The 55,378-nt window shown below is 73.4% G+C and carries 56 protein-coding genes (1 of these 56 running past the window's edge); 39 read left to right on the top strand and 17 right to left on the bottom strand.

The annotated features are described in order from the left end of the window. The 12 genes from ACIRPK_RS03630 to ACIRPK_RS03575 all read left to right on the top strand — a co-directional run. On the top strand, window positions 1-544 hold the end of the coding sequence (locus tag ACIRPK_RS03630) for a glycerate kinase (protein WP_403032349.1). The gene continues 581 nt to the left of window position 1, outside the view; 544 of the gene's 1,125 nt are visible here — the last part of the coding sequence; the start codon falls outside the window, past its left edge; the stop codon is at window positions 542-544. A gap of 145 nt (window positions 545-689) precedes the next feature. After that, complete coding sequence (gene allB, locus ACIRPK_RS03625) at window positions 690-2,054, top strand: allantoinase AllB (RefSeq protein WP_403032347.1); 1,365 nt, start codon at window positions 690-692, stop codon at window positions 2,052-2,054. Between the two features lie 10 nt (window positions 2,055-2,064). Further along, a complete protein-coding gene (alc, locus tag ACIRPK_RS03620) occupies window positions 2,065-3,330 on the top strand; it encodes an allantoicase (RefSeq protein ID WP_403032344.1) in 1,266 nt (421 codons plus the stop codon). 65 nt (window positions 3,331-3,395) lie between these two features. After that, a complete protein-coding gene (locus tag ACIRPK_RS03615) occupies window positions 3,396-4,856 on the top strand; it encodes a catalase (RefSeq protein WP_403032341.1) in 1,461 nt (486 codons plus the stop codon). 194 nt (window positions 4,857-5,050) lie between these two features. After that, window positions 5,051-5,815, top strand: coding sequence for an IclR family transcriptional regulator (locus ACIRPK_RS03610; protein WP_403032751.1), 765 nt, complete (start codon window positions 5,051-5,053; stop codon window positions 5,813-5,815). Window positions 5,816-5,936: 121 nt separating this feature from the next. Then, window positions 5,937-6,833, top strand: a complete 897-nt coding sequence (locus ACIRPK_RS03605; RefSeq protein WP_403032339.1) for a metal-dependent hydrolase — start codon at window positions 5,937-5,939, stop codon at window positions 6,831-6,833. Window positions 6,834-6,998: 165 nt separating this feature from the next. Further along, window positions 6,999-8,072, top strand: coding sequence for a PDR/VanB family oxidoreductase (locus tag ACIRPK_RS03600; protein ID WP_403032337.1), 1,074 nt, complete (start codon window positions 6,999-7,001; stop codon window positions 8,070-8,072). 3 nt (window positions 8,073-8,075) lie between these two features. Next, complete coding sequence (locus tag ACIRPK_RS03595) at window positions 8,076-8,909, top strand: M24 family metallopeptidase (RefSeq protein WP_403032335.1); 834 nt, start codon at window positions 8,076-8,078, stop codon at window positions 8,907-8,909. Continuing rightward, window positions 8,906-10,615, top strand: coding sequence for an SDR family oxidoreductase (locus ACIRPK_RS03590; RefSeq protein ID WP_403032332.1), 1,710 nt, complete (start codon window positions 8,906-8,908; stop codon window positions 10,613-10,615). The genes ACIRPK_RS03595 and ACIRPK_RS03590 overlap by 4 nt, the downstream gene beginning before the upstream one ends. Before the next feature lie 82 nt (window positions 10,616-10,697). Further along, window positions 10,698-10,907 (top strand): cold-shock protein, encoded by a 210-nt coding sequence (locus ACIRPK_RS03585; RefSeq protein ID WP_403032329.1) that lies wholly within the window; start codon window positions 10,698-10,700, stop codon window positions 10,905-10,907. A gap of 6 nt (window positions 10,908-10,913) precedes the next feature. Beyond that, entirely contained in the window at window positions 10,914-11,531 is a 618-nt protein-coding gene (locus ACIRPK_RS03580; RefSeq protein WP_403032326.1) for a LysE family translocator, read from the top strand. A gap of 56 nt (window positions 11,532-11,587) precedes the next feature. Next, complete coding sequence (locus ACIRPK_RS03575; RefSeq protein WP_403032323.1) at window positions 11,588-12,061, top strand: DUF1203 domain-containing protein; 474 nt, start codon at window positions 11,588-11,590, stop codon at window positions 12,059-12,061. Here the strand turns inward: ACIRPK_RS03575 and ACIRPK_RS03570 are convergent. The 8 genes from ACIRPK_RS03570 to ACIRPK_RS03535 form a co-directional block, all read right to left on the bottom strand. Beyond that, entirely contained in the window at window positions 12,058-12,495 is a 438-nt protein-coding gene (locus ACIRPK_RS03570) for a type II toxin-antitoxin system VapC family toxin (protein WP_403032320.1), read from the bottom strand. The two genes, ACIRPK_RS03575 and ACIRPK_RS03570, sit on opposite strands and share 4 nt — an antisense overlap. Then, window positions 12,492-12,746 carry a CopG family transcriptional regulator gene (locus ACIRPK_RS03565; protein WP_403032317.1) on the bottom strand — a complete coding sequence of 85 codons (255 nt, stop codon included), beginning with the start codon at window positions 12,744-12,746 and terminating at the stop codon, window positions 12,492-12,494. The genes ACIRPK_RS03570 and ACIRPK_RS03565 overlap by 4 nt, the downstream gene beginning before the upstream one ends. 53 nt (window positions 12,747-12,799) lie before the next feature. Beyond that, window positions 12,800-13,093 carry a hypothetical protein gene (locus ACIRPK_RS03560; protein ID WP_403032314.1) on the bottom strand — a complete coding sequence of 98 codons (294 nt, stop codon included), beginning with the start codon at window positions 13,091-13,093 and terminating at the stop codon, window positions 12,800-12,802. Window positions 13,094-13,203: 110 nt separating this feature from the next. After that, complete coding sequence (locus tag ACIRPK_RS03555; protein ID WP_403032311.1) at window positions 13,204-14,376, bottom strand: XdhC family protein; 1,173 nt, start codon at window positions 14,374-14,376, stop codon at window positions 13,204-13,206. Window positions 14,377-14,461: 85 nt separating this feature from the next. Beyond that, on the bottom strand, window positions 14,462-15,943 hold the full coding sequence (locus ACIRPK_RS03550) for an NCS2 family permease (RefSeq protein ID WP_403032309.1): 1,482 nt from the start codon (window positions 15,941-15,943) through the stop codon (window positions 14,462-14,464). 253 nt (window positions 15,944-16,196) lie between these two features. Further along, window positions 16,197-18,557: a xanthine dehydrogenase subunit D gene (gene pucD, locus ACIRPK_RS03545; protein WP_403032307.1), complete on the bottom strand. Its 2,361-nt coding sequence runs from the start codon at window positions 18,555-18,557 to the stop codon at window positions 16,197-16,199. Next, window positions 18,554-19,039: a (2Fe-2S)-binding protein gene (locus ACIRPK_RS03540; RefSeq protein WP_403032304.1), complete on the bottom strand. Its 486-nt coding sequence runs from the start codon at window positions 19,037-19,039 to the stop codon at window positions 18,554-18,556. Before ACIRPK_RS03540 ends, pucD begins: the two co-directional genes overlap by 4 nt. Continuing rightward, a complete protein-coding gene (locus tag ACIRPK_RS03535) occupies window positions 19,036-19,923 on the bottom strand; it encodes an FAD binding domain-containing protein (RefSeq protein ID WP_403032303.1) in 888 nt (295 codons plus the stop codon). The genes ACIRPK_RS03540 and ACIRPK_RS03535 overlap by 4 nt, the downstream gene beginning before the upstream one ends. Before the next feature lie 400 nt (window positions 19,924-20,323). On the opposite strand from ACIRPK_RS03535, the gene ACIRPK_RS03530 reads away from it, so the two are divergent. Continuing rightward, a complete protein-coding gene (locus tag ACIRPK_RS03530; protein WP_403032301.1) occupies window positions 20,324-21,916 on the top strand; it encodes a PucR family transcriptional regulator in 1,593 nt (530 codons plus the stop codon). Between the two features lie 60 nt (window positions 21,917-21,976). Here ACIRPK_RS03530 and ACIRPK_RS03525 read toward each other — a convergent pair whose 3' ends face one another. After that, on the bottom strand, window positions 21,977-23,053 hold the full coding sequence (locus ACIRPK_RS03525; protein ID WP_403032298.1) for an alpha/beta hydrolase: 1,077 nt from the start codon (window positions 23,051-23,053) through the stop codon (window positions 21,977-21,979). Window positions 23,054-23,358: 305 nt separating this feature from the next. On the opposite strand from ACIRPK_RS03525, the gene ACIRPK_RS03520 reads away from it, so the two are divergent. The 5 genes from ACIRPK_RS03520 to ACIRPK_RS03500 all read left to right on the top strand — a co-directional run bounded on the left by ACIRPK_RS03520 (window position 23,359) and on the right by ACIRPK_RS03500 (window position 27,831). Next, window positions 23,359-24,369: a substrate-binding domain-containing protein gene (locus ACIRPK_RS03520; RefSeq protein ID WP_403032295.1), complete on the top strand. Its 1,011-nt coding sequence runs from the start codon at window positions 23,359-23,361 to the stop codon at window positions 24,367-24,369. Then, window positions 24,366-25,385, top strand: a complete 1,020-nt coding sequence (locus ACIRPK_RS03515; RefSeq protein WP_403032294.1) for an ABC transporter permease — start codon at window positions 24,366-24,368, stop codon at window positions 25,383-25,385. Before ACIRPK_RS03520 ends, ACIRPK_RS03515 begins: the two co-directional genes overlap by 4 nt. Beyond that, complete coding sequence (locus ACIRPK_RS03510; RefSeq protein ID WP_403032749.1) at window positions 25,352-26,188, top strand: ATP-binding cassette domain-containing protein; 837 nt, start codon at window positions 25,352-25,354, stop codon at window positions 26,186-26,188. Before ACIRPK_RS03515 ends, ACIRPK_RS03510 begins: the two co-directional genes overlap by 34 nt. Window positions 26,189-26,225: 37 nt before the next feature. Beyond that, window positions 26,226-27,326 carry an ROK family glucokinase gene (locus ACIRPK_RS03505; protein WP_403032291.1) on the top strand — a complete coding sequence of 367 codons (1,101 nt, stop codon included), beginning with the start codon at window positions 26,226-26,228 and terminating at the stop codon, window positions 27,324-27,326. A 76-nt stretch (window positions 27,327-27,402) separates the two neighbouring features. Beyond that, window positions 27,403-27,831, top strand: a complete 429-nt coding sequence (locus ACIRPK_RS03500) for a hypothetical protein (RefSeq protein ID WP_403032289.1) — start codon at window positions 27,403-27,405, stop codon at window positions 27,829-27,831. Between the two features lie 7 nt (window positions 27,832-27,838). Here ACIRPK_RS03500 and ACIRPK_RS03495 read toward each other — a convergent pair whose 3' ends face one another. Further along, window positions 27,839-28,117, bottom strand: a complete 279-nt coding sequence (locus tag ACIRPK_RS03495; protein WP_403032287.1) for a DUF2087 domain-containing protein — start codon at window positions 28,115-28,117, stop codon at window positions 27,839-27,841. A 238-nt stretch (window positions 28,118-28,355) separates the two neighbouring features. Between ACIRPK_RS03495 and ggt the strand changes: the two genes are divergently transcribed. From ggt to ACIRPK_RS03480, 3 genes are all read left to right on the top strand, one after another. Beyond that, complete coding sequence (gene ggt / locus ACIRPK_RS03490) at window positions 28,356-30,140, top strand: gamma-glutamyltransferase (protein WP_403032284.1); 1,785 nt, start codon at window positions 28,356-28,358, stop codon at window positions 30,138-30,140. Window positions 30,141-30,231: 91 nt separating this feature from the next. Continuing rightward, on the top strand, window positions 30,232-31,035 hold the full coding sequence (locus tag ACIRPK_RS03485) for an exodeoxyribonuclease III (RefSeq protein WP_403032282.1): 804 nt from the start codon (window positions 30,232-30,234) through the stop codon (window positions 31,033-31,035). 135 nt (window positions 31,036-31,170) lie between these two features. After that, window positions 31,171-31,701 (top strand): hypothetical protein, encoded by a 531-nt coding sequence (locus ACIRPK_RS03480; protein ID WP_403032279.1) that lies wholly within the window; start codon window positions 31,171-31,173, stop codon window positions 31,699-31,701. A gap of 24 nt (window positions 31,702-31,725) precedes the next feature. Here the strand turns inward: ACIRPK_RS03480 and ACIRPK_RS03475 are convergent, their stop codons facing one another. Both ACIRPK_RS03475 and ACIRPK_RS03470 read right to left on the bottom strand, forming a co-directional pair. After that, a complete protein-coding gene (locus tag ACIRPK_RS03475; protein ID WP_403032276.1) occupies window positions 31,726-32,418 on the bottom strand; it encodes a lysoplasmalogenase in 693 nt (230 codons plus the stop codon). After that, window positions 32,415-33,275 carry a sterol desaturase family protein gene (locus ACIRPK_RS03470; protein ID WP_403032274.1) on the bottom strand — a complete coding sequence of 287 codons (861 nt, stop codon included), beginning with the start codon at window positions 33,273-33,275 and terminating at the stop codon, window positions 32,415-32,417. The genes ACIRPK_RS03475 and ACIRPK_RS03470 overlap by 4 nt, the downstream gene beginning before the upstream one ends. A gap of 139 nt (window positions 33,276-33,414) precedes the next feature. Between ACIRPK_RS03470 and ACIRPK_RS03465 the strand changes: the two genes are divergently transcribed. Continuing rightward, the gene (locus tag ACIRPK_RS03465; RefSeq protein ID WP_403032271.1) at window positions 33,415-34,833 is read left to right on the top strand and encodes a DUF2398 family protein; all 1,419 of its coding nucleotides are present in this window, start codon (window positions 33,415-33,417) and stop codon (window positions 34,831-34,833) included. A 9-nt stretch (window positions 34,834-34,842) separates the two neighbouring features. Here the strand turns inward: ACIRPK_RS03465 and ACIRPK_RS03460 are convergent, their stop codons facing one another. Both ACIRPK_RS03460 and ACIRPK_RS03455 read right to left on the bottom strand, forming a co-directional pair. Then, the gene (locus tag ACIRPK_RS03460; protein WP_403032268.1) at window positions 34,843-35,196 is read right to left on the bottom strand and encodes a hypothetical protein; all 354 of its coding nucleotides are present in this window, start codon (window positions 35,194-35,196) and stop codon (window positions 34,843-34,845) included. After that, window positions 35,196-35,711, bottom strand: coding sequence for a TetR/AcrR family transcriptional regulator (locus ACIRPK_RS03455; RefSeq protein WP_403032266.1), 516 nt, complete (start codon window positions 35,709-35,711; stop codon window positions 35,196-35,198). The genes ACIRPK_RS03460 and ACIRPK_RS03455 overlap by 1 nt, the downstream gene beginning before the upstream one ends. Before the next feature lie 91 nt (window positions 35,712-35,802). Between ACIRPK_RS03455 and ACIRPK_RS03450 the strand changes: the two genes are divergently transcribed. From ACIRPK_RS03450 to ACIRPK_RS03435, 4 genes are all read left to right on the top strand, one after another. After that, window positions 35,803-36,699: an acyl-CoA thioesterase gene (locus ACIRPK_RS03450; protein WP_403032746.1), complete on the top strand. Its 897-nt coding sequence runs from the start codon at window positions 35,803-35,805 to the stop codon at window positions 36,697-36,699. Between the two features lie 67 nt (window positions 36,700-36,766). Further along, entirely contained in the window at window positions 36,767-37,384 is a 618-nt protein-coding gene (locus ACIRPK_RS03445; protein WP_403032263.1) for a TetR/AcrR family transcriptional regulator, read from the top strand. Between the two features lie 114 nt (window positions 37,385-37,498). Further along, entirely contained in the window at window positions 37,499-39,127 is a 1,629-nt protein-coding gene (locus ACIRPK_RS03440) for a BCCT family transporter (protein ID WP_403032260.1), read from the top strand. A 156-nt stretch (window positions 39,128-39,283) separates the two neighbouring features. Next, a complete protein-coding gene (locus ACIRPK_RS03435; RefSeq protein ID WP_403032257.1) occupies window positions 39,284-39,466 on the top strand; it encodes a hypothetical protein in 183 nt (60 codons plus the stop codon). Between the two features lie 197 nt (window positions 39,467-39,663). Here ACIRPK_RS03435 and ACIRPK_RS03430 read toward each other — a convergent pair whose 3' ends face one another. The 3 genes from ACIRPK_RS03430 to ACIRPK_RS03420 form a co-directional block, all read right to left on the bottom strand. Further along, window positions 39,664-40,818: an MBL fold metallo-hydrolase gene (locus tag ACIRPK_RS03430; protein WP_403032744.1), complete on the bottom strand. Its 1,155-nt coding sequence runs from the start codon at window positions 40,816-40,818 to the stop codon at window positions 39,664-39,666. Window positions 40,819-40,996: 178 nt separating this feature from the next. Continuing rightward, window positions 40,997-41,452, bottom strand: a complete 456-nt coding sequence (locus ACIRPK_RS03425) for a MaoC family dehydratase (RefSeq protein WP_403032254.1) — start codon at window positions 41,450-41,452, stop codon at window positions 40,997-40,999. Between the two features lie 90 nt (window positions 41,453-41,542). Then, a complete protein-coding gene (locus ACIRPK_RS03420) occupies window positions 41,543-41,977 on the bottom strand; it encodes a pyridoxamine 5'-phosphate oxidase family protein (RefSeq protein ID WP_403032252.1) in 435 nt (144 codons plus the stop codon). Window positions 41,978-42,127: 150 nt separating this feature from the next. Here ACIRPK_RS03420 and ACIRPK_RS03415 point away from each other — a divergent pair, with 150 nt between their 5' ends. The 13 genes from ACIRPK_RS03415 to ACIRPK_RS03355 all read left to right on the top strand — a co-directional run bounded on the left by ACIRPK_RS03415 (window position 42,128) and on the right by ACIRPK_RS03355 (window position 55,232). Then, entirely contained in the window at window positions 42,128-42,970 is an 843-nt protein-coding gene (locus tag ACIRPK_RS03415; RefSeq protein WP_403032250.1) for a hypothetical protein, read from the top strand. Between the two features lie 136 nt (window positions 42,971-43,106). Next, window positions 43,107-43,721, top strand: a complete 615-nt coding sequence (locus tag ACIRPK_RS03410) for a hypothetical protein (RefSeq protein WP_403032247.1) — start codon at window positions 43,107-43,109, stop codon at window positions 43,719-43,721. Between the two features lie 35 nt (window positions 43,722-43,756). Next, entirely contained in the window at window positions 43,757-44,638 is an 882-nt protein-coding gene (locus ACIRPK_RS03405) for a hypothetical protein (RefSeq protein ID WP_403032245.1), read from the top strand. Window positions 44,639-44,721: 83 nt separating this feature from the next. After that, on the top strand, window positions 44,722-45,486 hold the full coding sequence (locus ACIRPK_RS03400; RefSeq protein WP_403032242.1) for an SAF domain-containing protein: 765 nt from the start codon (window positions 44,722-44,724) through the stop codon (window positions 45,484-45,486). Further along, a complete protein-coding gene (locus ACIRPK_RS03395; protein ID WP_403032240.1) occupies window positions 45,486-46,604 on the top strand; it encodes a hypothetical protein in 1,119 nt (372 codons plus the stop codon). The genes ACIRPK_RS03400 and ACIRPK_RS03395 overlap by 1 nt, the downstream gene beginning before the upstream one ends. Further along, the gene (locus ACIRPK_RS03390; RefSeq protein WP_403032237.1) at window positions 46,594-48,165 is read left to right on the top strand and encodes a CpaF family protein; all 1,572 of its coding nucleotides are present in this window, start codon (window positions 46,594-46,596) and stop codon (window positions 48,163-48,165) included. Before ACIRPK_RS03395 ends, ACIRPK_RS03390 begins: the two co-directional genes overlap by 11 nt. Then, entirely contained in the window at window positions 48,165-49,130 is a 966-nt protein-coding gene (locus ACIRPK_RS03385) for a type II secretion system F family protein (protein WP_403032234.1), read from the top strand. The genes ACIRPK_RS03390 and ACIRPK_RS03385 overlap by 1 nt, the downstream gene beginning before the upstream one ends. Beyond that, complete coding sequence (locus ACIRPK_RS03380; RefSeq protein ID WP_403032231.1) at window positions 49,127-50,011, top strand: hypothetical protein; 885 nt, start codon at window positions 49,127-49,129, stop codon at window positions 50,009-50,011. Before ACIRPK_RS03385 ends, ACIRPK_RS03380 begins: the two co-directional genes overlap by 4 nt. A gap of 38 nt (window positions 50,012-50,049) precedes the next feature. Next, window positions 50,050-50,304, top strand: a complete 255-nt coding sequence (locus ACIRPK_RS03375) for a hypothetical protein (RefSeq protein WP_403032228.1) — start codon at window positions 50,050-50,052, stop codon at window positions 50,302-50,304. After that, window positions 50,301-50,714, top strand: coding sequence for a TadE/TadG family type IV pilus assembly protein (locus tag ACIRPK_RS03370; protein ID WP_403032225.1), 414 nt, complete (start codon window positions 50,301-50,303; stop codon window positions 50,712-50,714). Before ACIRPK_RS03375 ends, ACIRPK_RS03370 begins: the two co-directional genes overlap by 4 nt. Beyond that, on the top strand, window positions 50,711-51,166 hold the full coding sequence (locus ACIRPK_RS03365) for a TadE/TadG family type IV pilus assembly protein (protein ID WP_403032222.1): 456 nt from the start codon (window positions 50,711-50,713) through the stop codon (window positions 51,164-51,166). Before ACIRPK_RS03370 ends, ACIRPK_RS03365 begins: the two co-directional genes overlap by 4 nt. Then, window positions 51,163-51,603 (top strand): hypothetical protein, encoded by a 441-nt coding sequence (locus ACIRPK_RS03360; protein ID WP_403032219.1) that lies wholly within the window; start codon window positions 51,163-51,165, stop codon window positions 51,601-51,603. The genes ACIRPK_RS03365 and ACIRPK_RS03360 overlap by 4 nt, the downstream gene beginning before the upstream one ends. Before the next feature lie 83 nt (window positions 51,604-51,686). Continuing rightward, window positions 51,687-55,232, top strand: a complete 3,546-nt coding sequence (locus ACIRPK_RS03355; protein WP_403032216.1) for a LysM peptidoglycan-binding domain-containing protein — start codon at window positions 51,687-51,689, stop codon at window positions 55,230-55,232. The last annotated feature ends 146 nt before the right edge of the window (window positions 55,233-55,378 follow it).

Raw genomic sequence — 55,378 nt, 5'->3', positions numbered from 1 at the left:
CCCGTTGCTCGGCACCCGAGGTGCGACCGCCGTCTACGGCCCGCAGAAGGGTGCGGACGGCGACGACCTGCTGATTCTCGAAGAGGGCCTGACCCGTTGGGCGGACGTGGTCCGCGACAGCACGGGCCGGGACTTCCGGAACGCTCCCGGCGCCGGGGCCGCAGGCGGGGTCGGCTTCGCCGCCCTCGCGCTGCTGGGCGCCACCATGCGGCCCGGCATCGAGCTCCTGCTCGAACTGCTGGGCTTCGACGAGGCCGTGCGTGGGGCACGCCTCGTCGTTACCGGCGAGGGTTGCCTGGACGCGCAGACGCTCCACGGCAAGGCCCCCGCCGGCGTCGCTGCGGCGGCCACCCGGGCGGGGGTTCGGGTGGCCGCCGTCGCCGGACGGCTGGAACTCTCGGAGGACCAGTGGCGGGCGGCGGGCTTCGTGGCGGCGTACGCGCTGACCGACCTGGCCGAGCAGCCGGGCGACAGCATGACCAAGGCGGGCGAGCTGGCCGAGGTGGCCGGCGAGCGGGTCGCGGCCGACCTGCTGCAGTCCTGACTCATCGTACTTTCCTACATTGACGTTTTGTTGAAGGCGGGCCTAGGCTCCGAGCAATCGCAGCTGACGATTCGGTGAACGGGCCCCAACTGCCCAGCGCGCCTTCGGCCTACCCCCACTCGTACTCTCGGTTCGGAGGTCCCAGATGCCCCTCAGTGCGACGCCCGCGACCACGGCGGTGATCCGTTCCCGCCGGGTGGTCCTGCCGGACGGCGAGCGTCCCGCTGACGTGCTGATCCGGGACGGCAGGATCGAGCAGATCGCCGAGTACGGTGCGGTGCCGGTCGGTGACCGGCACCTGACCGACCTCGGTGACACCGCGCTGCTGCCCGGTCTGGTCGACACCCACGTGCACGTCAACGAGCCCGGCCGGACCGAGTGGGAGGGCTTCGCCACCGCCACCCGGGCGGCCGCCGCCGGCGGGGTCACCACCGTCATCGACATGCCGCTGAACTCCGTCCCGCCCACCACCACGGTGGCCGGCCTGGCCGCCAAGCGGAAGGTCGCCGAGGGTCAGGCCTGGGTCGACCTCGGGTTCTGGGGCGGGGCGATCCCCGGCAACGTCGCGGACCTCGAATCGCTGCACCGGGAGGGCGTGTTCGGCTTCAAGAGCTTCCTCGCCCCGTCCGGGGTGGACGAGTTCCCGCACGTCGAGCAGGCCGACCTGGAGGCGGCGCTGGCCGAGCAGGCCAGGATCGGCGCGCTGGCGATCATCCACGCCGAGGACCCGGCCGTGCTGGAGGCCGCCCCGCAGCAGCCGGGCGTGCACTACCGCGACTTCCTGGCCTCCCGCCCCGACGACGCCGAGGCGGCGGCGGTGGCCCGGCTGCTGGACACCGCCCGCCGGACCGGCGCCCGGGTGCACATCCTGCACGTCTCCTCGGCCGCCGTGCTGCCGCTGCTGCGGCAGGCCCGCGCGGACGGCGTCCGGGTGACCGCCGAGACCTGCCCGCACTACCTCACGCTGGCGGCGGAGGAGGTGCCGGACGGCGACACCGCGTTCAAGTGCTGTCCGCCGATCCGGGACGAGTCCAACCGGGACCAGCTCTGGGCGGCGCTCGCCGCCGGGGAGTTCGTCGCCGTGGTCTCCGACCACTCGCCCTCCACCCCGGACCTGAAGCTGCTGCAGAAGTACGGCGGCAGCGGCGACTTCGCCGCCGCCTGGGGCGGGATCGCCTCGCTCCAGATCGGTCTGCCGGCCATCTGGACCGAGGCCCGCAGGCGCGGCCACTCGCTGGGCGACGTGGTGCGCTGGATGAGCAGCGGCCCGGCCTCGCTGGTCGGCCTGACCGGCACCAAGGGCGCCATCGCGGTCGGCTGCGACGCCGACCTGGTGGCCTTCGACCCGGACGCCGACTTCGCCGTGCACGCCGAGGACCTGCACCACCGCAACCCCGTCACGCCGTACGCGGGGAAGACCCTCACCGGCTCCGTCCGGACCACCTGGCTGCGCGGCCGGGTGGTGGACGTCGACGCCGAGCCGTTCGGCCGTCAGATCACTCGAAACTAAGGAGACTCAATTGAGTACCAGTCAGACCCCGAGCGCTCCGTTCACCGAGCTGGTCGACCTGGCCTCCCGCCTGCTGGGCGCCGGTGTGGTCGCCACCAACGAGGACACCTTCGCCGACGCGGAGAACCTGCTGGTCGCCAAGCCCGCCGAGTTCCGCCCGCACACCTTCGGCCACAAGGGCCAGATCATGGACGGCTGGGAGTCCAAGCGCCGCCGTGGCGTCTCGGCCGAGCAGCCGCACCCGACCGACGACGACCACGACTGGGCGATCGTCCGGCTCGGCGTGGCCGGCGTGATCCGGGGCGTGGTGGTGGACACCGCGTACTTCACCGGCAACTACCCGGAGACCGGCTCGGTCCAGGGTGCCTCGGTCCCCGGCCACCCGTCGCCGGCCGAGCTGGACGCGGCGGAGTGGGTCGACCTGGTGCCGCGGACCGCTCTCCAGGGCAACACCGCGCACGAGTTCGAGGTCACCGACCCGACCCGGTACACCCACGTCCGGCTGAACATCTGGCCCGACGGCGGCGTGGCCCGGCTGCGGGTGCACGGCGAAGTGCTGCCTGACCCGCGCGAGCTGGACGGCCTCTCCTTCGACCTGGCCGCCCAGGAGTTCGGCGGCGTGGCCGAGGCCGCCTCGGACCGTTACTTCTCCTCCCCGCACAACCTGAACTCTCCGGGCCGCGCCTCCGTCATGGGCGACGGCTGGGAGACCCGGCGTCGGCGCGACAAGGCCAACGACTGGGTACAGATCGCCCTGGCCGGGGGCGGCGAGGTCCTGGCCGCCGAGGTGGACACGTCCTACTTCGTCGCCAACGCCCCTGGCTGGGCCGACCTGGTCGGCTACGACGCGACCGACGGTGGCGGCCCCGGCGAGGACGCCGACGGCTGGTTCGAGCTGCTGCCCCGGACCCGGCTCCAGCCGGACACCCGGCACCGCTTCCGGCTCGCCGCCGGACGGACCGTCACCCACGTACGGATCAACGTCTACCCGGACGGCGGCCTGGCCCGCCTGCGGCTGACCGGCAAGCTGACCGAGGCCGGCCGGGCCGCCCTCGCGCTGCGCTGGTTCAACGCCGTCCCGGCCACCGAGGCGGCCACCGCGCTGACCGAGGCCGGCCTCACCCCGGCGGAGGCCACCGAGCTGACCGCCGCCCGCCCGCTCGCGGACGCCGCCGCGACCACCGCCGCGGTCGCTGCCCTGCAGCCGACCGACGGCCCCGACGGCGAGCAGTCCTCCCGCCGCCGCTCGGCCATCTGGCGCCTGCTCGGCGTCTGAGAGGCCGGCCCGGACAGCCTGCCGACCTCTCACCCCTCCGCCCCGCGTACTACTGAAGGACCGTCATGTCGCAGATCCTGACCACCGAGTCCGGCGCCCCGATCGCCGACAACCAGAACTCCGCCTCGGCCGGCGAGTACGGCCCGCTGCTGATCCAGGACCAGCAGCTGCTGGAGAAGCTGGCCCGCTTCAACCGGGAGCGCATCCCGGAGCGCGTCGTGCACGCCCGCGGCTCCGGCGCCTACGGCTACTTCGAGGTCACCGACGAGGTCTCGCAGTACACCCACGCGGACTTCCTCGCCGAGGTCGGCAAGCGCACCGAGGTCTTCCTGCGGTTCTCCACGGTGGCGGGCAACCTCGGCTCCAGCGACGCGGTCCGCGACCCGCGCGGCTTCGCGCTGAAGTTCTACACCGCGCAGGGCAACTACGACCTGGTCGGCAACAACACCCCGGTGTTCTTCATCAAGGACCCGATCAAGTTCCCCGACTTCATCCACTCGCAGAAGCGCGACCCGTTCACCGGCGTCCAGGAAGCCGACAACGTCTGGGACTTCTGGGCCCACTCGCCGGCCTCCACCCACCAGATCACCTGGCTGTTCGGCGACCGCGGCATCCCGGCCTCGTACCGCCACATGAACGGCTACGGCTCGCACACCTACCAGTGGGTCAACGCCCAGGGCGAGGCGTTCTGGGTCAAGTACCACTTCAAGACCAACCAGGGCATCCGCTCGCTGGACGGCGGCCAGTCGGCCGAGGTGCTCGGTGCGGACGCCGACAGCCACCAGCGTGACCTGCACCAGGCGATCGAGCGGGGCGTGTTCCCGTCCTGGACCCTGTACGTGCAGCTGATGCCGGTCGCCGAGGCGGCGGACTACCGCTTCAACCCGTTCGACCTGACCAAGGTCTGGCCGCACGCCGACTACCCGCTGGTCAAGGTCGGCCGCCTGGTGCTGAACAAGAACCCGGAGAACGTCTTCGCGGACGTGGAGCAGTCGGCCTTCTCGCCGAACAACTTCGTCCCCGGCATCGGCCCCTCCCCGGACAAGATGCTCCAGGGCCGGCTGTTCGCCTACGCCGACGCCCAGCGCTACCGCCTCGGGGTCAACCACACCCTGCTCGCGGTGAACGCCCCGAAGGCCACCGTAGCCGCCAACTACGGCCGGGACGGCCTGTCGGCGGTCAACGCGGCCGGCCGTGGCAAGAACTACGAGCCCAACTCGTACGACGGCCCGGCGCAGACCGACCGCCCGCTGGCCGCCCCGGTCCGGCTGGACGGCCACACCGGGACGTACACCACCCCGGCGCACACCAAGGACGACGACTTCTTCCAGGCCGGTGAGCTCTACCGCCTGATGTCGGACGGCGAGAAGTCCCGTCTGATCGACAACATCGCGGGCTTCCTGGCCCAGGTCAGCCGCGACGACATCGTCGAGAAGAACCTCGCCCACTTCCACGCGGCCGACGAGGAGTACGGCGCCCGCCTGGCGGCCGCCGTCGCCAAGCTCCGCGCGGGCAACGACAACTGACCAGCAGTTCGACCAACCCTCACCGTCCGGCCGGGCCTCCACCCGGTCGGACGGCCGACGGGCCTCTCCCCCCAGGGCAGTGGGGGAGGGGCCCGTTCCGGCGTTCGGCGGGGGCCGGGTGCCGACTCGGGCCGGTGGAGCGGCGTCCGGGTGGCTACGCTGGACCGATGGGCAGGGACGGGGAAGGGGACGCCATGTCGGTACGGGGGCAGGGGGCTTCGGTCTCGGCCGGGCCCTTCGGGGTGATGCGGCGGGCGCTGCGGGTGCTGGAGACGGTGGACCGCCACCCGGGCGGGGTGCCGGAGCCGGTGCTGGCCCGGGAGTTGGGGCTGCCCCGGGTGGTGGTCCGGGAGCTGGCCGAGTCGCTGGAGCAGGAGGGGTACCTCGCGCTGGAGGGCGGGCTCTGGGTGCTGGGCGGCGCGTTCGCGGTGCTCGGGCAGCAGAGCCGGGAGCAGCTGGTCCGGGCCCGGATGGAGCACCGGCTGGCCGAGCTGCGGGACGAGCTGGGCGCGGCGGTGTACTTCAGCCGGTACCACGACGGGGAGTTGACGGTCGAGGCGGTCTCGGCGGCGGAGCACGCCCCGGCGGTCCGCGAGTGGGTCGACTTCCGGGCCACCGCGCATGCCAGCGCGATCGGCAAGTGCCTGCTCAGCCAGCTCGACCACGACGGCCGCCGGGACCACCTCGCCCGGCACCCGGTGGCCCGGCTGACCGCCCGCACCATCACCGACCAGCAGCAGCTGATGCACCGGCTGGAGTGCCAGCCCGCGACGGTGCCGGTGCTGGACATCCAGGAGTACGCGCTCGGCACGGTCTGCGCGGCCGTCCCGGTGACGGCCGGCAGCACGGTGGGCTGCCTGGCCACCTCGCTGCCGGTCGGTCAGGTGCACCGGCTGCGGGCGGCGGCCGAGCTGCTGGCCGAGCGGGCGGCGCCGCTGATGCTGGCGATGGCGGTCTGAGCTCCGGCGCACTCTATTAGACACGATGTCGATAAGAACGGTCGAACCTCTTGTGGGCGCCCGTACCCGCGAGTAGGTTGCCTGGAGTCGAGCCGCCCACCCCTCGGCCAGGAGGTCCGCCATGCCGCCCCGCCCCGTTGTGCCCCCCGCCGTCCACGACAGCCTGGTGCTGGAGCCCCGCGACGTCCGCTTCGACTGGTCGTGGCTGCCGCTGCACTGGATCCCGGACGAGCCGATGGCCACCCACACGGTCAACGTCCTGCACCTGCTGCTGCCCGAGGGCGAGCGCTGGTTCGTCGAGGTCTTCAAGGACGCGCTGCCGCTGATCACCGACGACCAGCTCCGCGAGGAGGTGCTCGGCTTCATCGGCCAGGAGGCGATCCACGCCGAGGCGCACCAGGAGGTGCTGGACCACCTGCTCGGCCAGGGCCTCGACCCCCGCCCGTACGTCCGGCAGGTCACCTGGCTGTTCCGCCGGGTGCTCGGCAAGCGGCCCGGCCTGACGCCCGCCCAGCAGCGGGAGAACCTGATCGAGCGGGTCGCCTTCGTGGCGGCGATCGAGCACTTCACCGCCTTCCTCGGCAACTGGGCGCTCAACTCGCCCGGCCTGGACCGGGCCGAGGCCGACCCGACCATGCTCGACCTGCTGCGCTGGCACGGCGCGGAGGAGGTCGAGCACCGCAGCGTCGCCTTCGACCTGATGGTCCATCTGGACCCGGGCTACCTGCGGCGGCTGCGCGGCATGCTGGTCTCCGGGCCCACCCTGATCCACCTCTGGATCCGCGGCGTGCGCTTCCTGCTCGCCGCCGACCCCAGCCTGGACGGCTCGGTGAAGCCCACCTGGCGCGAGGCCCAGCGGATCGCCCGCCGGGGCCTGCTCCCCGAACCCTCCCGGATGGCCCGCTCGGCGCTCCGCTACTTCCGCCCCGGCTACCACCCCACCCAGGAGGGCTCCTCCAGCCAGGCCCTCAGCTACCTGGCCGGCTCCCCGGCCGCCCGGGCAGCAGCATCTCGCTGAACGGCAACCACCTACGGACCCAGGGGCGCGGGGAACTGCGAGGAGATCTGGCGCCGGGGTCACTGCGAAAGTGCCTGGCCCCGCACATCCGTTGAACGCTCCTGAGGTGGGCGTCGCCGTTCCCCGAGCCCCTGTCTTCCGCACGTCACTTTTGGAGCTGCCCGGATGGACCTCGAAGCGTTGCCGCCGGATCTGTACGGCCGCCCCAAGCCGGACGGCTTCCTGCGGCGGATGACCGCCTTCGCCGAATGGTACGACCCGAAGATGGGGCGGCCCGGGCTGCGTCGGAGCCCGCGCCGGCCGAGCCCGCGGCCGACGCCGCCGCTGCAGCTGGTGGTCACCGTGCACCGCCCGGTGGCCGAGGGCGTGGTGGAGCTGCGGCTCGGCGACCCCGGGGGAAGCCCGCTGCCGGTCTGGCAGCCGGGGGCGCGGATCGAGCTGACGCTGCCGTCCGGCCTGGTGCGGCACTACTCGCTGTGCGGCGACCCCGCCGACCGGAGCAGCTACCGGATCGCGGTCCGGCTGCTGCCGGAGGGCGGTGGCGGTTCGGCCGAGATCCACCGGCGGCTGCACCCGGGGGTCCGGCTGACCGCCCGCCGGCCCCGGAACGGCTTCGCGTTCTGCGCCGAGCCGGCCGTGCTGCTGCTGGCCGGCGGGATCGGTGTCACCCCGCTGCTGCCGATGGCCCGGCAGGCCCAACACCTGGGCCTGGATTGGCGGTTGGTACACGTCGGGCGCAGCGCCGAGTCGATGCCGTTCACCGAGGAGCTGCGCGCACTGGACCCGTCCAGGGTCGAGTTCCGGACCGAACTCACCCCGGCCGCCGAGCTGTTGGCCCGGGCCCCGCGCGGTGCGGCGGTGTACTGCTGCGGCCCGGCCCCGATGCTGGCGGCCGTCCAGCAGGCGTACGACCCGGCCGTGGCCCGGGCGCTGCACTTCGAGCGGTTCGGTGCCGCGCCGATCCTGGACGGCGAGCAGTTCACCGTCCGACTCGGTTCCGAAGGACCGCAGTTGACCGTACCGGCGGACCGCTCCGCGCTGGACGTGCTGCGCGAGGTCCGCCCCGAGCTGCCGTACTCCTGTCACCAGGGCTTCTGCGGCACCTGCAAGGTGCGGCTCACCAGTGGGACGCCCGCCCACCGCGACCGCCGGCTCACCGAGGAGGACCGGGCCGCCGGCGCGTTCCTGCCCTGCGTCTCCCGGGCCGCCGAGGGCGAGACCCTGGTACTGGAGGTCTGACTGATGACGTTCCCCTTCACCGAGCACGACCTGACCCGGTTCCGGGAGACCCAGCAGCTCGCGTACCACTGTGCCGAGCAGGTGGCGGCCTGGATCGAGCCCGGGGTGACGGAGCGCCAGGCCACCGGCAAGCTGCGCAGGTGCCTGGTCGCGGCGGGGGTGCAGGACTTCTTCCACGTGCCGTTCGCCTGGTTCGGCGACCGGACGGCGTTCCGGCACTTCCACACCCCGCTGCAGTTCTTCGCGGGCAGCCGGCGGCTGGAGGAGGGGATGCCGTACGTGCTGGACTGCGCCCCCGTGGTGGACGGCTACACCGCCGACATCGGCTACGGCGGCAAGGTCGGCGAGAACCCGATCTGGGACAAGCTGGCCGGTGACCTCAAGGTCTACCGGGAGCTGATCCTGCGCGAGGTGCGGGCCCGGAAGCCGCTGGACGAGATCTACACCGCCGTGGACGCCCAGATCGCCGCGCACGGCTACGACAACCGGCACCGGGTCTACCCCGGCCGGGTGATCGGCCATCAGGTGACCCGGATGACCGCCCGAGGCCCGGCCGGGGTGAACCTGTTCGGCTTCGGGGTGCGGACCATCCAGACGCTCGGCCGGGAGCTGATCAGCGAGCGGCTGCACGGCCGGTCGCCGCTCTGGGCCGACGGCCGGGCCTCCCGGCACGCGCCGACGCCGGGGATCTGGGCGGTCGAGCCGCACATCGGCTTCCGCGAGGTCGGCATCAAGTTCGAGGAACTGCTGGTCGTGACGGACGACGACGCCTACTGGCTCGACGACGACCTGCCGCACGTCCGCCGCTGGACCACCACCGAGGGAGCTGCCCGATGATCAGCCGCCGCACCGTCGACTCCGGCGGCCTGCCGCTCGCCGTCTTCGAGCAGGGCGACCCCGCCCACCCCACCGTGATCCTGGTGCACGGGTACCCCGACACCCACGTGGTCTGGGACGACGTCGCCGCGGACCTGGCCGTCGACCACCACGTGGTCCGCTACGACGTGCGCGGTGCGGGGGAGTCCGGCGTCCCGGCGAACCGGGACGGCTACCGGCTGCCGCTGCTCGGCGCCGACCTGTTCGCGGTCGCCGACGCGGTCAGCCCCGACGCAGCGGTGCACGTGGTCGCGCACGACTGGGGCTCGGTGCAGTCGTGGGAGGCGGTCACCGAGCCCGGCGCCGAGCAGCGGCTCGCCTCGTACACCACGATGTCCGGCCCCTGCCTGGACCACCTGGGCTTCTGGATGCGCAAGCGGTTCCGCCGCCCGACCCCCCGTCACCTGCGGCAGTTGCTGGTGCAGGGCGCGCACTCCTGGTACATCACCGCCTTCCACCTGCCGCTGCTGGCGCCCGCCACCTGGAAGCTCTGGCTGGCCAAGTCCTGGCCCCGGGTGCTGCACGACCTGGAGGCGGTCAACCCGCGCCCCGGGCACCCGCAGGCCACCCTGAAGCAGGACGCCGTGCGCGGGATCGAGCTGTACCGGGCCAACATGCGGCCGGTGATCCGCAACCCGCGCGAGCGCTACACCGAGGTCCCCGTCCAGCTGCTCACGCTGAGCCGGGACCACTACGTCAACGAGTTCCTCTCCGAGGGGCTGGAGCACTGGGTGCCCCGGCTGACCCGGCGGACCGTCAACGGCACCCACTGGTCGGCCCTGCTGGAGCACGGCCCGGTGGTGGCCTCGCACGTCCGGGCCTTCGTCGGGTCGGTCTCCGAAGGCTCCGAGCCCGAGGCGGTCGGCGAGCTGGTGGTGGTCACCGGCGCGGGCAGCGGCATCGGCCGGGCCACCGCGCTGGCCTTCGCCGCCGAGGGGGCCCGGGTGGTGGTCTGCGACCTGGACCTGGAATCCGCCGTCCGCACCGCCGAGCTGTGCACCCTGAGCGGCGGCACCGGCCACGCGTACCAGCTGGACGTCAGCGACGGCGCGTCCTTCGACGCCTTCGCCCAGCAGATCGCCGCCGAGCACGGCGTCCCCGACGTGCTGGTCAACAACGCCGGCATCGGCCACTCCGGCACCTTCCTGCAGACCACCGAGAAGGAGTGGCAGCGGGTCCTGGACGTCAACCTCTGGGGCGTCATCCACGGCTGCCGGGCCTTCGGCACCCTGATGGCCGAGCGCGGCCACGGCGGACACATCGTCAACCTGGCCTCGGCCGCCGCCTACCTGCCCTCCAAGGCACTGGCCGCGTACGCCACCAGCAAGGCCGCCGTCCGGATGCTCTCCGACTGCCTGCGCGCCGAACTGGCCTCTTCGGGCATCGGCGTCTCGGCGATCTGCCCCGGCCTGGTCAACACCAACATCACCAGGACCTCGACGTTCTCCGCCACCACCGCCGACGAGCAGGCCGCCAAGCAGGCCCGGGCCTCGAAGCTGTACGCCCGGCGGAACTTCCCGCCGGAGAAGGTCGCCACCGAGATCCTGAAGGCCGTCCGCACCGGCAAGGCGGTGGTCCCGGTGACGGCGGAGGCCAAGGGCGCCTACTTCCTCAGCCGGTTCGCCCCGGGACTGCTCCGCCTGGCCGCCCGCCTGAACGTCACCTGAGGGCGTGTCAGAACACTCCCGGGGACGGGGCGTTTGGTACTCCTGGTCAGGTACCGAACGCCCCACCCCGAGGAGTCGTCAGATGGCCACCGGCACCGTGCAGACCTTCCACGCCGACCACGGGTACGGGACGATCGTCCCCGACGGGGGCGGCCCCGAACTGACCTTCTACTACGACTCGATCCTGGTCGAGGGCCTGGACCGGGCACTGCCCGACGGGCAGAAGGTGTCGTACGAGGAGACCGTGCAGGAGGACCGGCCGGTCGCGGAGCAGGTCCGCCCGCTAGGGTGACCCGGCATGGGGATATCCACGGCAGTCTGGTCCTTCGCCCTGGTGGTCGGCCTGCTCACGCTGACGCCCGGGCTGGACACCGCGCTGATCCTGCGGACCGCCGCGCTCGGTGAGCGGGCCAGGGCCTGGGGCGTGGTCCTCGGCATCGGCACCGGCACGATGGTCTGGGGCACCCTCAGCTCACTCGGCGTCAGCGCCCTGCTCACCGCCTCCCACCTGGCGTACGAGACGCTGCGCTGGGCCGGGGTGGCGTACCTGCTCTGGATGGGCCTCCAGCTGCTGCGCGGCAGCGGACCGGCCGGCCCCGAACCGGAGGTCGGCGGCGGTGGCTTCCTGGCCGGCTGGCGCCGGGGCGCGCTCACCAATCTGCTCAACCCGAAGGTCGGCGTCTTCTACGTCGCCGTCCTGCCGCAGTTCATCCCGGCCGGGGCGCCGCACCTGCCGATGGGGATCCTGCTGACCTCGGTCCATGTCGCGGAGGGACTGCTCTGGTCCACCGTGCTGGTCGCGTTCGCCCGCGCGGTACGGGGCTGGCTGCGCCGGCCGGCCGCCCGCAAGGTGCTGGACCGGCTGACCGGTCTGGTGGTGGTCGGCTTCGGCCTGCGGCTGGCCACCACCGACTGAACGCGACGTCGCGAATCCGCCGGTCCCGCCGGGCCGGCGGCGGCAGGCTGGCGGCCATGAGGCTGCTGATCAACCCCATCGACCCCGCCACCTGCGCCCGGCTGCGCGAGCTGGACGACGCGGGCCGCCCGCCGGTCGAGTCGGTCGACGCCACCGGCGGCGCCCCGCTGCGCTGCTGCCTCACCCGGGCCTGCCCCGGCGACCGGATCGCCCTGGTCTCGTACGCCCCGCTCACCCGCTGGGCCGCCGAGACCGGCGCCGACCCCGGCCCGTACGACGAGCGCGGCCCGGTCTTCATCCACGCCACCCCCTGCGTCGGCCCCGCCGACGGTTGGCCCAGCACCCTGCACACCGGCCCCCGGGTGCTGCGCGCCTACAGCCCCGAGGGCCACATCCTGGGCGGCCGCCTGGTCCGGCCGACCGAGGCCGAGTCCGCCGCCGCCGAGCTGCTCACCGACCCGGAGGTGGCCGTGCTGCACGTCCGGGCCGTCGAGTTCGGCTGCTTCATGCACGAGGTCCGCGGGGGCTAGAGATCGTGCGGCAGGATGCGGAATGCCTGATGGGTGGTCAGCGGACGGATCGCTCGGAAGTCGCGCTGATCGAGGGTCAGCACGCAGTCGGTGCGGAACTCGGCGGCGAGCGCGACGTTGACCGCGTCGGCCAGATCCAGGCGCAGGTCGGCGTGGCGGAGGCGGACGGCCTGGGCGGTGTCCAGGGTGTCGGCGGTGATCTCCGGGAGCACCGCCCGTCCGGCCCGGACCCAGCGGCGGATGTCGTCGACGGCCGAGTGAGCGGCCTGCGGCCCGAGGATCCGGCGGGCCAGGTGGTCGAGTTCGGCCAGCAGTACGGGGGAGACGACCAGCGTCCCGGCCGTGCGCAGCACGTCCCGGGCGGCGTTGCCGAGCGGGTGGGTGGAGTCCAGGGCGGCGAGCAGGCCGGAGGTGTCGGCCACCACGACGATCACTCGTGGCCGGCCTTCTTGGTCGCCTCGTACGCGCGGGCCCGCTCGGCCCAGACATCCTCGGCGCTGAGCGAGCCGCCACTCGGATAGGTGGAGCTGAAGAACGGCTCGTCCCAGACCCGGTTGGCCATCGCCGCGAGGTGGATCGCCTCCCGGATGATCTCCGCTTCCGCTATCCCCCGGCGGGCGGCGGCTGCCTTGATGACGGCCAGGTCCTCGGACTCCGCGTAGACCGTGGTGCGCTTGAGTGCCATGGACGTATGGTACTGCCGACATACGTCACCGGGCGGGGTTCCGAGGGCCGGGCTCAGCTGCCGTTGAGGGTGCGCAGGCCCTTGGCCAGGTCGTCGGCGTTCATGCAGGGGGTGATGGTGACCTCGGCGTTGAGTTCCCAGAGCGGTTCCAGGTAGGGGACCAGGGAGGACTCGGCGGGGAGGTCGGCGAAGAGGTAGGCGCAGCGGCGGCCGGCCGTGGGGGCGAAGTAGGCGGCCTCGGGCTTGAGGGTGGCCATCACGCCTTCGAGGGCCTTGGGCATGGTGCCGTCGGTCATCAGCCGGTTGGCGGTCGCGGTGTCGAACTCGACCTGGATGAGGGTGCGCATGGTCCTGGCACCTTTCGTCACCTGGAGGTGGTGACGGGTCGGCGGGTGATGTCGGCTCGTCCTTGCACACCAGCGTCTCGCGTGCCATCGGGCGGCGCCATCCGGGTGAGTCAGGCGGCGGTGGCCTCGGGCTTCCCGGCGGCGCGGGCCAGGTCGTGGTGGATCGGTCCGTCGCCGGCCGAGAGCGGGAGGCAGGAGCCGCCGCGGCGGTGCGCGACGATCTCGGCGGCGACCGAGACGGCGGTCTCCTCGGGGGTGCGGGCACCGAGGTCGAGGCCGATCGGGGAGCGCAGGCGGCCGATCTCGGCGTCGGTCAGACCGACCTCGCGGAGCCGGGCGTTGCGGTCGCGGTGGGTCTTCCGGGAGCCCATCGCGCCGACGAAGGCGAGCGGCAGCCGCAGGGCGCGCTCCAGCAGCGGGATGTCGAACTTGGCGTCGTGGGTCAGCACGCACAGCACGGTCCGGCCGTCGACGGCGGCGAGCTGGGACTCCAGGTAGCGGTGCGGCCAGTCGACCACCACCTCGTCCGCCTCGGGGAAGCGCCGGGCGGTGGCGAAGACCGGGCGGGCGTCGCAGACGGTGACCCGGTAGCCGAGGAACCTGCCGATCCGCACCACGGCGGCGGCGAAGTCGATCGCACCGAAGACGATCATCCGGGGCGCGGGCACGTACGACTCGATGAAGAAGGTGACGCTGCCCTGGTCGGCGTCGTCGCAGGGGCGGCCGTCCAGGCCGAGTACCAGCTGTCCGGTGCGGCCCGCGTCCAGCATGGCCCGCGCCTCGGCGACGGCGGCGCGCTCCAGCGCGAAGGTCGTCGAGGGGGCCGGGGTGAGCGAGCCGTGGTGGGTGTCGGCGGTGACCGCCACGGTGGCGCCGAGCAGGGCGGCCGGGCCGGCCACGATCCGGGCCAGGGCGACCGGGGTGCCGGAGGCGATGTAGGTGATGCCCGCGTCGAGCGCGGGGTCGGTGCCGGGGACGACCGGCTGGACGAAGACGTCCAGGATGCCGCCGCAGGTGAGGCCGACCGCGAAGGCGTCCTCGTCGCTGTAGCCGAAGCGTTCGAGCACCGGGGTGCCGGAGGCGATCGCCTCCCGGCAGAGCTCGTACACCGCGCCCTCGACGCAGCCGCCGGAGACCGAGCCGATCGCCTCGCCGGCCGCGTCCACCGCGAGCGCCGCCCCCGGGTCGCGCGGTGCGCTGCCGGAGACGCCGACCACGGTGGCCACGGCGAAGGAGCGCCCGGAGGAGTGCCAGGCCAGCAACTGCTCGGCGATGTCCTGCATTTCGGGGGCTCCCAACGGAAGAAGAGGGGGTGGAACGGGGGCGGCCGCTGTGCGAGGGCTGACCCCCCGCACAGCGGCTCCGGTACTAGTGAACTCCCAGCCACGCCTTGATCGGGGTCAGGGCGAAGTAGATCAGGAAGACACCGGTGAGGATCCACATCAGCGGACCGGGCTCGCGCCACTTGCCGCGACCCGCCTTGATCACGCAGTAGGTGATCACACCGGCCGCGACACCCGCGGTGATGCTGTAGGTGAACGGCATCAGGACGCAGGTGAGGAAGGCCGGGATGGCCACCTCGCGGTCGGACCAGTCGATGTGCCGGGCCTGACTCATCATCATGGAGCCGATCACCACCAGCGCGGCCGAGGCCACCTGGACCGGCACCATGCCCGCGAGCGGGGTGAAGAACAGCATCAGGGTGAAGACACCGCCGGTGACCACCGAGGCCAGACCGGTCCTGGCACCTTCGCCGACACCGGTCGCGGACTCGACGAAGACGGTCTGCCCGGAGGCACCCGCCACCCCGCCGATGGCGCCGCCGGCGCCGTCCACGAAGAGCGCCTTGCTCAGACCGGGCATCCGGCCCTGCTTGTCGGCCAGACCGGCCTCGGTGCCGACGCCGATGATGGTGGCCATCGCGTCGAAGAAGCCGGCCAGCACCAGGGTGAAGACGGCGACCGAGGCGGAGATGGCGCCCATGCCCTGGCTGCCGAAGGCACCGAACAGGTCGACGTGGCCGAACAGGCCGAAGTCGGGGGCGTCCACCGGGCTGCCGGGCCACTTGGGCACCTGCAGGCCCCAGACCTTGTCGTCCAGGCCGGCCGCCGCGTTCACGACGAAGGCGATCGCGGTGCCGGTGGCGAGGCCGATCAGGATCGCGCCCCGGGTGTTGCGGACCAGCAGCACGAAGATGGTCAGCAGGGTGATCGAGAAGATCAGCACGGGCCAGCCGGACAGCTCACCGGTGGGGCCGAGCGAGAGCAGCGGGCCCTTGCCCTGGTAGACGAAGCCCGCCTTGGCCAGACCGATCAGGGCGATGAACAGGCCGATGCCTATGGTGATCGCGTGCTTGATCGGCAGCGGGATGCCGTTCATGATCTTCTCGCGCAGACCGGAGACCACCAGCAGCACGATGGCCAGACCGTAGATCACGCAGAGGCCGAACGCCTGCTCCCAGGTGGTGTGCGGGACGACGATCGCGGAGATCGCGCCGGAGACCGAGAGTCCGGCCGCCGCGGCCAGCGGGACGTTGCCGACCACGCCGAGCAGGATCGTGGTCACGGCGGCCGCGAGCGCGGTGGCCGTGGTGAGCTGCGCGTGGTCCAGGTGCACGCCGTTCTTGTCGGCGCCGCCGAGCAGGATCGGGTTGAGCAGCAGGATGTAGGCCATCGCCATGAAGGTGGTGAGGCCACCGCGGAGCTCGTTGCCGAAGGTGGAGCCGCGCGCCGAGATCTTGAAGTAGGCGTCCAGCTTGTTCTTCGGCGGGTTTGCCTCGGACGGCGTGAGGGAGTCGTCCGTGGCGGGTCTGTCGTCAGTGGTGCCGGGCTCCGTGGAGATCCGGGTCATGTCCACTCCCAAGGTTCAAAGGGGGTTGGGGTGGGCGAGTCGACCTGATTTGCCGGTTGGAGGAGGCACAGGGGGACTGTTCGACTCACGAGGTACGCACTCAAGCGGTGCGGGGGTGGTACGCACTGCTGCAGAACCCCGGCGTGGGAGAGGCGGCAGCGATGGTGCTTGATGGCGCGGCAATTCGGTGTTCTCTTGTGGTGCGCCCCGGGGCGGCGGGGAAGACGGTCGCCGCCCCGGGGAGGTTCGGTGGCTAGAGCGTGCCGGTGAGGTGCTCCGGCCGGACCGGGATCCGGGTCAGGGCGATCCCCGTGGCGGCCCGGATCGCGGCGACGATCGAGGGCGTGGCGGAGACGGTGGGGGCCTCGCCGACGCCGCGCAGTCCGTACGGGGCGTTCGGGTCGGGGAGTTCGAGGATCTCGACCGGGATCGGCGGGGTGTCCAGGATGGTGGGGATCAGGTAGTCGGTGAAGGAGGCGTTGCGCACCTTCCCGTCCTTGACCACGATCTCCTCCATCACGGCCAGGCCGAGCGCCTGGGTGCAGCCGCCCTGGATCTGGCCGACCACCGAGAGCGGGTTGAGCGCCTTGCCGACGTCCTGGACGGCCGTCAGCTCGACCACCTTGATCAGGCCCAGCTCGACGTCCACGTCGACCACCGCGCGGTTGGCGCAGAAGGTGTACTGGACGTGGCCGAAGCCCTGCCCGGTCTCCTTGTCGAACGGGACGGTCGGGCGGTGGTGGTGCTCGCGGGTGAGGTCGATGGCCTCCTCGCCGAGCAGGTCCACCATCGGCACCAGCACGCCGGCCGACTCGGAGACCACCTTGCCGCCGACCAGGTCGATGTCGTCGTGGATCCAGCCGTAGCGCCGGCGGCCCTTGCTGATCAGCGCCTGCTTGACCGCCTCGGCGGCCAGCTTCACCGCACCACCGGTCATGTAGGTCTGCCGCGAGGCGGAGGTCGAACCGGCGGACCCCACCTCGGTGTTGGCCGGGTGGATGGTGACCTGCTCGACACCGAGCTCGGTGCGGGCGATCTGGGCGTGCACGGTGACGCCGCCCTGGCCGACCTCGGCCATCGCGGTGTGCACCATGGCGACCGGCTCGCCGCCGATGACCTCCAGGCGGACCCGGGCGGTGGAGTAGTCGTCGAAGCCCTCGGAGAAGCCGACGTTCTTGATGCCGACCGAGTAGCCGACGCCGCGCACGATGCCCTCGCCGTGCGAGGTGTTCGACAGCGCGCCCGGGACCTGGCGGATGTCCAGGTTGTCCAGGTCGAGCGGCGGCGGCAGCGGCATGTCCTTGACCCGCTGGAGCAGCTCGGCGACCGGGGCCGGCGAGTCGATCAGCTGGCCGGTGGGCATGTGGTCGCCCTCGGACATCGCGTTCAGCTGCCGCAGCTCGACCGGGTCCATGCCCAGCTCGGCCGCCAGCTTGTCCATCTGGGTCTCGTAGCCGAAGGCCGCCTGGACCGCGCCGAAGCCGCGCATCGCGCCGCAGGACGGGTTGTTGCTGTAGAGCGCGATGGCGTGCATCCGGACGTTCGGGATCACGTACGGACCGTGGCCCAGCGAGGCGGCGTTGCCGACCACGGCGGGGGAGGCGGAGGCGTACGCGCCGCCGTCCAGCACCAGCCGGGCGTCGGCGTAGACAAGCTTGCCGTCGCGGGTGGCGCCGTGCTCGTAGTACATCTTGGCCGGGTGGCGGTGCACGTGGCCGAAGAAGGACTCGTCCCGGGCGTAGACGATCTTGACCGGCTTGCCGGTGTGCATCGCCAGCAGCGAGGCGTGGATCTGCATCGACAGGTCCTCGCGGCCGCCGAAGGCGCCGCCGACACCCGCCAGGGTGAGCCGGACCTTCTCCTCCGGCAGGCCGAGCACGGGGGCCATCTGCTGCCGGTCCACGTGCAGCCACTGGGTGGCCACGTAGAGGTCGATGCCGCCGTCCTCGGCGGGGACCGCGAGACCGGACTCCGGGCCGAGGAACGCCTGGTCCTGCATGCCGACCTCGTAGTGGCCGCTGACCACCACGTCGGCCAGCGCGCGGACCTCGTCGGTCACGCCGAGGCCGGAGACCAGCTTCTGCTCGTGGCAGATGTTGTCGTACCCGTGCGACTTGTACTCGTGCGGCTCGTGCACGTAGCCGTAGGTCCCCGGGGCGAGGCACTGCTCCTCGGTGACAATCGGGGCGAGCACCTCGTACTCGACCTTGATCTTCTTCACCGCGCGGCGGGCCGTCTCCGGGTGGTCGGCCGCGACCAGCGCGATCGCCTCACCGTGGTAGCGGACCTTGTCGATCGCCAGCGCGGGCTGGTCCTGGATCTCCAGGCCGTAGAACTTCGAGCCCGGGATGTCCTTGTGCGTCAGCACCGCGTAGACGCCGGGCACCTTGAGCGCCTCGGAGATGTCGACGCTGATCAGGTTGGCCCGGGGGTGCGGCGAGCGGAGCGCCATGCCCCAGAGCATGTCCTCGTGCCACATGTCCGAGGAGTAGGCGAACTCGCCCTTGACCTTGAGGTTGCCGTCCGGGCGCAGCGGCGAGCCGCCGATGCCGTCCGGGCTGGAGGTCCGGATGTCCTGCAGGTTCTTCTGGCCGTGGATGGTGCGAGTGCTCATTCGGAGGCCGCCTTCGCGCACTTGCGGGCGGAAGCCAGCCGCACCGCGTCCATGATCTTCTCGTAACCGGTGCAGCGGCACAGGTTGCCCGACAGCGCCTCGCGGATGTCGTTGTCGCTCGGCTGCGGCTCGTTGTCGAGCAGCGCGTCGGTCTGCACCAGCAGGCCGGGGGTGCAGAAGCCGCACTGCACGGCGCCGGCGTCGATGAACGCCTGCTGGACCAGGCCCAGCTCGCCGCTCTCCTCGGCCAGGCCCTCGACCGTGCGGACCTCGCGGTCCTGCACCTGGCCGGCCGCGACCAGACAGGAACAGACCGGGGTTCCGTCCAGGTAGACCGTGCAGGAACCGCACTCGCCCTGCTCGCACGCGTTCTTGGAACCCGGCAGGCCGACCCGCTCGCGCAGGACGTAGAGCAGGCTCTCGCCCTCCCACACGTCGTCCGCCTCGACCGGCTTGCCGTTGGCGGTGAATGTGACCCTCATGCCGCGCTCCTGATCTGCTTGCTGTAGTCGTTCCAGGTCCAGGTCAGCGTGCGGCGGGCCATCACGGCCAGCGAGTGCCGTCGGTAGTCGGCGGTGCCCCGGACGTCGTCGATCGGCGAGGCGGCGGCCTTCACCAGCTCGCCGAACCGCTGGATCACCTCGGCGCCCAGCAGGTCGCCCGACTCCCACAGGCCGCGCTCGGCGAGCACGCCCTGCAGGTACTCCTCGGCCTCCACGGCGCGGCGCGGCGTGGGGGCAGCCGAGCCGATCCCGGTACCGACCGTGCCGTTCTTCGGGTGCAGCGCGAAACCGAACGCGCAGACCGCGATGACCATCGCGTTCCGGGTGCCGATCTTCGAGAACTGCTGCGGGCCGTCCGCCACCGGGATGTGGACCGCGCGGATCAGCTCGTCCTGCTCCAGGCTGTTGCGCTTGACGCCGACGTAGAACTCGTCGATCGGGATCATCCGGGTGCCGCGGACCGAGGCGGCCTCGACGAAGACGTCGCGTCCGGCGGCGAGCAGCGCGGGGTGCGCGTCACCGGCGGGCGAGGCGCCGCCGAGGTTGCCGCCGACGCCGCCGCGGTTGCGGATCTGCGGCGAGCCCACGGTGTGCGAGGCGAGCGCGAGACCGGGGAGGGGCCCGGACAGCTCGTCGATGATCCGGGTGTAGGGGACCGAGGCGCCGAGCCTGACGACGTCGCCGTCGTTCGACCACTCGGTCAGCTCGGTGATGCGGTTCAGGTCGAGAATCGCGGATGGCCGGTGCACGTCGAAGTTCATCTCGACCATGACGTCCGTACCGCCCGAGATCGGCAGCGCGGTCGGGTACTCAGCCTTCGCCGCGAGCGCCTCGTCCCAGGTAGCGGGCCGAAGGAACTCCATGCGGGTCTCTCCTCAAGTCGGTGCCGGCCGGACAGGTGGGCACAGTGCCCGGTATCCGGTGTATCGGACCTTGCTACCGCCTCGTTGCCTCGGCGTTGAGTCCTGGTCACCGGGGTGTGTCCGGCGGCGTGTTGCCAGTGAACCGCCGACCGCTCACCCGGAGGCAGTCACCGATGGCATGAAGCCCTTGCCTCGCTGTCGCCCGGCATCCTGTACGTTCCTCTAAGGCGGACAATTGCCCTGTACAGCGAAGTGCGCGCCCCTACTTACGACCGTAATCCGGCCGTGATTCGGATGCTACGGCCCCGTGACCCGGCGCCCGGTTGATACGTAACACCGACGCCCCCGACTCGGGCACACTGTCCCCCCGAACCACCAGAACAGACGAAGGAGTCCGCGGATGCGCGTCCGAGACCTGCTCGCCCCCGGGGCCCCACGACTGCGCCTGCTCGCCGCCGAGGACGAGCTCGACCGGCAGGTCAGCGGCGTGATGACGACCGACCTGCACGACCCCGGCCGCTACCTGCACGGCGGTGAGCTGGTGCTCACCGGCATGCTCTGGCGGACCGGCCCGGAAGACTCCGAGCGCTTCGTGCGCACCATCGTGGCGGGCGGCGCGGTGGCCCTGGCGGCCGGTGAGGCCGAGGTCGGCCCGGTGCCCGAGGACCTGGTGGACGCCTGCCGCCGGCACCGGATGCCGCTGCTCGCGGTGCCCGACGACATCGCCTTCGGCACCGTCACCGAGTTCATCGGCCGACAGGTCTCGGCCGACCGGGCCGCCGACCTGGCGGCGCTGGTGGACCGGCACCGGCTGCTGGTCTCCGCCGCCGGCGGCGGCGGTCTGGACGCCGTGCTGGAGCTGCTCGGCGGCGACATCGACCTGGACTGCTGGGTGCTCGCCCCCACCGGCCGGGTGATCGCCGGGCCCGCCGACCGGCTCTCCGCCGAGGACCGCGACCAGCTGGTCCGGGCCCACCTGGCCGCCCAGCGCCAGCGCCGCCGCCCGCCGCACCGGGCCCGGCTGGCCAGCGGCTCGTACTCGCTGATCCCCGCTCCCGCCTCCACCGACGCGGACGCCTCGCTCGCCGACTGGGTGCTCGCGGTCGCCGGGGACGTCACCGAGTGGACCGGCAAGCGCCAGCAGCTGGCCGACAACCTGGCCCGGCTGGCCGCCGCCGAACGCACCCGCCGGGACGAGGGCCGCCGACTGCGCCGCCGGCTCGCCGACGAGGTGCTGACACTGCTTCAGCGCGACGCCGACCCGGCCGAGATCAGCCGCACGCTGTACGCCTCCTCGGCGATGGCCGCCCGGTACGAGGATGCGGCCGTGGGGCCCACGGTGGCCGAGGGGTCCTGGTTGGTGCTGAGTGCGGAAGGGACGGGACTGCCGGAAGGGGCGGTGCGGTCGATCCTGGAGGAAGCTCTCACCGACGCCTCCGACCGCGCCCTGGTGGCCGGTGCCGGTACCGGCGCCGTGGTGGTGCTGCCCGCCCCCGGCACCACCGTGCCCGCCGACGCGCTGCGCGAGCTGCTCGCCCCGCTGGAGGCCGGGCTCGGCTCGGAGGGCCGGATCACCCTCGGCGTGTCCGCCCCGGCCGCCGAGGCGGGCGGCCTGCGCGGCGCGCTGGAGGAGGCCCGGCACGCCCGCCGGATCGCCGCCGCCCGGGTCGGCCGGATCTGCGTGGCAGGCCCCGAGGAGCTCGCCTCGCACGTGCTGCTGCTCGCGGCGGTGCCGGACGAGGTCCGCCGCGCCTTCCGCAGCCGCCTGCTGGACAAGGTGATCGCGTACGACATCGAGCACCAGGCCGACCTGGTCCGCACCCTGGAGGCGTTCCTCCGGTCGGACGGCTCCTGGACCCGGTGCGCCGCCCAGCTGCACGTGCACGTCAACACCCTGCGCTACCGGATCGGCCGGATCGAGGAGCTGACGGGCCGTGACCTGTCCCGGCTGGAGGACCGGGTGGACTTCTACCTGGCGCTCGAACTGGCCTGAGCCCCGGAACGTCGGAGGGCCCACCGGGTGAACCGGTGGGCCCTCCGTGCCGCCGGTGCGTCAGCGGTTGGCCGGGATGATCGTGGTCAGCCACTTGAAGACGTCGGGGACCATCGGCTTCCAGACCTCGCTGGAGTGGGCACCGACGCTCTCCACCACGGTGACCGTGGTCGGGGCCTTGGCGACCGCCTTGATCGAGAGCGCGGCCTCGTAGCCGTCGCCCTTGTTGCCGCTGAGGTAGAAGGCGACCTTCGGCGGGTGGGCGGAGTTCCGCACGATGTTGACCGGGTTGGACTTCTCCCGCAGCTCCGGGTCCTTCGCGGTCAGCGACTCGGACTCCTGGCTCGGGTCGTTGTAGCCGGACAGGCTGATGCTGGCGCGGTAGCGGTTGGGGTGCTCGGCGCCGAGCTTGGTGGCGCAGTGGCCGCCGGCCGAGTACCCGGCGACCGCCCAGCGGTCGGGGGAGGGGTCGGCGCGGAAGTTGTCCAGCACCATCTGCGGGACGTCCCGGGACAGCCAGGTGTCGGCGTTGACCTTGCCGGGGATGTCGGCGCAGCCGGTGTCCTGGCCCTTGCCGAGCAGCAGGGTGCGCGGCGAGACCAGGATGAACGGCGCCACCTGGCCGCTCTCCATCAGCGGCTTGAGCTGCTCGGAGACCCGCAGGGTGCCGTACCAGGTGGAGGAGGAGCCGGGGTAGCCGGGGAGCAGCTCGACCACCGGGAACTTCTTGTCCTTGAACTCGGGCTTGTCGTACTGCGGCGGCGTCCAGACCAGCACCTCGCCGTCCACCCCGGAGGCCCGGCCCTTGAGGTCGGTGCGCTTCACGTCAGCGGGCACCTTGGGGTCGTCCACGGCGCTGAAGGACTGGATCACCTTCGGCTCGGGGGACTTGCCGGACCTGCCGTCGCCGGCCGCGTCGTCGGCCACGTTCGGGACGGCCCGGACGTGGTTGCCGGTGCCGAGCAGGTCGGACCAGCTGCCGTAGATCAGGTTGGCGTTGTTGACCATCACGAACACCATCACCACGGCCGTCACCTGACAGGCCAGGATCATCACGAGTCTCGCCAGCACCCGGGCCGGCTGCGGCCCGCGCACCCGCCCCCAGAGCAGCAGCGCCGCCGCGATGGAGACCGGCACGAGGATGATCGTGCAGATGAGGAAAGGGGTGCCAGTGAGTTGCATCAAGTTCTCGTATCCGGATCGTCCGCCGCCCCGGACCCGCATCGCCCCGGAAGCACTTCGATGGGATCAGACGTTTTCGAACGGTGGATCAGTTTCGCTCGAACCTTGGTGAAAGCTGAGAGAAACGTCACGTTTTCCGTGAGAACTGTCTGAACGGCCTGGACCAGTGTGCCACTCGCTTGGGCGTACAGGTCGAACGGGTACAGCCGACTCCCAGCGAGTCGGCCGGATCGAACAGCCCGGTACTGGAAACTGTCGGGGTGTCAGTCCGCCGGTTCCGCCCCGCCCTCCTGCCGCTCGCGGCGCTCCTGCTGGTCACCGTGACGTCGGCCGGGTGCAGCAGCACCGGCGGGCGCCGCGCCGAACAGGCCCGCGAGCGGGCCGCGACCGCGGGCGGCGCGGTCGACACCCCACGCTGGACGGTCGCCATGGTGACCCACGCGGGCGCGGGCGACGCGTTCTGGGACACCGTCCGCAAGGGCGCCGAACAGGCCGCCGCGAAGGACAACATCACCTTTCTGTACTCCAACGACGCACAGACCCAGAACCAGGTGCAGCTGATCCAGGCCGCGATCGACCAGCGGGTGGACGGGCTGCTGGTCTCGCTGGCCAAGGGCGAGGCGCTGACCGACGTGCTGGGCAAGGCGAAGGCGGCCGGCATCCCGGTGATCAGCATCAACTCGGGCCAGGAGTTCTCGGCCCGGTTCGGCGCGCTCACCCACATCGGGCAGGACGAGGGCACCGCGGGGAAGGCGGCCGGCGCCGAGCTGGGCGCGCGCGGGCGCAGGTCGGTGCTCTGCGTGATCCACGAGCAGGGCAACATCGGCCAGGAGCAGCGCTGCGGCGGCGCCAAGGGCGCCTTCGACGGCACCCTGCAGACCCTGTACGTGGACGGGGTCAACCTGCCCGACGCCCGGGCCGCGATCGCCGCCAAGCTGCAGGCCGACCCGGCGGTGGACACCGTGCTCACGCTCAGCGCCCCGCTGGCCGCGACCGGCCTGCAGTCCGTCCAGGACGCCCGCCGCCCGGTCGAGCTGGACACCTTCGACCTCGGCACCCAGGTGGTGGCCGGGCTGCAGGCGGGCACGGTCGGCTTCGCGGTGGACCAGCAGCCGTACCTCCAGGGCTACCAGGGCGTGGACCTGCTCTGGCTCTACCGCTACAACCTGGACGTGCTGGGCGGCGGCGGTCCGGTGTCGACCGGCCCGCAGATCCTCACCAAGGACGACGCGGCCGCGCTGGCCAGGTACGTGGCCCGGGGGACCCGATGAGCAGCGACCTGCTGGTCTCCAGGCCGCCCGGCAGGCACCGGCGGGCCCGCCCGGAGCTGGGGGCGGCACTGGCCGCGGTGGCGGTGCTGGTGTTCTTCTCGGTGGTGGCCGACAGCTTCCTGCGCGCCTCCTCGATCGGCACCGTGCTGTACGCCGCCTCGACCATCGGCATCATGGCGGTGCCGGTCTCGCTGCTGATGATCGGCGGCGAGTTCGACCTCTCGGCGGGCGTGCTGGTGACCACCGCCGCGCTCACCTCCTCGATGGTCAGCTACCAGCTGACCGCCGTGACCTGGGTCGGGGTGCTGGTCTCGCTGCTGGTGACGCTGGCGGTCAGCGGGTTCAACGGCTGGATGCTCGGGCGCACCCGGCTGCCCAGCTTCATCGTGACGCTGGGCACCTTCCTGATGCTGACCGGCGCCAACCTGGGCCTCACCAAACTGGTCTCCGGCACCGTCACCACCAAGCCGATCGGCGACATGCAGGGCTTCGGCTCCTGCCGCTGGCTGTTCGCCTCGGAGCTGACGGTGGGCGGGCTGACCGTGCGGGCCACCGTCTGGTGGTGGCTCGCCCTGGTGGCGGTCGCCTCCTGGGTGCTGCTGCGCACCAGGTACGGCAACTGGGTGTTCGCGGTCGGCGGCGACGCCGGGGCGGCCCGCGCGGTCGGCGTCCCGGTCGGCCGGACCAGGACCGGCCTGTACCTCGGCGTCGGCTTCTGCGCCTGGGTGCTCGGCCAGCACCTGCTGTTCTCCTTCGACACCGTGCAGTCCGGCGAGGGGGTCGGCAACGAGCTGATCTACATCGTGGCGGCGGTGATCGGCGGCTGTCTGATCACCGGCGGCTACGGCTCGGTGGTCGGCGGCGCGCTGGGCGCGCTGATCTTCGGCATGGTCAGCAAGGGCATCGTGTACGCGCAGTGGAACCCGGACTGGTTCAAGTTCTTCCTGGGCGCCATGCTGCTGCTGGCCGCGCTGCTCAACTCCTGGGTCAAGCAACGGGCGGAGCGCGGTCGGTGAACCTGCTGACACTGGAGGACGTGGGCAAGACCTACGGCAGCGTCCGGGCGCTGGAGGGCGTCTCGCTGACGGTGCGCCAGGGGGAGATCTCCTGCGTGCTGGGCGACAACGGTGCGGGCAAGTCCACCCTGATCAAGATCATCGCAGGGCTGCACCAGCACGACGAGGGCCGCTATCTGATCGGCGATCAGGAGGTCAGGCTGAGCTCGCCCCGGCAGGCCATCGACCGGGGCATCGCAACGGTGTACCAGGACCTCGCGGTGGTCCCGCTGATGCCGGTCTGGCGGAACTTCTTCCTCGGCGCCGAGCTCGGCGGCCGGTTCCGGCTGGACAGCGCCCGAATGCGCCGGATCACCCGGGAGGCGCTGGCCCGGATGGGCATCGAGCTGGCCGACGTGGACCAGCCGATCGGCACCCTCTCCGGCGGCCAGCGGCAGTGCGTGGCGATCGCCCGGGCGGTGCACTTCGGCGCCCGCGCCCTGGTGCTGGACGAGCCGACCGCCGCGCTCGGCGTCAAGCAGTCCGGGGTGGTGCTCAAGTACGTGGCGGCGGCCCGGGCCGAGGGCCTGGGCGTGGTGCTGATCACCCACAACCCGCACCACGCCTACCTGGTCGGCGACCACTTCACGCTGCTCAAGCGGGGCCGGACGGCGGGCAGCCACCCGCGCGACGGGATCACCCTGGAGCGGCTCACCACCGAGATGGCGGGCGGCTCCGAGCTGGCCGAGCTCTCGCACGAGCTGGGCGGCGCGGCCGGCCGGCCGGGCCCGGAGGCGGACCACCGACCCGGCGCGGGAGGATGAGCCCCCGAACGTTCCCGACCCGGCTGAAGGAGCACCTGTGAGCACCCCGCAGCGCCCCGCCGTCCTGCCCACCCTGCTCGGCATCGGCCCCCGGGCCGAGCGGCGGCGGCGGTCGCTGCCCGCGAGCATCCTGCGGCTGCCCACGGTCGGGGTGGACATCGGCGGCACCAAGGTGGTGGCCGGGGTGGTGGACGGCGAGGGCAAGGTGCTGGAGCGGCTGCGCACCGACACCCCCGACAAGAGCAAGAGCCCCCGGGTGGTCGAGGACGTGATCGTCGACCTGGTGCTCCAGCTGGCGGACCGGCACGACGTGCACGCGGTCGGCGTCGGCGCGGCCGGCTGGGTGGACGCGGAGCGCTCCCGGGTGCTGTTCGCCCCGCACCTGAACTGGCGGAACGAGCCGCTGCGGGAGGCACTGAGCGCCCGGCTGCGGTTCCCGGTGGTGGTGGAGAACGACGCCAACGCGGCCGCCTGGGCCGAGTGGCGGTTCGGCGCCGGGCGGGGCGAGGAGCACATGGTGATGCTCACCCTGGGCACCGGCATCGGCGGCGCCCAGGTCAGGGACGGCTACGTGGACCGGGGCAAGTACGGGCTGGCCGGGGAGTTCGGGCACATGCAGGTGGTGCCCGGCGGGCACCGCTGCCCGTGCGGCAACCGGGGCTGCTGGGAGCAGTACTCCTCCGGCAACGCGCTGGTCCGGGACGCCCGGGAGCTGGTGGCCGAGGAGTCGCCGGTGGTGCAGCCGCTGCTCGCGCTGGCGGGCGGCACGGCGGCCGGGCTGACCGGCCCGCTGATCACCGAGGCGGCCCGGGGCGGCGACCCGGTCGCCACCGAGCTGCTCTACGAGGTGGGCACCTGGCTGGGCGTCGGCATCGCCAACCTGGCGGCGGCGCTGGACCCCGGACGGTTCGTGATCGGCGGCGGGGTCTCCGAGTCGGGGGAGCTGCTGCTCGCACCGGCCCGGAACGCCTTCCGGCGCACCCTGACCGGGCGCGGCTTCCGGCCCGAGGCCGAGATCGTGCACGCGGCGCTGGGCAACGACGCCGGTCTGGTCGGCGCGGCCGACCTGGCCCGGCAGGTGGCCCGGCGGTTCCGGACCATCAAGCGGCACCGGGTGGAGCGCGCGGTCACCGGGTGACCCCGGCCCGCAGAGTTCCCCAATAGTTACGCCTACAGATCTTCTGCGCCGGGGGAAGCCCGGCTAGCATCCGCCTGTGGCAGCGATATCGAAGCTCCGGTACGGCATTCCCCGGGTGAGCACCGGGCGGTGGGCAGGTCTGCTGCTCTGTGCCGCCTTCGCCCTGGCCGACGGGCTGCTGCTCGGCGAGCGGGCCCCGGTCGGTGCGGTCGCCCTGCTCCTGCTCCCCGCGCTGGCGGCCCTGCCGCTCGCGGTCGGCATCACGGCCGAGTCCACCCTGCGGGTGCTCCCGGTGCTGTCCGGGGTGCTGACCTTCGGCCTGCTCGGCCTGCTGCTCGGGGCCGGCAGCCCGGTCCGGTACGCGGGCCTGGCCGCCGCCGTCCTGCTGACCGTGCTGTCCGCCGTCTCCGGCCGCCGCGACCGCCGCCGGGGCCCGGCCGAGGTGCTCTCCGCCGCCGACCGCGAGGACCTGCGCGACGCCTACCCGGCGACCGCCACCGTCTGACCCGGCGTCAGCCGGCCCGGCGGTAGCTGCCGCCGTCCCTGGTCCGCTCCAGCAGTCCGGCGATCACCAGGTACCGGCGGAGCGCGGAGAAGTCCTCGTGCACCGTCAGCAGCGCCTCGTTGACCTCCCGCTCCCCGTACTCCCGCTCGGGCTCGAACAGCGTGTGCGCGAGATGGGTGAGCACCTGCTCCCGCCGGGCGGGCTTGCGCGGGATCACGGTCAGCCGCCCCTGGGCGGTGAAGAGCGCGGACACCCCGCGCGACGTGCTGGTACCGGTATCGGACATGGGCGTCAGCCTCTCCCGGCCGGGCGGTCCCGGGCAAGCCGTTTTGTCCCGCCGACACCCGTCGGGTGCGGCCGCGCTCGTCCGGCGCCGCGGCTCGGTAGGGCGCTCTGCCCCGCCGGGGTGCGGCGGGGCGGTCCGGAAGCCGGTGCGACTCGGCCGCCGTGGCGCGAAGCCGCTGTTGTGGGGAGGGCGTCGACTGTGAAAGAACCATCAGTTGACGGCCTATCAGGAGGATTCCATGAGACTTTCCGGACTGGCCCCGCTGACCCTTGCGGGTGCGCTGATCTGTGCCCTGGCCACTCCCGCGCAGGCCCAGAGCGGGCCGCCGCCCAAGGTGCCCGAGGCCGTCGGCTGGGGCGGTGCGGTGGCCAGTGTGGACGCCGACGCCACCGCCGCCGGTCTGGAGGTGCTGCGGCGCGGCGGCAACGCGGTGGACGCCGCCGTGGCCACCGCCGCCGCGCTCGGGGTCGCCGAGCCGTACTCGGCGGGCATCGGCGGGGGCGGCTACTTCGTCCACTACGACGCCCGCACCGGGCGGGTGGAGACCCTGGACGGCCGCGAGGTGGCCGGGCGGACGGCGGGGGAGACGCTGTTCCAGGAGAACGGCGCGCCACTGGCCTTCGCCGACGCCGTGACCAGCGGCCTGAGCGTCGGGGTGCCCGGCGCACCGGCCACCTGGGCGCAGGCGCTGGAGCTGTGGGGGAGCCGGGACCTGGACGAGGTCCTCAAGCCGGCCGTCAAGCTGGCGGACCGCGGGTTCACCGTCGACCAGACCTTCGTGGACCAGACCGCGCTGAACGAGACCAGGTTCCGGGCCTTCCCCGACACCAGCAAGCTGTTCCTGCCCGGCGGCAAGCTCCCGGTGCTCGGCTCGACCTTCCGCAACCCCGAACTCGCGGCCACCTACCGGGAGCTGGGCCGCAAGGGGGTGCAGACGCTGTACCGGGGCGCGCTGGCCGACGACATCGTGCGCACCCTCCAGCACCCGCCGGTCGACCCGGCCTCCGGCTGGAACGCGCGGCCCGGCAAGGTCGACCGCGAGGACCTGGCCGACTACCGGGTGATCCGCCGTCAGCCCACCCACGTCGACTACCGGGGCTACGACGTCTACGGGATGGCCCCGTCCTCCTCCGGCGGGACCACCGTCGGCGAGGCGCTCGGCATCCTGGAACACAGCGACCTCGGCGCGGTGAGCGCCACCCAGTACCTGCACCGGTACCTGGACTCCAGCCGGATCGCGTTCGCCGACCGGGGCCGCTGGGTCGGGGACCCGGCGTTCTCCCAGGTGCCGACCCGGCAACTGCTGAGCGACGAGTTCACCGCCGCCCGGGCCTGCCTGATCGACCCGGCCAAGGCGCTGACCAGCCCGCTCGCCCCCGGCGACCCGTACCACCCGGCGGCCTGCGCGACCGGAGGCCAGGCGGTGCCGGAGACCCACGAGGGCCCGAGCACCACCCACCTGACGGTGGCCGACCGCTGGGGCAACGTGGTCGCGTACACGTTGACCCTGGAGCAGACCGGCGGCAGCGGCCTGACGGTGCCGGGCCGGGGCTTCCTGCTCAACAACGAGCTGACCGACTTCTCCTTCGCGCCCGCCACCGCCGGGGTGCCCGACCCCAACCTGCCCGGGCCCGGCAAGCGGCCGCGCTCCTCGATCTCGCCGACCATGGTGCTGAAGAACGGCAAGCCGGTGGTCGCGGTCGGCACGCCCGGCGGTTCAACCATCATCACCACCGTGCTGCAGGTGCTGCTCGGCCGCCTGGACCGGGGCCTGACGCTGGAACAGGCGATCGCCGCCCCCCGCGCCAGCCAGCGCAACACCGCCGCCAGCCAGGCCGAACCGGCCTTCCTGGCGAGCCCGGAGCGGGCCGGCCTGGAGGCGCTCGGCCACAGTTTCGTGCTCAACCCGGAGATCGGCGCCGCGACCGGGGTCGAGCGCCTGCCCGACGGCCGCTGGATCGCGGCCGCCGAGCCCACCCGCCGGGGCGGCGGCTCGGCCGCCGTGGTGCACCCGACGCGCTGATCGCTGTCAGTGTCGGGCGGTATGTTCGGAGGTGGGCACCCCTGCGGGTGCCCACCCTCGTCCGCAGCACCCATCGGGAAGGCCGCCCGCCGTGACCGTCCGCATCGCCACCTGGAACATCAACTCCGTCACCGCACGGCTGCCCAAGCTGCTGGAGTGGCTGGAGTCGGCCAAGCCCGACGTGCTCTGCCTCCAGGAGCTCAAGTGCGCTTCGGACGCCTTCCCGTACGAGGCGGTCAAGGAGCTCGGCTACGAGACCGCCGCCCACGGCACCGGCCGGTGGAACGGCGTCGCGATCGTCTCCCGGCTCGGCCTGGAGGACGTCGTCCGCGACCTGCCCGAGCAGCCCGGCTTCCTGGCCGACGGCGCGCTGATCCCGGACACCGAGCCCCGGGCGATCGCCGCCACCTGCGGCCCGGTCCGGGTCTGGTCGGTCTACGTGCCGAACGGCCGCGAGGTGGACCACGCGCACTACCAGTACAAGCTGGAGTGGTTCGAGGCACTCCGGAAGGCGGTGCTGGCGGACGCGGCCGGCGAGCGCCCGTTCGCGGTGCTCGGCGACTTCAACGTGGCCCCCACCGACGAGGACGTCCACGACCCGGCCGTGTTCGCCGGGCTGACCCACGTCACCCCCGCCGAGCGGGCCGCGCTGGCCGCCCTGCGCGAGGCCGGCCTGGCGGACGTCATGCCGCGCGCGCTCAAGTACGACCGCCCGTACACCTTCTGGGACTACCGGGGGCTCGGCTTCCCGAAGAACCTCGGCATGCGGATCGACCTCACCTACGCCAACAAGCCGTTCGCCGACGCGGTGACGGACAGCTATGTGGACCGGGAGGCGCGCAAGGGCAAGGGCACCTCCGACCACGCGCCGGTGGTGGTGGACCTCGACCTCTGAGTGCGCCCCCCGGATGGGCCCGATGGGTGGCCGTCCCGGGTGGGTCTGCCTAGCGTCGCAGGTGACGGGGTGTAGCTGTTCGAATACGCGGACGACGGGGTCCGTGTGCTGCACCCGAGAACCTGGAGGTACGGCATGCGCGCTTCGCGTACGGCCACCACAGTGCTGGGCGCCGCCGCCCTGCTGGCGATCGCGGCCGGGCCGGCCTCGGCCAAGAGCGTCGAGCCGGCCTGGGTGCACCCCGCCGAGGCGGGGCCCGGCCAGAGCGTGACAGTGAGCGTCACCTGCGAGACCAGCTCGGTGAAGACCGTCACCGCCAACTCGCAGGCGTTCTCCACCGGCAGCGCGACCCTCACGGTCGGCCCGGACGGCAAGTACAGCGGGAAGGCGCTGCTCGCCTCGAAGGAGGAGTTCGCCGGCAAGACGCCCAAGGGCTCCAGCTGGGGCATCGACGGCAGCTGCCCGAACGGCGACACCTTCACCGGCGCGGTCGAGGTCCAGACCGCCGCCGCCCACGAGGGCGGCGGCAAGCTGCCGACCGGCCCGGTGAAGACCGGCCTGGGCGGGTCGGTCCGGACCAGCCCGGCCGAACTGGTCACCGGTGGCGCCCTGGTCAGCGCCGGGGTCGGCGGTTTCTGGCTGCTCCGGCGCCGGACCGCCCTCTGACCCGGCGTCAGCGCAGCACCGCCGTCAGCGCCCCGCCGTCGCCAGCGGGGCGCTGAGCGGTACGTTCTCCGGCCGGCCGGCCCGGACGGTCCCCTCGGCCAGCAGGTACTGGGCCGCGAGGTAGGTCGCCATCACCCAGACGCCGTGCCCGGGCAGCGCCTTCCACTCGGCCAGCTCGGTGGCGATCAGGGTGTCCGAGAGCAGGAACAGCGCCCCGCCCAGGCCGGTCCGCCAGCCCAGGCCGGCCGAGCTGACCGCGGTCGAGGAGAGCAGCAGGCTGTAGACCGCGACCGGGATCTTCAGGTCGCCGAGCCCGGGCCAGAGCTGACTGATCATCACGCCCCAGGCCGCCGCGTACGCCAGGGCGACGAGCACCGTGCGCCGGCGGTCCTCCAGCGCCCCGAGCTTCACGAACATGGTCACGTAGCACAGGTGCGCCGCCGCGAAGGAGCCCATTCCGGCCAGGAACGCGGCCTCCCCGCCGACCTGGAGCAGCACGTCCCCGCCGGTGCTGAACGCCAGCGCGGGCACCAGAAGCTTCGGCGCGTGCTCCGCCCGGGCCGCCACCCACCCCGCCAGCAGCGGCATCAGCACGGGCTTGGTGGCGTGCTGGACCGCGCTCGCGCCGGTGGCGATCGCCCCCAGGTGGACGGCGGAGCCGGCCGCGAAGGTGGCGAGCAGGCTGCGGGCGGTGCGGAGTCGGCCGGTGATGGTCATGCGGTGGTGCCCTCCGGGCGGTCGGTGGGGCCCGGCTGCCAGCCGGGGCCGTTGACGAGGTGGCGGACCCGGTCGCGCCAGCTGGTGGCGGCGGCCAGGTCACGCGCGATCGAGGCGTACTCGTGGGTGGCCACCCGCAGCGGGTTGTGGGTGCTCAGGTTCTTGGTGAGCCCGTAGACCGGCTTGCTGGTCTCGGGCGTGAACGAGCCGAACAGCCGGTCGAAGACGATCAGGATGCCACCGAAGTTGCGGTCCAGGTAGCCGCCCTGCGAGGCGTGGTGCACGCGGTGGTGCGAGGGCGTGTTGAAGACGAACTCGACCGGGCGGGGCAGCCGGCCGATCCGCTCGGTGTGGATCCAGAACTGGTAGACCAGGTTGGCCGAGGAGCAGAACGCCAGCGCGGCGGGGTGCACCCCGGCCAGGATCATCGGGACGTAGAACACCCAGGTGGTCGCGCTGGTCCAGGGCTGCCGCAGCGCAGTGGAGAGGTTGTAGTGCTTGCTGGAGTGGTGCACCACGTGGCAGGCCCAGAGGATCCGGATCACGTGGTGGCCCCGGTGCGACCAGTAGTAGAAGAAGTCCTGCGCCAGCAGCATCAGCGGCACCGTCCACCAGAGCACGGTGATCCGGAGCGGCGTCAGCTCGTACAGCGCGGAGTAGATCGCCACGATCGGGATCTTCCAGGCGGCGTCGAAGGCCAGGCTGCCCAGGCCCATGGTCAGACTGGTCGCGGTGTCCTTGGCGGTGTACCCCTGCTCCTCCTCGTCGGGGTGGAAGCGGTAGGAGACCACCTCCAGGACGGTGAGCAGCACGAAGGCGGGTATCGACCACAGCACGACGTTGGGCAGGTTCGGCATGCCCAGGACGATAGGTGACACCGGGCGGCCTGCGGAAGGGGTTGTTACCGACGCGTAGGTGAGAGTACGGCGGGAATCGGCCGGATCGCCGTCCGGGTGCCACGGGGCGGCTCGGGCACCGTCTACTCTGGTGGGCGACATGGAGCGGTACGAGGACACGGTCGGGGCCGGGGAGGCACCGACGGTGGCGACGGGCGGACGCGCGACGGGGGCGGGGCGGCTCACCGCCGACGCGATCGCCGGAGTGCCTGCGCAGGGCAGCGGCCGGGGTGCGGCCGAGCTGTTGGCCGGCCGGCTGGCGGCCGCCGGGCCGCAGGAGGCCGACGAGCTGTTCACCGCCGCGTTCGGTCTGTACGGTGCCCGGCACCTGGGCGGCGCGCTGCCCGACGGGCCGAAGGCCGGGGCCGAGCTGAGCTGGTGGCACGGTCCGACGGTGCATCACCCGGCGGGCCTGCGGCCCCGGGAGGGCGCCCGGCGCGGTGCGCTGCCGGCCCGGCGCGGCGCCCCCGCCGCCGACGGGCGGCGCGGCCGGCACCGCAAGCCGGAGCACGCCCCGGGCGGCACCCCGGAGGAGATCGCGGTCGAGCGCCGCACCGCCGCCCGGCTGCTCGCCGCCCAGCCGCTGGTCACCGCCGACGGCCCGCACGGTGCGGGCTTCCCGCTGATCGTCCGTCACGCCGACTGGCTGACCGAGCGGTTCGCCACCGTGCTCGGCTACCCGCTGACCGTCGGCGCCCGGTACGCCCGCCTGTCCAAGGCGCCGCTGCCCGGCCGCGCGCCGGCCCTGGTCGCCGGGGTCGCCTGGACCCCGGAGTCGTACGCCGCCCTGGTGCTCGCGCTGGCGGCGCTGGCCGAGCACCGGCCGGCCGGGCTCGAGCTGCCGGGGGTCCGTCAGCAGCTGGCCGAGTGGCAGGTGCTGACGGTCACCGGGCAGCCGGACCCGGAGCTGGCCAGGGCACTCGCCCCGCTGCCGGCACCGGCGCCGGCCGGCCCGGCGCTGGCGGTCCGGCGGCGGCTGGCCGAGACACCGGTGGTGCTGCTGGACGAGCTGACGCCGGAGCAGCGGCACTGGCTGCAGGGGCGGTTGGAGCCGGAGGCCGAGCTGTTCGCCGACTTCCTCGGCCTGGAGGCGGAGATCCGGGCCGAGGGTGTCGCGCTGCTGGACCCGGCCGACGAGCTGACCGACCTGGCGCTGCCCGGCACCGGCACCCTGGCGCAGGCGGCGCTGCTGCTGGCCGTCCGGCTGGTGGAGGAGCTGCGCCCGCTGTCCGGCGAGGCCGCGCCGCCGGCCGTGCTGATCCCGGACGCGCTGATAGACGGCGCGCTCGGCGACGTCACCGACGAGTACGGCCTGCGGGCCGGCTGGCGGCGGGACTACCTGGCCGACCTGACGGCCTTTCGGCGGGACGCGTTGGACCTGCTGCACCGGATGCAGCTGATCGCCCCGGCGGGGCGGGCCTGGCTGCTCCGGGCGCCGGCCGCCCGCTACGCGCCGGAGGCGGAGCTCCCGCAGCCGCCGGGCTCGGGGCGGCACTCCCGGCCGCTGGTGGTCGGCTGACCCGGCGGGTCAGCCGCGCAGGGCCTGCTCGATCAGGGCGACGGTGGCGCGCGGGTCGGCGACCTCCACCACCAGGCGGGTGTACTTCTCGTCGGAGAGCTCGATCACCACGGCCAGGTTCGGGTTCCTGACGTCCCAGAACACCTTCTCGCCCTGGCGGTGGAAGGTGCCCGCGACGATCACGCCCGGGAGGTGGGTGCCGGGGGCCCGCAGGCCCTTGGGCTCCCGGACGATACCGGGGTCGGCGGTGGCGCCGCGGACGTTGGACAGCGGGATCTCGATCCGGCTCTTCACGGCCCAGAGCCTGTCCAGCCCCTCGACCTCGACGGTGAGGGTGTCGCCGGTCACCGAAACACGTGCCATCAGTTCTGCTCCTTCAGCTGGTCGGTGAGTGCCAGGGCGGCGTCCGCCCCGTCGCCGCCGCCCGCGCGGGCGCGCAGCCGCAGGCCGAGTACGGCCGCCACCAGGGCGGGGGCCAGCGGCGGATCGCCGAGCGCCCGCTCCAGGGCGGTCAGCCCCTCGGCCACCAGGGCGGCGACCTCGGGGTCGTGCGGGGCCCGCTCGGCCGCCGCGAGCAGCAGCAGGCCCGCCGCCGGGCCGCCGTCGAACGCGGCGACCGCCCGGTGCAGCGCGGTGCCGGGGTGGCCGACCGCCGCCAGGGCGGTGGTCAGCGGCAGGATCTCGTGGTCCAGGTGCTGCCGGAGCGCGGCCAGGTAGAGGCCGCGCTTGCTGCCGAACACCTTGTAGAGGCTGCCCCGGTGGACGCCGAGCCCCTGCACCAGGTCGTCGACCGACGTCCCGTCGAAGCCCCGGTCGGCGAACAGCCGGGCGGCGGTCCGGACGGTCTCGTCCTCGTCGAAAGCGCGTGGTCGTCCCATGCCGGTCAGCCTAGGAGTTGAGGAACGATCGGTCAAGAACGAACATTCCTGAAACCTGTTCCACCTCCGATGGCGTACGCTGTGCCGCGTGATGGACGCCAGCAGCGTGCCCGAGGCCGGAGAGACGGCCGGTTCCTTCGTCGACCTGCTCCGGATCGAGCAGCTGGACGAGAACCTGTTCCGTGGCCGCTGCCACGCCGGGGCGCCGATGCGCGCGTTCGGCGGGCAGGTGGCCGCCCAGGCGCTGACCGCCGCCGGGCGGACGGTGGAGGCCGAGCGGCAGGTGCACTCGCTGCACGGCTACTTCCTCCGCCCGGGCGACCCCCGGCACCCGATCGACTACCAGGTGGACCGGGCCAGGGACGGTTTCTCGTACGCCACCCGGCGGGTGACGGCGGTTCAGCACGACGAGGTGATCTTCACGCTCTCCGCCTCGTTCAAGTTCCCGGAGCCGACCCCGGGGGACAGGCAGCCCGCGATGCCCCTGGTGCCCGGCCCCGAGGAGCTGCCGGACCCGTTCCGGGCCTGGGCCGAGGCGGCGCCGAAGGACTACCGGGAGAGTGCCTTCCGCACCCTGGACCTGCGCTTCGTGCCGACCGGCACACCCGGTCTGCCACCCGAACTCCCCGGCGCCCCACAGCAGTTCGTCTGGCTGCGGACCGGCAGCCCGCTGCCCGAGGGCGACCCGCTGCTGCACGTGTGCGCGCTGACCTACCTGTCCGACCTGACGCTGGCCTCCACCACCGTGCTGACCGTGCAGCCGCACCGGATCCAGCGCACCGCCCCGGCCCGGATCATGCTCGCCTCGCTGGACCACGCGATGTGGTTCCACCGCCCGTTCCGGGCCGACGAGTGGCTGCTGTTCGCCCAGCGCAGCCCGTCCGCCTCGGACGGCCGGGGGCTGGCGCACGGCGAGTTCTACGACCGGCAGGGGAACCTGGTGGCCTCCGCCGTCCAGGAGGCCCTGCTCCGCGAGCGCCGGACCTAGCGGTCGGTGCCCCGGGCCTGTTCAGGCCCCGTTCGCCCGAGCGATCCCGGCCCGTATCATGGTGCGGGTGACCAAGGTTGACCTGTCACCAAGGCCGGTGGAGGCGATGTCGCCCCGTCAGCTCGAACGCCGCAACAGCCTGATCTCGGCCGCCCTCGCGCTGGTGAACGAGGCCGGGGTGGAGCGACTCCAGATGAAGCACGTCTGCGAGCGCTCGGGAGTGGCCCTCGGCACCGCCTACCGGTACTTCTCCTCCAAGGACCATCTGCTCGCCGCCGCGATCGCGGACTGGCACCGTCTGCTGCTCGCCGACCTGGTCGCCGAGCAGCGCGGCGCCCGGCACGGGCCGGCCGAGACCGACCGGGTGGTGCGGTTCGTCCGCAACGGCATGCGGGCCTACCAGCGGCAGCCCCAACTGGCCCGGCTCAGGGTCGCGGTGGCCGCCTCGACCGACCCGTTCGCCAGTGAGACGCTGCAGTCGCTGGCCCGGGCCGACCGGGCGGCGCTGGACGCGGTCGGTCCCCGGCTGCCACCGGCCGCCGGCGAGCTGGTGCGGCACATCGTCGGCCACTCCTGGCAGGGCGAGCTGACCGCCTGGGTGACCGGCCGGACCACCCTGGACGACGCCCGCCGCCGGCTGGAGGACGTGGTCCGGCTGGTCCTGACGCCCTACGAGGCGGCCTGACCGCTCGTCAGCGGGGGCGGGCCGCCCGGCGCGTCCTGCCTGCTCCGGCACGGTTCGGCGGACATAGTACGAAATGTAGCTGTTGTCCGACCGCCGCCCTGCCGGAGTCAGTTGATGAGCAGTCAGCCCGAGGAGCCCAGAGCCACCCTGCCCACCGACAAGGTGGTGTTCGGGGTGAGCGCCGTCGCGGTGCTCGGGGTGGTCGCCTGGGGCGTCTTCGCGGCGGACTCGCTCGGCCGGACCTCGGGCAGCGCGCTCGGCTGGGTGCTGCACAACTTCGGCTGGCTGTTCGTGGTGGCCGCCGACGTCTTCCTGGTGCTCACCGTGCTGCTGGCGTTCAGCCGGTTCGGCCGGATCAGGCTCGGCCGGGACGACGAGGAGCCGGAGTTCGACACGCTGGCCTGGATCGCGATGATGTTCAGCGCGGGCATGGGCATCGGCCTGATGTTCTACGGCGTCGGCGAGCCGCTCCAGCTGTACGCCGCACCGCAGCCCGGCGCCGGGATCGAGCCACGGACGCCGGCCGCCGCGCAGTCGGCGCTGGAGTTCTCGCTGTTCCACTGGACCCTGCACCCGTGGGCGATCTACGCGGTCGGCGGCCTGGCCCTGGCGTACACCACCTTCCGCAAGGGCCGGGGCAACCGGATCAGCGCCGCCTTCGTCCCGCTGATCGGCACCAAGGGTGCGGACGGCTGGCCCGGCCGGGCGATCGACCTGCTGGCCGTCTTCGCCACCGTCTTCGGCTCCGCCACCAGCCTCGGCCTCGGCGCGCTCCAGGTGGCCGACGGCCTCGGCTACATCACCTCGGTCAAGTCCAGCGAGAACGTCCAGCTGATCATCATCGGCTCGCTGACCGCCGCCTTCGTGCTCTCCGCCTTCTCCGGCGTGCACAAGGGCGTCAAGTGGCTCTCCACCGTCAACGTGGTGCTGGCCTGCCTGATCATGCTGTTCGTCTTCGTGTTCGGCCCCTCGGTCTACGTGCTGGACGCGATCCCCTCCACGGTCGGCGGCTACCTCGCCGACCTGACCGGGATGGCCACCCAGACCGGCGCTTTCACCGACGAGACCTGGCTCGGCTCCTGGACCATCTTCTACTGGGCCTGGTGGCTCTCCTGGGCCCCGTTCGTCGGCACCTTCATCGCGCGCATCTCACGCGGCCGGACGATCCGTCAGTTCCTGCTCGGCGTGCTCCTGGTGCCCAGCGGGGCCACCGTGCTCTGGTTCTGCGTGATGGGCGGCACCGCGATCCGGCTGGACTCCACCGGCGCCGCCGACCTGGTCGGCACCATCCCGCAGGGGGCCGAGGCCTCGCTGCTCGAGATGCTCAGGTCGCTGCCGCTGGGCGGGGTCACCAGCGTGATCGCGGTGCTGCTGGTGATGACCTTCTTCATCACCAGCGCCGACTCCGCCTCGCTGGTGCTGGGCTCGCTCTCCAGCCGGGGTTCGCTGCACCCGAGGACCTGGCTGGTGGTGGTCTGGGGCGTGCTGATGGGCGGCGTGGCCGCCGCCCTGCTGTTGGCCGGCGGCCTGACCGCGCTGCAGAACGCCACCATCCTGGTCGCGCTGCCGTTCGTGGTGGTGATGCTGCTGCTCTGTCTGGCGCTGGTCCGCGAGCTCCGGGAGGACCCGGCGGCCGGGCCGTCCCGGCTGCACGCGGCGCACGGGCTGCGGGACGCGGTCCGGGTCGCGGTCGGCGAGGCGATGGCCGACCACCGGGCCGGGAAGCGTCCCCCGTCCGAGTGAACCGGGCCGCCCGGGGGTGACCGTTCGCCGTCGGAGCGGTCACCCGGTGCCATCCTGGGCTGCCGTCCTCCGTACCGATATCCGGACGCCCAGCCCCCGTCCAGACTTCACTCTGGCGTCGTCACTCTTTAACAACGCCCTGGAATGCTGACCATCATGAACGCTCGATCCGCCCCGGTCGCCCTGGCCCTTGAGGTACCGCGCTTCCCGCTCCCCAAGCGGCACCGCCGCCTGATCGCCTGCGCCGCCGTGGCCGCCTCCATCGCCCTCGGCTCCCTCGGCGTCGCCGCCACGGTCGAGACCGTCCAGCAGGGCACCGTGGCCACGGCCAGCCGCTGACCTTCCCAGGGGCTCGGGTCGCTGTGCTCCGAGCTCAGCCATCAGGGGCTCGGGGAACTGCGACGCCGGCCCCGTACAAGGTGAGCGTCGCGTAGCTGCTCAGGCACTTTCGCAGTGCTACCCGCCGGCCACGAACCGTCGCCGTTCCCCGAGCCCCTGGACCGTAGCCCCGAAGCGCGTCTGCCGAAAGCGCAGTCTCAGACCGTGATCCCGTCGTCGGTGTGGGTGGAGAACCCGTCCGGGACGAGGAGTTCGGCGCCGCGGGGCATGGCCGCGACCGCCCGCCACCAGAGCTTGAGCGCCGGCGGATCCAGCGGCTCGAACGGCTTCCCGGGACGGGGTGCCACCAGCCGGGCGCCGAGTGCGCGGGCTGCGGCGACGGTCCGTTCGGCCGGCTCCTCCCAGGGGTGGGGGGCCAGGTTGAAGGTGCACCAGTGGATCGGGAGCAACAGGTCGCCCCCGAGGTCGAGATGGGCCCGGACGCCCTCCTCGGGGGTCATGTGCACCTCGGGCCAGAGGTCGCTGTACGCGCCGATCTGCATCATCGTCACGTCGAACGGGCCGAACCTGCGGCCGATCTCGGTGAAGCCGGGGAAGTAGCCGGTGTCGCCGCTGTGGAAGAGCCGGTGCGAGTCGCTCGCCACCACCCAGGAGGCCCACAGGACCAGGGGGTTGGCCCGGGGGCCGCGGTTGCAGTAGTGGCGGGCCGGGGTGGCGGTCAGGGTCAGCCCGGCCACCTCGGCCGACTCCCACCAGTCCAACTCGGTGATCCGTTCGGCCGGGACGCCCCAGTGCTCCAGGTGCGCGCCGATCCCGAGCGGGACGGCGAAGGCGGCGCCGGAGGCGGCCAGTGCGCGCACGGTGGGCAGGTCCAGGTGGTCGTAGTGGTCGTGTGAGATCACCACCACGTCCACCGGGCCGAGTTCGGTCAGCGGGATCGGCATCGGGTGCAGCCGCTTGGGCCCGGTCCAGCCGAACGGCGAGCAGCGCTCGCCCCAGACCGGGTCGAACAGCACCCGGCGGCCGTCCAGTTCGGCCAGCACGGTGGCGTGCCCGAGCCAGGTCAGCCGGAGCCCGTCGGCGGGCGGTTCGGCCAGCTCGATCGGCACCAGCCGGTGCAGCGGGACGGCGGCGGCGGGCTGCCGGCGGTGCCGGTTGGCGGCGAACTGCTGGCGGGTCAGCTCCAGCCGGGACCGGCCGCGGGCCAGCCGCCGGGTCGGCACCGGGTTCTGGAAGCTGCCGTCGGCGAAGTGCGGGGAGGCCAGGATCCGCGCCAGCCGGGCACCGGTCGGTTCGGTCCCGAAGGACTCGGTACGGACCTGGCGCCAGGCGGCGCGGGGCAGTTCACCGATCGGCGGGGTGCCGGTGGTGAGGGCGGCGACCCGGGACGTCCAGGCAGCGGAGCTGGGCACGGCGCCTCCATGAGCGGGGTTGGTCCGTCCCATCGGACATTACCGGCGATATGCCGCACCGACCCGGTGGAGCGGAGGCAGGCGCTCCGTTCGGCGTAACCACCCCGCTGAGCGGCCGTCAGACCGGGTAGAACCGGGTGATCGTCTCGGCCACGCAGTGCGGCTTCGGGCTGCCCTCGCTGGTGACGGTGTAGCGCACGACGGCCTGCACGCCGCCGCTGACCTGCTCGGCGGAGACCAGCTCGGCGGTGGCCCGGATCGCGGTGCCGGCCGGGACGGGGGCGGGGAAGCGGACCTTCTCGGAGCCGTAGTTGAGGGCCATCCTGATCCCCTCGACCGCGTAGCACTCCTTGGCCAGCACCGGGATCAGCGAGAGCGTCAGGTAGCCGTGCGCGATGGTGCCCCCGAACGGGCTCTCCTTCGCGCGGACCGGATCGACGTGGATCCACTGGTGGTCACCGGTCGCCTCGGCGAACAGGTCCACCCGGGCCTGGTCGATGGTGTGCCACTCGCTGGTGCCGAGCTCGGTGCCGACCGCGGCGGTCAGGTCGGCGAGGGAGGCGTACGTCGTCACGGCTGCTCCTGGTGGGGGTGCTGACGGGGCACCGGAGAGTATGCCTACTCGCCGGTCACTTGTCAGCGCCCCTCCGAGCGGGCGGGGCGGTCAGTACGACCGGTGCAGCGACTGCCCGGCCGCCAGCAGTCGGCGCCCGCTCACCAGTTCGGGCGTGATCCGGACGAACATCCGCTGCTGCCCGCCGATCCACGGACGCGGGCCGGTGCGCAGCAGCCGCTGGTACTCGGCCTCGTCCCGGACCACCTCGGCGCGGCCGTGCACCAGGACGCTCCAGCCGCTCCGGCCGACCGGGTCGAGCAGGTCGGCCTGGAAGGCGGCCACCGTCCCGTCCAGGGCCCGGCTCAGCGAGCTGCCCGCGCGCAGGCCGAGGATCAGCCGGTCGTCCGGGGCCACTTCGAAGGCCACCGGGAGGACGGCCGGGAGCGCGTGTTCGGTGTACACCACGCGCCCGATGGGCACGGTGCGGAGCAGGTGCAGGCACTCGGCCTCGCTCAGGGTCTCCACGCGGTCGTCTCGGTCCATACCTCGATGGTGCCCCTCCGGCGGTGCGGTCACTAGGGCCCATGGTCCCTGAATGGCACCTGACCTGCGTCAATCCGGGTGAAAGGCCGCGCCGCCGGAGACGGACCGATAGCTTGTCGGCGGGAGCGGGCGAGTGAGGGGTGGGGACCGGTGAGCGGCGGCATCGAGCTGGTGGTGATCGGCGCGGACGGCGGGCCGGAGCGGGCCCACGCGGGATCGGCCCGGGCGGCCGACGGGGCCCGGCTGCTGGCCGCCGGGCTGCCCGGGCGCTGCTTCGACGCGGGCACCCGGGGGAGCCGGGTGACCCTGGTGCCGCCGGAGGCGGACGCCAACGCGATGCTGACCGCGCTGCGCGCGGCCGCCCAGCGCCCGGCCCGCTGGCTGGTGGTCTGCCTGCTCGGCCAGCTCGCGGTCGATCCGCGCGGCCGGCGGCTGGCCCTGGTCACCGCCGGGGCCACCCCGGACAACGCGTACCGGCGGGGGCTGGCCTGGGACTGGGTGGTGAGCACCATGGTGCACGGCGGCCAGGAGGAGACCCTGCTGCTGGTGGACGCGGTCGCGGACAAGGACGCGTGGGCCGCGCTGGAGCGGGGCGAGGAGGGCGCGGGCGAGCTGCTCAGCCACTCCCGGGTGCCGCTCTGGGGCCGGGTGGCCAGGTACGCCGGTCCGCGCCGGGGCCGGGAGTCCGTCCTGCCGGGCGGCGAGGGCTCGTTCAGCTGGGCGTTGGACCGGGTGCTGGAGCACGGGCTGCCCGGTGCGCCCGCGGCGGTCGCCCCGGTGGATCTCCAGCCCGCGCTGGAGCAGGAGCTGGCCTGGGCCGAGTCCGGGTACGGGCCGGGCCAGGTACGGCTGTTGACACCAGGGGAGCAGGGGAGGCTGCTGTTGCGCAATCGGGCTGCCGTGCGGGGCGCATTGGCCGGATTGTCGCTTTCTGAAGAACTGTTGGCAGTTCTGTGGCGCGAAAGTGCCCCAACCGATCCGCCTTCCGCGTAAGGTCAGGGGGCCCGAGGTGTTGCCGGGGCGAGGCGAGTTGGCGAAGAATCAATGCCTCGTGAGCGGTGGTTCAAGGCGGCGGAAATCTGCTGCGGTCGGCGCTCCGTTCGGAGCCGACCGCGATGAGGTGGGGCGAATGCGGCAGCGCGTCATTACAGTGCGCCCTGGGGCGGTTGGGGTCGGTGGGCTGACACTGCTGCTGCTCACTTCCTGCGGCGCGGCGGACGGCGGGAGTTCCACCGATCGGCTGCCGGATGTCACAGCCGCCCCAACTGTCCCCGGTGTCACGCCGAGTGGCTCCGCGGAGGCCGGGAACGCGCCCACCGAGGGAGCCGATGGCGCCGTCGGGCGGGTGGTCCTGAGGGCCTATCAGGGCTGGTGGGAGGCGCGTATCACGGCTTTCGGCCAACCAGAGCAGGACCCGGCTGCCGTTCGCAGCTTCGCCGCCGACCAGGCCCTGAGCGACACCCTGATCACCCGTCAGCAGCTCCGCGACTCCAAGCTGGTGATGATCGGAGCACCGCGCAACTCACCTTTGGTGAAGTCGATTCGGCTCACCGACAATCCGCCGTCCGCGACCGTCGAGGACTGCCTCGACGTGACCGACTGGCACCAGGCGGATGCCGGCACCAAGGCGGTGCGCGATCCCGCGTCGCGCCTGACCCGGTACGTCGCCACAGCCACGCTCCGGAAAGCGGACTCGCGCTGGCTGATCGTGGACTTCAAACGCGAGGAGGCCCGGTCGTGTTGAGAACTTCGCCAGGAATCTTGGTTCGTGTCCTGCTGATGATCGGAATGCTGGCGGCGACGATCACCCCGGCCGCCGCCGACGAGCCCGGCGGCACGGTGAATCCGTGCGCCACCAGGGATATCTGCATCATCGTGCACGAGCCGGGCAGCACCGCCGGCGGAACCCCGGGCGGCGGCGGCTCCGAGACGGTCGCCGACAAGTGCTACTGGGACCACGCGGAGATCGCCTGCTGGGACGACCAGCTCGGCTGGTTCAGCAACGCGACGGGGTGCTACTACAAGCTGGAGAAGCCCAAGCCGCCGGCCGACGACCGGGCCTGGGGTGGTCGCGATCCCGCGACCGGCGAGATCTACCAGGTCAGTTGCCGGGACAGCTCGACCAGCGTGCGGGGGCCGCAGTTCTTCGACAAGGCGCCGGCCGGCCCGCCGCCGGTCGACGACGTGGTGCAACTGCGCCGGGAGGCGCTGGAGAAGCTGCACCTGGTGCCGCCGGCCATGCACGCCGCTCCGGCGGGCAGCGCGGTGACCGGGGCCCCGCTCTGGCTCTGGTACGACCGCAGCCCGGCCAGCGTCGGTCCGCTGACCGGGACGGCCAAGGGGAACGTGATCAGCGTGACCGCCACCGCCGAGGTGCGCGAGGTGATCTGGGACATGGACGACGGACACACCGTCAGCTGCCCCGGGGCCGGCACGCCGTACCAGGCCGACCAGGGCCGGACCGAGTCGCCGGACTGCAAGTACGTCTACCGGAGCAGCTCGGCGCACCGCGCGGACGGGAAGCTCTACCTGGTCGCCACCGCGATCTGGCGGATCTCGGCCACCCGGAGCGACAGCAAGTCCTCGCTCGTCTTCGACTACCCCGTCCCGGCCGCCGCCCCGCTGCCGCTCCGGGTGGCCGAGGTCCAGCTGCTCAACTGACCGGCTCCCGACCGCCGGACGCAGCACGGCAGCACCCGTCCGGCCCCGCACCGCACCGCCCCCGTACGAAAGGCCGAAGCCCGGTGGAGCACCGAACCTTCCCCTCGCCGAGCCCCGGCGCCGCGACCCCGAGCCCCGGCCCGGTCATCGAGCCTGGCCGGGGCGCCCCCGGCGGCCCGCCGCGCACCCCGCCGCGCACGCTGCGGGCCCGGCGCCGGCGCCCCGCGGTGCTGGCGATGGCGGTGGCGATGGTCGCGGCCGGCGGTCTGGGCGGTGCGGTGCTCTACAACAGCACCGGGCAGCGGATCGCCGTGCTGGCGCTGGCCCGTGACGTACCGAAGGGTCAGGCGATCGGCGCCGAGGACCTGGTGGTGGCCCGGATCGCCTCCGACCCGGTGCTCCGGCCGCTGGGTGCCGGAGAGCGGACCAAGGCGGTCGGGCTGCGGGCCACCGGCGACCTGCGCCGGGGAGCGCTGCTGGTGAAGGCCGACCTGACCGACGACCCGCTGGTCGAGCCCGGCCAGAGCGTGGTCGGGGTCGCCACCAAGCGGAACCAACTCCCGGCCACCAAGCTGCAACCAGGGGACCGGGTGCTGGTGGTCTCCACCCCGGAGTCGGGCCAGAACGGCACCACCGTGCGCACCCCCGAGACGCTCGCGGTCCGGGTGGTGACGGTCGGCAAGCCGGACACCGACGGCAGCGTGGTGATCGACGTGGCGGTGGCGCCCGCGGACGGCACCCGGCTGGCCGCCTGGGTGGCCACCGGCAGGGTGCAGATCATCCTGGCGCCGCGCACCGGCTCCGCCGCCCCCGCCCCGACCCCGTCGCCGAGCGGGAGCGCGGCCTGATGGCCGTGATCGCGGTGGTCGGCGGCCCGGGTGCGCCCGGCGCCACCACCGGCGCGCTCGCCCTGCTGCTGGCCTGGCCGCTGTCGCCGGGCCGCCGGGTCCTGCTGGTGGAGTGCGACCCGGACGGCGGTGCGGTGCTGGCCGGTGCGCTGGAGGGCCGGGTGGAGGCGGTCTTCGGGCTGCGCAACCTGGCCGTCGCGGACCGCCGGGGCCTGCTCGCCCAGACTCTCTGGGACCAGCTGATCGACCTCTCCCCGGGCGGCACCGGCGACCGCCTGCTGCTGCCGGGCCTGACCGACCCGGCCCAGGCGCCGGGGCTTGCGTACACCTGGGAGCCGCTGCTGGAGGCGCTGCACGCGCTCGAACCGCAGGGCTACGACGTGATCCTCGACCTCGGCCGTTCCGGTGCGCACGGGCCCGGCGCGGTGCTGACCCGGCGGGCCGACGTGGTGGCGGTCGCGCTGCGCAGCACGCTGCGCGGCCTGAGCGCGACCAGGCCCCGGCTGGCCGCGCTGCACGAGGACCTGGAGCACGCGGGCACCGGCGCGGACGGCCTCGCCCTGCTGCTGGTCGCCGAGGGGCCCTACCCGGCGGCCGAGGTCTCCCGGCAGTTCGGGGTGCCGGTGCTCGGAGTGCTGCCGTACGTGCCGCGCACCGCCCGGCTGCTCTCGGACGGCGGGGACACCACCGACCGGCGGTTCATCCGCTCCGAGCTGATGCGCACCGCCCGGAGCACCGCCGACCAGATCCAGCTGCTGGTCCGGCGCCGCCGCGAGCGGCTGGCGCCGGTGGTCGCCCCGGGTGCCGCACCCCTCGTCGCACCGCCGCCGCCCGCGGCCCAACCCCCGTCGGAGTCGCACCCGTTGGCCTACCCGCAGCAGCCGTACCCGCAGCAGTCCGCCGGGCCTGAGCCGTACGGGCAGCAGCCCTACGGGCACCAGCCGTACGGTCAGCAGCCCTACCCCCAGCACGCCTACCCGGCGCCGCCCGCACCGCAGCAGCCGTACCCGGTGCCGCCGGTGCCGCAGCCCGCGGCGCCCGCGCCGTTCCCCGGCCAGGGCGAGTCGCGGCCGCAGGACCAGCCCCCCGTCTACGGGCAGGTGCTCCGTGCGCGGTAGCCCGCTCCACGACCCGCTGCACAAGCCCGCGAGCGCCGACCCGGCCGGGCTGCCCTGGACGGCGGCCCCGCCGGTGATACCGAGCGCGAGCCCGGTCGGCCAGTTCACCATCGGACCGGTCAACGCCGGTGCGGCGGCGGCCGGTTCGGTCCCGATGATCCAGCCGGTCGCGGTCAAGCCGATGGTCGACCAGCAGGTGGCCAGGGAGCTCAAGCGCCAGGTCGCGGCCGAGCTGCACCAGCAGCTCAGCCGACTGGCGGACAGCTCCGGGGTCGAGGCGGACCGGGCCACCCGGCGCCAGCGCGGCCGGGCGCTGATCGACGAGGCGGTGGCCCGCTGGTCGGACGCGTACGCGCAGACCCACGGCATCCCGCCGACCCGGGAGCAGGACCGGGCGCTCGCCGAGACCGTCTACGACCTGCTGTTCCGGGCCGGGCGGCTGCAGCCCTACCTGGACGACCCGGACATCGAGAACATCCTGATCAACGGCTGCGACGACGTGTGGATCTCCAAGGTGCACCAACCGCTGCGCCAGGTCCCGCCGGTGGCCGAGAGCGACGAGGAACTGGTCGAGCTGCTCCAGGACCTGGCCCGGCAGCACGGCGGCGGCGAGCGCAGCCTCTCCACCGCCAGCCCGACCCTGGCGCTGCGGCTGGAGGGCGGGATGCGCCTGCAGGCGCTGACCGAGGTGACGCCCCGTCCGTACGTGGCGATCCGCCGGCACCGGGTGGCCTCGGCCACCCTCGCCGACCTGGTCCAACTCGGCACCGTGGACGCCACCCTGGCGTCCTTCCTGGCCTCGGCGATCCGGGCCAGGAAGAACGTGATGATCACCGGCACCCAGGGGGTCGGCAAGACCAGCCTGCTGCGCGCGATGGCCGCCGAGATCCCGCCGGACGAACGGGTCGGCACGCTGGAGTCGGAGTTCGAACTCTGGCTGCACACCCTGGGCCACCTGCGCCAGGTGGTCCCGATGGAGGCCCGGGAGGGAAACGGCGAGCGGGTGGACGGGCGGGCGGCCGGTGAGCTGACGATCGGTGAACTGATCCCGGCGGCCCTGCGGATGACGCTGTCCCGGATCATCGTCGGCGAGGTCCGCTCGGGCGAGGTGGTCCCGATGCTGCGGGTGATGACCAACGGCGAGGGCGGCTCGATGTGCACCCTGCACGCGCGCGGCCCGCACATGGTGGTCGACCGGATCGCCGAACTCTGCCTGGAGTACGGCTCGCACATGACCGACAGCCTGGCCTACCGGCTGACCGCCAACGCGGTCGACCTGATCGTGCACGTGGCGATGGTGGACGAGACGGCCGTCGGCGGTGGCCGGCACCGCTTCGTCTCGCACGTGCTGGAGGTCACCGGTCTCGGTGAGAGCGGCCGCCCGGCCACCAACACGGTGTTCGGACCGCGCCCCGACCTGGGCGAGCCCCGGGCCGTGCCGCACACCCCGCCGAACTGCCTGGACGACCTGCGCCGGGCGGGCTTCGACGCCGGTCTGCTGCAGTCCGCGTACGGCAGTTGGGGCGCCCCGTTGAACCTGCGGATCGGAGGGATGCGCTGATGCTGCTCTTCGTCCTGTGCGGACTGTCGGTGGCGGGCGGCCTGGTCGCCCTGGTGGCCGGGGTGTACGGGAAGGAGCCGGCCGGCCCGGAGGCGGGCGCCTGGTCGGCGGCCCGGCTCACGCCGTCGGCCCGGCGCCGGCTGACGGTGCAGACCGGGCTGCTGGTGCTCGGCAGCGCCTGGCTGGTCCTCAGCGGCCGGCCGCCGGTGTCGATCGGGCTGCTCGCGCTGATCGTCTTCGGGCTGCCCTGGGTGATCGGTGCCACCCGGGCCGACATGCACCGGATCGAGCGGCTGGAGGCGCTCGCCGAGTGGACCCAACGGCTGGGCGACGTCCTGCTGTTGGGCGTCGGCCTGAACCAGGCGATCGTGACCAGCCGACGGACCGCACCGGCCGCGCTGGAGTCCGAGATCGCCGAGCTGAGCGCCCGGCTGCAGTCCCGCTGGCGGCCGGAGGAGGCGCTCCGGGCCTTCGCCGACACGCTGGGTGACGCCACCTCCGACAAGGTGCTGGCCGCTCTGGTGCTGCGGGCCGGTGACACCGGCCCCGGTCTGGCCCGGACGCTGGCCGACCTGGCCACCTCGGTCCGCGAGGAGGTCAGGCAGCGCCGGGTGATCGAGGCGGACCGGGCGAAGCACCGCACCACCATCCGTTGGCTGCTGGTGATCATCACGCTGGTGCTGGTGGTCGGCGCGCTGAACGAGCGGTACTCCCAGCCGTACTCCACGCTGGTCGGCCAACTGGTGCTCGGTGTCGTGCTGTTGCTGTTCGTCCTGGTGATCGCCTGGATGCGCAGGCTGGCCACCCAGCGCCCGCTGCCGCGACTGCTGGAGCCGGACCGGCGGAGCAAGGCCCGCCCGGTGCGGGCCGCTCCGGCGGAGGGGATGGTGGCCGGTGACGGCCCGACGGGGTCCCGTCAGGACGCACCGTCGGTCGGCCCCTTCGTGTCGGAGGGTGGCCGGTGATCTCGATCTGGGCCGTCCTGGCCGGTGCCCTGCTGCTCGGCGGGGTGGCCGCAGTTGCCGCCGAACTCCGGCCCGCACCACCGGACTTGGGGCAGGCGCTGGACCGGTTGCACCGGACCCCGGCCGACCACGCGGAGCTGACCGACCCCGACGTCAGCTGGGTCGACCGGATCGGCCAGAGCTCGCTCCGGCTGCCGGGCGCCCGGATCCCGCACCAGCAGCTGGCGATGATCGGCCGGACCCCGGCCCGGTTCATGGCGCACAAGCTGCTGTTCGCGTTGCTCGGGCTGATGGCGCCCGGCTATCTGGTGCTGATCTCCGCCCTGGTGGGTTTCGACCTCCCCTGGGTGGTCCCGGTGCTGGCGGGGCCGGCGCTGGCGCTGTTCGGCTGGCTGGTGCCGGACGGCATCGTCTCGGGCGAGGCCAAGGAGGCCCGGACGGAGTACCTGCACGGGGTCGCCGCCTATCTCGAACTGGTCGCGCTGGAGCGGGCCGCCGACTGCGGGCCCGCCGAGGCGCTCAGGCGGGCGGCCGCGGTCGGCCGGTCCACCGTGTTCCGCCGGATCAGGGACGCGCTGGAGCGGGCCGCCACCGACCGGCTGCCACCCTGGGACGGGCTGGACGCGCTCGCCACCGAACTCGGCCTGACGCCGCTCCAGGACGTCGCCGACATCATGCGGCTGTCCGGCAGCGACGGTGCCGCCGTGTACGACACCCTGCGGGCCCGCTCCAAGAGCCTGCGCGACGAACTCCTGGCCGAGGACCTGGCCAGGGCGAACACCGACAGCGAACGGATGGTGGCGCCCGGCGCGGCGCTCACCCTGCTCATGACGGTGCTCATCGCATTCCCCGCGCTGTACCAGATGCTCAACGTGATCTAGCCGCTCACTCCGCCCGTCGTCGACCTGGAGACCACACCATGGTTGCTCTTCGAAATCTCCTCACGGCACTCTTCCTGCCGGTGAAACTCTGCCTGTTCGTCTTCCACCACCGGGTCGGCCGGGTCCGCGCGGCCCGGGCGGCCGGCGACCGTGGGGCGATCAGCATCGAACTCGCCCTGGCGGTCATCGTGCTGGTGGGCATCGCGGTCGCCGTCCTGGCCGTCGTGATGCGCCTGGCCAACACCGTGAAGGGCAAGGTCCCGACGGACCCGGTCGTCACCGCGGCACCGTGAACCGACGCCCGACGAGTCGTCACCGCCGGGGGGACCGGGGCGCGCTGACCATCAGCCTCGCCCTGGTCTTCCCGGTGGTGCTCTTCCTGGTCTTCCTGGTGGTCCAGGCCGCGCTGTACTGGTACGCGGGCCAGGCCGCGCTGACGGCTGCCCGTGAGGGGGCCGACGCGGGCCGGGTCCGGGGTGGGACGCCGGAGGCGGGCGAGCTGAGGGCCAGGGACTTCCTGAACCGGGTCGGCCGGCTGGCCGAGCCGGTCACGGTGGACCCGAACGGCGGTGACCTCACCAGCTTCGAGATCGTGGTGACGGTGCGGCCGCTGGCGGTGCTGCCGGGCTTCGACCGGTTCACCATCACCCGTCAGGTCACCGCTCCCAGGGAGAAGTTCGTACCGCAGGCGGTGCAGCCGTGAGGCGCCGCGGGGGAGAGCAGGGCAGTGCCGCGCTGGAGACCGCCATCGTCGCGCCGGTCCTGGTCGTGTTCGTGCTGATCGCGATCGCGGCCGGGCGTATTCAGAGCACCGGAGGGGTAGTTGATGCGGCAGCCCGTTCCGGCGCCCGCGCGGCCTCGCTGGCCCGCACGCCGGAGGGGGCGCAGCAGGCGGCGGGGGACGCGGTGCTGGAGGTGCTCCGGGGGCAGGGGGTGCAGTGCGCGCAGGCGGTCAGTCCGCCGGTCGAGTACGGGACCCTGAACACGTCGGCGGGCCCGCTCACCACCGTGACGGTGCAGGTGAGTTGCACCGTTCGGCTGAGCGACCTGCTGGTCGGCCTGACGCCGGGCAGCAAGACCATGACCGCCAGCTTCACCTCGGTGCTGGACCACTACCGGGGCACCGAAGCGGGAACCAAGGAGAAGAAGTCGTGAGAGCTCGGCGGACCGGCGGCGCGGACGGCGGCTCGATCGCGCTGTTCGTCGCCATCTGCGCCGCCGGGCTGGTGGTGATGATCGGGATCGTCCTGGAGGCCGGCGGCCGGCTGCGGGCGATCGAGACCGCCGACGCCCGGGCCCAGGAAGTGGCCAGGGTGGTCGGGCAGCAGCTCGACGAGCGGGCGCTGCTGCGCGGTGGGGGCTACCTGCTCTCCCAGGACGTGGCCGCCGCCCAGGTGGCCGCCGAGGCGTACCTGCGCCCGTACGGTCTGCACGCCGAGATCGCGTTCCGCAACGGCAGCACGGTGGTGGTGGACATCCGGGCCCGGTACCGGACCACGTTGCTCGGTGCGCTCGCGGTGCAGTCCCTGGAGGTGCACGGGCGTGGCGCGGCCACTCTGGTGCACGGCGTCAAGGAAGCGGAGACTGCCTGAATGGGTGCGGGCCGGACTCTTGATGGGCGTCGACGCGGCACGGCCGCTGCGGCGCACGGTGTGACGGAAGCGGAGAAGGACTGATGGCCGGGCGACGAGCCAAGGAACAGCACCGGGCAGGTACGGGGACGAACCCGCCGGCCGGACGGCGGCCGGTGCCGCTGCGGCCGAACCGCCGCCGGACGGCCGGGTCGGTGGTCGCCGCCTTCGGCGCGCTGGTGCTGCTGGCGCTCCTGCTGGTCGGCGTGCCCGCACTGCTGCTGTACGGGACGACCGCGGTGGCGGACATGGGCGGCCAGAGCACCAGTGGGCCGGTCGAGTTGCTCACCACGCCCGACGACGGCCGGATCTTCCTCTGGGCGCTGGTCGCGATCGGCTGGGTGGGCTGGCTCTGCTTCGCCTTCTCGGTGCTGCTGGAGATCCCGGCCCAGCTGCGCGGCCGGGTGGCCCGCAGGCTGCCCGCCTTCGGCTGGAGCCAGCGGATCGCGGCCGGACTGGTCGGCTCGGTGCTGGCGCTGCTGCCGGTGGCCGGTTCGGCCTTCGCCGCCGTGCCCGAGCGGCCGGCCGCGGTGGCCCCGGCCCAGGTGACGGCCGCGCCGCAGTACGCCGCGCTGCCCGCCGCCCCGGTGGCACCCGCGCTCACCCCGGCGGCCGACCCGGCGCCCGGCTACACCGTGCAGGACAGCCGCCCGGCGGACAGTCTCTGGTCGATCGCCGAACGCCAACTGGGCTCCGGCGAACGGTGGGTGGAGATCGCCAAGCTCAACAACGGCCGGGTGATGGACGATTCGGGCCGGACCTTCGACGCGGACCGCCCGATCCACCCGGGCTGGCAGCTCCTGATGCCCGGCGACGCCAAGGCCCAGGGCGGGCCGGCACCGGCTCCCGCCCCCGCTCCCCAGGCCCCCGCACCGCAGCACGGCTCGGTCACGGTCAGGGCGGGGGACACCCTGTCCGCCATCGCGGAACGGGAGTTGGGGGACGCGGAGGGGTGGCCGAAGCTGTTCGAGGCCAACAAGGGGGTGGCCGCGCCCGACGGCGAACGGCTGACCGACCCGGACGTGGTGGTGCCCGGCATGGTGCTCGCCATCCCCGGCGCTCCGGCGCCTGCGCCGGCTCCGGTGCCCGCCCCGGAGCCCGCTCCCGTGCCCGTCCCCGACGTGCCGGTCACACCCGACCCGGCGCCCGTCACCCCCGCGCCGGCCACGCCCGCGCCCGCCACGCCCGCGCCGGCCACCCAGGGGCCGGTGGTCCCGTCCCAGGCGCCCACGCCCGCCGCCCACACGCCCGCCGCCCACAACCCCGCCGAGGCGGCGGCGCCGAGCGACGACTACTCCGTGGCGCTGGCCGCCTCGACCGTCGGCGTGCTGCTCGCCGCCGTCCTGGTCGGCACGGTGGCCCGGCGACGCGGCGCCCAGCAGCGGTCCCGCAAGCCCCGGCACCGGATCGCGCTGCCCGCCCCGGCCGCGCTCGCCTTCGAGTCCGAACTGAAGGTCCGTCAGGACGACGCCGGGCTGGCCCTGCTGGACCGGGCACTGCGCACGATGGCCCGGAACACCGTCCGGGGCGGCAAGCGCCTGCCCGCCCTGGTCGCGGCCCGGATCACCCCCGGCCGCACGGTCGAGCTGCACCTCGCCGCCCCGGCGGCGCCGATCGCACCGTTCCGGGCGGCGCACGCCCCGAACGTCTGGTGGTGCCCGGACGACTCCTCCGAGCTGCTCGGCGCCTCGCAGGCGGCGAAGAACAACGCCCCGTACCCGGCCCTGGTCACCCTCGGCAGCGCACCGGACGGCTCCGTGGTGCTGGCCGACCTGGAGACCGTCCGGCTGATGCACCTGTCCGGGCACCCGGACGACTCGCAGGACGTGCTGCGCACGCTGGCCGTGGAGTTGGCGCACAGCCCGCTCGCCGACCGGCTGAACCTGCACCTGGTCGGGCTCGCCGAGGACCTGCCGATCTCCGGTCCCGCGCTGGACCGGGTGCACCGGCACGACTCGCTGGAGGCGGCGATCGCCGCGCTCGGCCCGCGCACCGCCCGGGCCCGGGCCACCCTGGTGGCGGCCGAGGCGACCAGCCCCCGGGACGCCCGCAGCCGGGGCCAGGACGACGAGTCCTGGGTGCCGGAGATCGTGCTCTCCGCCCAGCCGCCCAGCGGCAGCCTGCCCACCGAGCTCGGCCGGCTGCTCGACGGCACCCCGCGCACCTGCCTGGCCGTCGTCACCAGGGCGCCGGAACGCGGCAGCGGCCCGGTCGCCCGCTGGACCCTGCCCAGCACCGGGAACGCGGTCATCCCGGGTCTGCACCTCACGGTGCAGCTGCAACGGCTCAGTCCGGACCAGTACGCCCAGCTCGGCGACCTGCTCCGGTCCTCGGCCGACACCGCCCAACTGCCCGCCCCGGACTGGACGCTGGACGGTGTGGAGCTGGAGCCGTCCGAACTCCCGCTGCCGGTCCCGGTGCTGGCGGGGGTCGGGGCCTCCGGTCCGACCGCCGCCGAGGCGGCCGCGATCGAGGCGGTGTCCCGGGTGATCGGCACCGGCAGCAGCCCGTTCGCGGGTGTCAGCCCGGCCGCCACGCCCCGGCACTCGGCCAACTCGGTGGGCCTGCACGTCAAGTCCGCCGACCCGGTGCACCCCGTCATGCCGGTGGCTCCGGCCGTCGCCGCCGTGGTGCCCGTGGTGGTCCCGGCGCCGACCCCGGAGCCCGACCCGGAGCCGGTGCCGACCCACGAGCCCGCCGCCCCGGTGGCCGACACCACCCCGGCGCGGCCCGTCCCGCCGCCGGTCTCGGCGTCAACTGCCGCTCCGCGTACCGACAGTGACGACCTGCTGGCCATCCTCCGGTCGCCGGAGGCGCACTCGGTCCGGACCGCGCCCAGGATCCGCCTGCTCGGCCCGCCCGACGTGCTCGGCACCACCGGATCGGTCACCCCCGAGGGCCGGCCCCGGCTGACCGAGCTGGCCGCCCTGCTCGCGCTCCGTCCGGGCGCCGACCAGTCCACCCTGGACCGTGCCCTGCACCCGGGCGCGGCCCACCTCGACCCGCATCCGACCACCACCGAACACACCGTCACCCCGATGCCGGTCCGGCTGGCCGAGCTGGCCGGCTGGCTGGGCGAGTCCACCGAGGGCCGGGCCTTCCTCTCGCTGGACGGCGGCGACGGCCACACCTTCGCCCCCACCGTCAGCTGCGACTGGGACGAGTTCCGCAGCCTCTACCGCCGGGGCATGCGCAGCACCAGCAGCACCGCCGACGCCGCCCTGGCGCACGCCCTCGCCCTGGTCCGCGGCGCCCCGTTCGCCGAGGCCCCGGGGTCGTCCTACGGCTGGGCCGAGCCGGAGCGCCAGGACATGATCGCCACCATCGTCGACACGGCGCACGAACTGGCCGCCCGCCGCCTCCAGTACGGCGACCACCGCACCGCCGAGGCCGCCATCTTCCGCGGCCTGGCCGTCGCCCCCGACATCGAACTCCTGCACCGCGACCTGTTCTACGCCTACGCCTCGGCCGGCGCCCGCGACCAACTCGTCCGCGCGGTCAACCGCCTGGACGCCCTCAGCCGCCGCACCGGCCGCGACCTCGACCCCGACACCGTCGCCCTGCTCCGGGACCTGCTCTCCGGCGCCTGACCGGCCCGGTGGGGGGGGGCGCGCGGGGGGGGCGCCCCGGGGGGGGGCCCCCCCGGCGGGGGGGGGGGGGGGGGGGGGGGGGGGGGGCGGGGGCGGGGGGGGGGGGGGGGGGGGGGGGGGGGGGGGGGGGGGGGGGGGGGGGGGTA

Origin of the sequence: Kitasatospora sp. NPDC101801 (genome assembly GCF_044766665.1) — a bacterium.
Lineage (GTDB): Bacteria > Actinomycetota > Actinomycetes > Streptomycetales > Streptomycetaceae > Kitasatospora.
This window is presented reverse-complemented; position numbering and strand designations above follow the sequence as displayed.

Excerpts from the sequence above, each read along its gene's own strand:
- ACIRPK_RS03375 (WP_403032228.1), top strand. The coding sequence starts at position 50,050 with ATGGTTGCTCTTCGAAATCTCCTCACGGCACTCTTCCTGCCGGTGAAA.
- ACIRPK_RS03495 (WP_403032287.1), bottom strand. The coding sequence starts at position 28,117 with ATGTCCGATACCGGTACCAGCACGTCGCGCGGGGTGTCCGCGCTCTTC.
- ACIRPK_RS03580 (WP_403032326.1), top strand. The coding sequence starts at position 10,914 with ATGGGGATATCCACGGCAGTCTGGTCCTTCGCCCTGGTGGTCGGCCTG.
- allB (WP_403032347.1), top strand. The coding sequence starts at position 690 with ATGCCCCTCAGTGCGACGCCCGCGACCACGGCGGTGATCCGTTCCCGC.
- ACIRPK_RS03560 (WP_403032314.1), bottom strand. The coding sequence starts at position 13,093 with ATGCGCACCCTCATCCAGGTCGAGTTCGACACCGCGACCGCCAACCGG.
- ACIRPK_RS03440 (WP_403032260.1), top strand. The coding sequence starts at position 37,499 with ATGAGCAGTCAGCCCGAGGAGCCCAGAGCCACCCTGCCCACCGACAAG.
- ACIRPK_RS03595 (WP_403032335.1), top strand. The coding sequence starts at position 8,076 with ATGACGTTCCCCTTCACCGAGCACGACCTGACCCGGTTCCGGGAGACC.
- ACIRPK_RS03395 (WP_403032240.1), top strand. The coding sequence starts at position 45,486 with ATGGCCGTGATCGCGGTGGTCGGCGGCCCGGGTGCGCCCGGCGCCACC.
- ACIRPK_RS03420 (WP_403032252.1), bottom strand. The coding sequence starts at position 41,977 with ATGGACCGAGACGACCGCGTGGAGACCCTGAGCGAGGCCGAGTGCCTG.
- ACIRPK_RS03385 (WP_403032234.1), top strand. The coding sequence starts at position 48,165 with ATGCTGCTCTTCGTCCTGTGCGGACTGTCGGTGGCGGGCGGCCTGGTC.
- ACIRPK_RS03515 (WP_403032294.1), top strand. The coding sequence starts at position 24,366 with ATGAGCAGCGACCTGCTGGTCTCCAGGCCGCCCGGCAGGCACCGGCGG.
- ACIRPK_RS03470 (WP_403032274.1), bottom strand. The coding sequence starts at position 33,275 with ATGCCGAACCTGCCCAACGTCGTGCTGTGGTCGATACCCGCCTTCGTG.
- ACIRPK_RS03535 (WP_403032303.1), bottom strand. The coding sequence starts at position 19,923 with ATGGAGTTCCTTCGGCCCGCTACCTGGGACGAGGCGCTCGCGGCGAAG.
- ACIRPK_RS03565 (WP_403032317.1), bottom strand. The coding sequence starts at position 12,746 with ATGGCACTCAAGCGCACCACGGTCTACGCGGAGTCCGAGGACCTGGCC.
- pucD (WP_403032307.1), bottom strand. The coding sequence starts at position 18,557 with ATGAGCACTCGCACCATCCACGGCCAGAAGAACCTGCAGGACATCCGG.
- ACIRPK_RS03590 (WP_403032332.1), top strand. The coding sequence starts at position 8,906 with ATGATCAGCCGCCGCACCGTCGACTCCGGCGGCCTGCCGCTCGCCGTC.
- ACIRPK_RS03465 (WP_403032271.1), top strand. The coding sequence starts at position 33,415 with ATGGAGCGGTACGAGGACACGGTCGGGGCCGGGGAGGCACCGACGGTG.
- ACIRPK_RS03550 (WP_403032309.1), bottom strand. The coding sequence starts at position 15,943 with ATGACCCGGATCTCCACGGAGCCCGGCACCACTGACGACAGACCCGCC.
- ACIRPK_RS03615 (WP_403032341.1), top strand. The coding sequence starts at position 3,396 with ATGTCGCAGATCCTGACCACCGAGTCCGGCGCCCCGATCGCCGACAAC.
- ggt (WP_403032284.1), top strand. The coding sequence starts at position 28,356 with ATGAGACTTTCCGGACTGGCCCCGCTGACCCTTGCGGGTGCGCTGATC.
- ACIRPK_RS03460 (WP_403032268.1), bottom strand. The coding sequence starts at position 35,196 with ATGGCACGTGTTTCGGTGACCGGCGACACCCTCACCGTCGAGGTCGAG.
- ACIRPK_RS03605 (WP_403032339.1), top strand. The coding sequence starts at position 5,937 with ATGCCGCCCCGCCCCGTTGTGCCCCCCGCCGTCCACGACAGCCTGGTG.
- ACIRPK_RS03555 (WP_403032311.1), bottom strand. The coding sequence starts at position 14,376 with ATGCAGGACATCGCCGAGCAGTTGCTGGCCTGGCACTCCTCCGGGCGC.
- ACIRPK_RS03435 (WP_403032257.1), top strand. The coding sequence starts at position 39,284 with ATGAACGCTCGATCCGCCCCGGTCGCCCTGGCCCTTGAGGTACCGCGC.
- ACIRPK_RS03450 (WP_403032746.1), top strand. The coding sequence starts at position 35,803 with ATGGACGCCAGCAGCGTGCCCGAGGCCGGAGAGACGGCCGGTTCCTTC.
- ACIRPK_RS03410 (WP_403032247.1), top strand. The coding sequence starts at position 43,107 with ATGCGGCAGCGCGTCATTACAGTGCGCCCTGGGGCGGTTGGGGTCGGT.
- ACIRPK_RS03585 (WP_403032329.1), top strand. The coding sequence starts at position 10,698 with ATGGCCACCGGCACCGTGCAGACCTTCCACGCCGACCACGGGTACGGG.
- ACIRPK_RS03405 (WP_403032245.1), top strand. The coding sequence starts at position 43,757 with ATGATCGGAATGCTGGCGGCGACGATCACCCCGGCCGCCGCCGACGAG.
- ACIRPK_RS03575 (WP_403032323.1), top strand. The coding sequence starts at position 11,588 with ATGAGGCTGCTGATCAACCCCATCGACCCCGCCACCTGCGCCCGGCTG.
- ACIRPK_RS03610 (WP_403032751.1), top strand. The coding sequence starts at position 5,051 with ATGTCGGTACGGGGGCAGGGGGCTTCGGTCTCGGCCGGGCCCTTCGGG.
- ACIRPK_RS03455 (WP_403032266.1), bottom strand. The coding sequence starts at position 35,711 with ATGGGACGACCACGCGCTTTCGACGAGGACGAGACCGTCCGGACCGCC.
- ACIRPK_RS03480 (WP_403032279.1), top strand. The coding sequence starts at position 31,171 with ATGCGCGCTTCGCGTACGGCCACCACAGTGCTGGGCGCCGCCGCCCTG.
- ACIRPK_RS03530 (WP_403032301.1), top strand. The coding sequence starts at position 20,324 with ATGCGCGTCCGAGACCTGCTCGCCCCCGGGGCCCCACGACTGCGCCTG.
- ACIRPK_RS03475 (WP_403032276.1), bottom strand. The coding sequence starts at position 32,418 with ATGACCATCACCGGCCGACTCCGCACCGCCCGCAGCCTGCTCGCCACC.
- ACIRPK_RS03600 (WP_403032337.1), top strand. The coding sequence starts at position 6,999 with ATGGACCTCGAAGCGTTGCCGCCGGATCTGTACGGCCGCCCCAAGCCG.
- ACIRPK_RS03355 (WP_403032216.1), top strand. The coding sequence starts at position 51,687 with ATGGCCGGGCGACGAGCCAAGGAACAGCACCGGGCAGGTACGGGGACG.
- ACIRPK_RS03540 (WP_403032304.1), bottom strand. The coding sequence starts at position 19,039 with ATGAGGGTCACATTCACCGCCAACGGCAAGCCGGTCGAGGCGGACGAC.